The 57,671-nt window shown below is 69.3% G+C and carries 38 protein-coding genes (1 of these 38 only partly in view); 25 read left to right on the plus strand and 13 right to left on the minus strand.

Going from position 1 to position 57,671, the window contains the following annotated elements:
• The 4 genes from FHS42_RS14215 to FHS42_RS14230 form a co-directional block, all read left to right on the plus strand.
• On the plus strand, positions 1–1,924 hold the 3' portion of the coding sequence (locus tag FHS42_RS14215) for a phosphocholine-specific phospholipase C (RefSeq protein ID WP_312866867.1). The gene continues 365 nt to the left of window position 1, outside the view; only the last 1,924 of its 2,289 coding nucleotides appear in the window; its start codon lies off the left edge, out of view; it ends in the stop codon at positions 1,922–1,924.
• Positions 1,925–2,181: 257 nt separating this feature from the next.
• Entirely contained in the window at positions 2,182–4,608 is a 2,427-nt protein-coding gene (locus tag FHS42_RS14220; RefSeq protein WP_184572560.1) for an MMPL family transporter, read from the plus strand.
• A gap of 529 nt (positions 4,609–5,137) precedes the next feature.
• Entirely contained in the window at positions 5,138–5,326 is a 189-nt protein-coding gene (locus FHS42_RS14225; protein WP_184572561.1) for a hypothetical protein, read from the plus strand.
• A gap of 871 nt (positions 5,327–6,197) precedes the next feature.
• Positions 6,198–9,665, plus strand: coding sequence for an AAA family ATPase (locus FHS42_RS14230; protein WP_246494726.1), 3,468 nt, complete (start codon positions 6,198–6,200; stop codon positions 9,663–9,665).
• 110 nt (positions 9,666–9,775) lie between these two features.
• Here the strand turns inward: FHS42_RS14230 and FHS42_RS14240 are convergent, their stop codons facing one another.
• A complete protein-coding gene (locus FHS42_RS14240; protein WP_184572562.1) occupies positions 9,776–10,972 on the minus strand; it encodes a PQQ-dependent sugar dehydrogenase in 1,197 nt (398 codons plus the stop codon).
• 451 nt (positions 10,973–11,423) lie between these two features.
• Positions 11,424–12,443, minus strand: a complete 1,020-nt coding sequence (locus FHS42_RS14245; protein ID WP_184572563.1) for an aldo/keto reductase — start codon at positions 12,441–12,443, stop codon at positions 11,424–11,426.
• A gap of 75 nt (positions 12,444–12,518) precedes the next feature.
• On the opposite strand from FHS42_RS14245, the gene FHS42_RS14250 reads away from it, so the two are divergent.
• The 12 genes from FHS42_RS14250 (at position 12,519) to FHS42_RS14305 (ending at position 27,944) form a co-directional block, all read left to right on the plus strand.
• The gene (locus FHS42_RS14250; RefSeq protein ID WP_184572564.1) at positions 12,519–13,481 is read left to right on the plus strand and encodes a 2-hydroxyacid dehydrogenase; all 963 of its coding nucleotides are present in this window, start codon (positions 12,519–12,521) and stop codon (positions 13,479–13,481) included.
• 371 nt (positions 13,482–13,852) lie between these two features.
• A complete protein-coding gene (locus tag FHS42_RS14255; RefSeq protein WP_246494788.1) occupies positions 13,853–16,750 on the plus strand; it encodes a putative bifunctional diguanylate cyclase/phosphodiesterase in 2,898 nt (965 codons plus the stop codon).
• A 212-nt stretch (positions 16,751–16,962) separates the two neighbouring features.
• Positions 16,963–18,822, plus strand: coding sequence for an acetolactate synthase large subunit (locus FHS42_RS14260; protein ID WP_184572566.1), 1,860 nt, complete (start codon positions 16,963–16,965; stop codon positions 18,820–18,822).
• A 41-nt stretch (positions 18,823–18,863) separates the two neighbouring features.
• On the plus strand, positions 18,864–19,388 hold the full coding sequence (gene ilvN, locus FHS42_RS14265; protein ID WP_184572567.1) for an acetolactate synthase small subunit: 525 nt from the start codon (positions 18,864–18,866) through the stop codon (positions 19,386–19,388).
• 273 nt (positions 19,389–19,661) lie between these two features.
• Complete coding sequence (ilvC, locus tag FHS42_RS14270; RefSeq protein WP_184572568.1) at positions 19,662–20,660, plus strand: ketol-acid reductoisomerase; 999 nt, start codon at positions 19,662–19,664, stop codon at positions 20,658–20,660.
• Between the two features lie 383 nt (positions 20,661–21,043).
• Complete coding sequence (serA, locus tag FHS42_RS14275; RefSeq protein ID WP_184572569.1) at positions 21,044–22,648, plus strand: phosphoglycerate dehydrogenase; 1,605 nt, start codon at positions 21,044–21,046, stop codon at positions 22,646–22,648.
• A gap of 340 nt (positions 22,649–22,988) precedes the next feature.
• Entirely contained in the window at positions 22,989–23,729 is a 741-nt protein-coding gene (locus FHS42_RS14280) for a TetR/AcrR family transcriptional regulator (protein WP_312866868.1), read from the plus strand.
• A 120-nt stretch (positions 23,730–23,849) separates the two neighbouring features.
• A complete protein-coding gene (locus FHS42_RS14285; protein ID WP_221476472.1) occupies positions 23,850–25,448 on the plus strand; it encodes an MFS transporter in 1,599 nt (532 codons plus the stop codon).
• Positions 25,449–25,589: 141 nt separating this feature from the next.
• A complete protein-coding gene (locus tag FHS42_RS14290; protein WP_184572571.1) occupies positions 25,590–25,850 on the plus strand; it encodes a hypothetical protein in 261 nt (86 codons plus the stop codon).
• Positions 25,847–26,011, plus strand: coding sequence for a hypothetical protein (locus tag FHS42_RS14295; protein WP_184572572.1), 165 nt, complete (start codon positions 25,847–25,849; stop codon positions 26,009–26,011). The genes FHS42_RS14290 and FHS42_RS14295 overlap by 4 nt, the downstream gene beginning before the upstream one ends.
• Positions 26,012–26,229: 218 nt before the next feature.
• On the plus strand, positions 26,230–26,511 hold the full coding sequence (locus FHS42_RS14300; RefSeq protein WP_184572573.1) for a hypothetical protein: 282 nt from the start codon (positions 26,230–26,232) through the stop codon (positions 26,509–26,511).
• Positions 26,496–27,944 (plus strand): serine hydrolase domain-containing protein, encoded by a 1,449-nt coding sequence (locus FHS42_RS14305; protein ID WP_184572574.1) that lies wholly within the window; start codon positions 26,496–26,498, stop codon positions 27,942–27,944. Before FHS42_RS14300 ends, FHS42_RS14305 begins: the two co-directional genes overlap by 16 nt.
• Before the next feature lie 18 nt (positions 27,945–27,962).
• On the opposite strand, the gene FHS42_RS14310 is transcribed toward FHS42_RS14305, so the two are convergent.
• Positions 27,963–29,459 carry a PucR family transcriptional regulator gene (locus tag FHS42_RS14310; RefSeq protein ID WP_184572575.1) on the minus strand — a complete coding sequence of 499 codons (1,497 nt, stop codon included), beginning with the start codon at positions 29,457–29,459 and terminating at the stop codon, positions 27,963–27,965.
• Between the two features lie 598 nt (positions 29,460–30,057).
• Between FHS42_RS14310 and FHS42_RS14315 the strand changes: the two genes are divergently transcribed.
• From FHS42_RS14315 to FHS42_RS38210, 3 genes are all read left to right on the plus strand, one after another.
• Positions 30,058–30,984 (plus strand): proline dehydrogenase family protein, encoded by a 927-nt coding sequence (locus FHS42_RS14315; protein ID WP_184572576.1) that lies wholly within the window; start codon positions 30,058–30,060, stop codon positions 30,982–30,984.
• A gap of 373 nt (positions 30,985–31,357) precedes the next feature.
• Positions 31,358–32,989: an L-glutamate gamma-semialdehyde dehydrogenase gene (gene pruA / locus FHS42_RS14320; RefSeq protein ID WP_184572577.1), complete on the plus strand. Its 1,632-nt coding sequence runs from the start codon at positions 31,358–31,360 to the stop codon at positions 32,987–32,989.
• Between the two features lie 388 nt (positions 32,990–33,377).
• Positions 33,378–33,506, plus strand: a complete 129-nt coding sequence (locus tag FHS42_RS38210; protein WP_281392748.1) for a hypothetical protein — start codon at positions 33,378–33,380, stop codon at positions 33,504–33,506.
• A 307-nt stretch (positions 33,507–33,813) separates the two neighbouring features.
• Here FHS42_RS38210 and FHS42_RS14325 read toward each other — a convergent pair whose 3' ends face one another.
• Entirely contained in the window at positions 33,814–35,451 is a 1,638-nt protein-coding gene (locus tag FHS42_RS14325; protein ID WP_184572578.1) for a purple acid phosphatase family protein, read from the minus strand.
• 138 nt (positions 35,452–35,589) lie between these two features.
• On the opposite strand from FHS42_RS14325, the gene FHS42_RS14330 reads away from it, so the two are divergent.
• The 3 genes from FHS42_RS14330 (at position 35,590) to cimA (ending at position 40,480) form a co-directional block, all read left to right on the plus strand.
• Positions 35,590–36,630: a 3-isopropylmalate dehydrogenase gene (locus FHS42_RS14330; protein WP_184572579.1), complete on the plus strand. Its 1,041-nt coding sequence runs from the start codon at positions 35,590–35,592 to the stop codon at positions 36,628–36,630.
• A gap of 360 nt (positions 36,631–36,990) precedes the next feature.
• On the plus strand, positions 36,991–38,088 hold the full coding sequence (locus tag FHS42_RS14335) for a branched-chain amino acid aminotransferase (protein ID WP_184572580.1): 1,098 nt from the start codon (positions 36,991–36,993) through the stop codon (positions 38,086–38,088).
• 793 nt (positions 38,089–38,881) lie between these two features.
• Positions 38,882–40,480, plus strand: coding sequence for a citramalate synthase (gene cimA, locus FHS42_RS14340; RefSeq protein WP_184572581.1), 1,599 nt, complete (start codon positions 38,882–38,884; stop codon positions 40,478–40,480).
• Between the two features lie 189 nt (positions 40,481–40,669).
• On the opposite strand, the gene FHS42_RS14345 is transcribed toward cimA, so the two are convergent.
• Positions 40,670–41,338 carry a YceI family protein gene (locus FHS42_RS14345; RefSeq protein WP_184572582.1) on the minus strand — a complete coding sequence of 223 codons (669 nt, stop codon included), beginning with the start codon at positions 41,336–41,338 and terminating at the stop codon, positions 40,670–40,672.
• A 715-nt stretch (positions 41,339–42,053) separates the two neighbouring features.
• Here FHS42_RS14345 and FHS42_RS14350 point away from each other — a divergent pair.
• Positions 42,054–43,637: an acyl-CoA carboxylase subunit beta gene (locus FHS42_RS14350; RefSeq protein WP_184572583.1), complete on the plus strand. Its 1,584-nt coding sequence runs from the start codon at positions 42,054–42,056 to the stop codon at positions 43,635–43,637.
• Positions 43,638–43,653: 16 nt separating this feature from the next.
• Positions 43,654–43,884, plus strand: a complete 231-nt coding sequence (locus tag FHS42_RS14355; protein WP_184572584.1) for an acyl-CoA carboxylase subunit epsilon — start codon at positions 43,654–43,656, stop codon at positions 43,882–43,884.
• A gap of 492 nt (positions 43,885–44,376) precedes the next feature.
• Here the strand turns inward: FHS42_RS14355 and FHS42_RS14360 are convergent, their stop codons facing one another.
• The 8 genes from FHS42_RS14360 to FHS42_RS14395 all read right to left on the minus strand — a co-directional run bounded on the left by FHS42_RS14360 (position 44,377) and on the right by FHS42_RS14395 (position 56,343).
• The gene (locus FHS42_RS14360; RefSeq protein ID WP_184572585.1) at positions 44,377–44,955 is read right to left on the minus strand and encodes a GTP-binding protein; all 579 of its coding nucleotides are present in this window, start codon (positions 44,953–44,955) and stop codon (positions 44,377–44,379) included.
• Positions 44,936–45,754 carry a DUF742 domain-containing protein gene (locus FHS42_RS36220; RefSeq protein ID WP_246494794.1) on the minus strand — a complete coding sequence of 273 codons (819 nt, stop codon included), beginning with the start codon at positions 45,752–45,754 and terminating at the stop codon, positions 44,936–44,938. The genes FHS42_RS14360 and FHS42_RS36220 overlap by 20 nt, the downstream gene beginning before the upstream one ends.
• A gap of 150 nt (positions 45,755–45,904) precedes the next feature.
• Positions 45,905–46,318: a roadblock/LC7 domain-containing protein gene (locus FHS42_RS14370; RefSeq protein ID WP_184572688.1), complete on the minus strand. Its 414-nt coding sequence runs from the start codon at positions 46,316–46,318 to the stop codon at positions 45,905–45,907.
• 10 nt (positions 46,319–46,328) lie between these two features.
• The gene (locus FHS42_RS14375; RefSeq protein ID WP_184572587.1) at positions 46,329–49,862 is read right to left on the minus strand and encodes a sensor histidine kinase; all 3,534 of its coding nucleotides are present in this window, start codon (positions 49,860–49,862) and stop codon (positions 46,329–46,331) included.
• 325 nt (positions 49,863–50,187) lie between these two features.
• The gene (locus tag FHS42_RS14380; protein WP_184572588.1) at positions 50,188–50,772 is read right to left on the minus strand and encodes a GTP-binding protein; all 585 of its coding nucleotides are present in this window, start codon (positions 50,770–50,772) and stop codon (positions 50,188–50,190) included.
• A complete protein-coding gene (locus tag FHS42_RS14385; protein ID WP_184572589.1) occupies positions 50,753–51,166 on the minus strand; it encodes a DUF742 domain-containing protein in 414 nt (137 codons plus the stop codon). Before FHS42_RS14385 ends, FHS42_RS14380 begins: the two co-directional genes overlap by 20 nt.
• A gap of 97 nt (positions 51,167–51,263) precedes the next feature.
• Entirely contained in the window at positions 51,264–51,677 is a 414-nt protein-coding gene (locus FHS42_RS14390; protein ID WP_184572689.1) for a roadblock/LC7 domain-containing protein, read from the minus strand.
• 49 nt (positions 51,678–51,726) lie between these two features.
• Positions 51,727–56,343: a nitrate- and nitrite sensing domain-containing protein gene (locus tag FHS42_RS14395; protein ID WP_184572590.1), complete on the minus strand. Its 4,617-nt coding sequence runs from the start codon at positions 56,341–56,343 to the stop codon at positions 51,727–51,729.
• A 534-nt stretch (positions 56,344–56,877) separates the two neighbouring features.
• On the opposite strand from FHS42_RS14395, the gene FHS42_RS14400 reads away from it, so the two are divergent.
• On the plus strand, positions 56,878–57,057 hold the full coding sequence (locus FHS42_RS14400) for a hypothetical protein (RefSeq protein WP_184572591.1): 180 nt from the start codon (positions 56,878–56,880) through the stop codon (positions 57,055–57,057).
• Positions 57,058–57,671 lie beyond the last annotated feature (614 nt).

The following is a 57,671-nucleotide window of genomic DNA, read 5'->3' on the forward strand; positions in this document are numbered from 1 at the left end:
CGGGGATCTGGACCACAGCTGGCAAGGCGGCGCGAAGGCGTGGAACGGCGGCTGGATGGACAACTGGGTCACCGCGAAAACGGCCGCGACCATGGCGTACTACGACCGCGCAGATGTCCCGCTCCACTACGAGTTGGCTGACACCTTCACCATCTGCGACGCGTACCACTCCTCCATCCACTCCTCCACCAGCCCCAACCGCAACCACCTCGTCAGCGGCTGGACCGGCTTCGAGCCGGGCGGTGCGCGCGCGGTCGGCAACGATGCGTACAGCGAGGACAGGCACACCGGCTACACCTGGACCACCTATGCGGAGCGCCTGGAGAAGGCTGGGCTTTCCTGGCAGGTCTACCAGGAGTGGGACAACTTCACCGACAACAACCTGGAGTTCTACGCGAGCTTCAAGGCCGTTGCGAAGAAGGCCCTCGCCACGGTCGGCGGCGTACAGAACATGACCGCCTTCTACGACAAGGTCGCCGGCGCAGACGCAACGGAGCGGCGGCGCCTCCAGGGGCTGCTCGATGTGGGCGTGAAGGCGCTGAGTGCGGGCGAGCGCAGCTTGTTCGAGCGTGCGCTGCGGCGCGGTGAGCCTGGCACGACGGCCACCGCGTTCGCCGCCGACGTCGCCGCGGGCACGCTGCCGAAGGTCTCCTACATCGTGCCGTCGGCCGCCGACTCCGAGCACCCCGGTTCCTCGTCCCCGATCGCCAGCGCCACCATCGTCTACAAGGTGCTCGACGCGCTCGGCAAGAACCCCGACGTATGGCGCCACACCGCGCTCTTCCTCACCTACGACGAGAACGACGGCTTTTACGACCACGTACCGCCGCCGGTGCCGCCCGCGGGGACGGAGGGCGAGTTTTGGCAGGGCAAGCCGGTCGGCCTCGGTATCCGGGTGCCGATGCTGGTGATCTCGCCGTGGACGGTTGGCGGTTACGCCTGCTCGGAGGTCTTCGATCACACCTCCATCACCCGGTTCCTTGAGCGGTGGCTCGGCGTTCGCGAGCCCAACATCAGCGATTGGCGCCGCACCGTCTGTGGCGATCTCACCTCCGCGTTCGACTTCTCGCGGCGCCGCAGGCTGCCCGATGTGGAGCAGCCGGGTCCGATCCCGCCCTTTGGCGGGCGCTGGCGGCCCCGCCCGCCGTCCGACCAGCGGCTGCCGCGGCAGGAACAGGGCGCAAGGCCCGCCCGTGCACTGCCGTACGGGCCGGATGCGGATGGGCGCCTCGACGCGGGCGCGAGTGTGTTCCGGCTCGCACTGCGCAACGTCGGCGCCTCCAGCGCGCATCTGACGCTCTACCCGTACGCCGATGAGTACGAGACGCCGCAACACCGCGACGTGCGCGGCACGGGCCGCCACGGCCACGGTGCGTACGCCGCCACCACGGCGCACGGAGCCGGCACCACCACCGGCGCAGCCGTAGACGTAGGTGTAGACGTAGACGTAGACGTAGACACGATTACGGATGCAGGTACGGAGTACGGGGCCCGTAGCGGGCACGGGCACGGCTGGGGGCGTCCCGGGAGGGACGAGCGCTGGGACGTGCCCGTCAAGGGCGGCGCGTACCGCTTCACGCTCACCGGGCCAGGCGGCTTCCGCCGCGAGTTCGCCGGTACGGCGCGCGGCGCGGCAGCGGCCACCGAACTACGCAGCCGCATCGACGTCTGGCGGCGCGAACTGCATCTCACCATCGAAAACCGCGGCGACACACCGCTGACCTTCACCCTGAAGCCGTTGGCCTACTCGAAGGCGACGCCGCGTACCGTCACCATCGCCGCGGGCCGCGCTCGCACCGTGCCGTTCGCGACCAGCGGTGCGCACGGCTGGTACGACCTGTCCCTCACCGCCGCGGAGGACCCCTCCTTCCGCCGCCGCTTGATGGGCCACATCGAAAACGGTGCGGAGTCGATAACGGGTTGAACCTTCGCCCTGGGGCCCCGTTGAAGACATCGGGGTCCCGGGACAACCGCCTGAATCGTAAATCCGGGATGATCTGTGGGGAAACCCACAAAGCGGTCAAAGGATCTCTTTGGGGTGCCAGAGTGCTGGGCAGGACCCGCCGCTCCTTCGTCGGCAGGCGGCGGGTCACCGCCCCGCCCGTACTTCACGCGCGCTCGGCATCCCCGGCTCCCTCCGGCGATGAGCGATGCCCAGACCCGGAAGCGATGTAGCACTGCATGGCCGCACTCGCCCGGTGGTGCCTTGAGCGCCGCCTCGTCGTCATCGTGCTGTGGCTGGCCGTCCTTGCGGGCTTCGCCTCGGCCGCCGCGGTAGCCGGCACCGCGTACTCCAACGACTACGACGTGCCTGGCACCGAGTCGGCGAGGGCCGCGGCCCTGGTGGAAAAGGCTTTCCCCGGACAAGACGGCGACAGCAGCCGCATTGTCTGGCACGCCGGGCAGGGCGGCGAACCCGTTCGCTCCGCCACCGTCGAAGCGCGGATGACCGCCACCCTCGACAAAATCGAGGACCTGCCCGGTGTGGCCTCCGTAGGCAGCCCGTACGAGGGAGCGGACGGCGCCCGCCAGATCAGTCCGGACGGACGCACCGCGTACGCCATCGTCGCCTTCGAGCGGCCCGCCGGTGACCTGCCGGTGAGCCAGGTGCGTGCTGTCGTGGACACGGCCAAGGACGCCGAGGGCGAGGGGTTGCGGGTCGAGGCCGGCGGCAGCGCCATCGCACTCACCGAGAAGTCCGGCACCCACCTCAGCGAACTGATCGGCATCGCGGTTGCCGCAGTGGTGCTCTTCGTCGCCTTCGGCTCGCTCGCCGCCAGCCTGCTGCCGATCATCACGGCCGTCGTGGCGGTGGGCACCGCCACCATGGGCATCACGCTGCTCGGTCATGTCATGACGGTCGCCGACTTCGCGCCCATGCTGGGCATGCTGATCGGTCTTGGCGTCGGCATCGACTACGCGCTGTTCATCGTCACCCGGCATCGCAAGGGCCTTCGCGCCGGGCTGCCGGTGCGCGCGGCGGCCGAGTGCGCAGTGGCTACCACGGGGCGCGCCGTCGCTTTTGCCGGCGGCACCGTCTGCGTCGCCCTGCTCGGCATGCTCGTCCTGCGACTGGACTTCCTCAACGGTGTCGCGATCGCGGCATCGCTCACCGTGGTACTCACCGTCGCCGCCTCCATCACGCTGCTGCCCGCTCTCCTGGGGGTCATCGGGATGCGGGCGCTCAGCCGCCGCGAACGGCGCCGTCTCGCCGCAGGCGGGAGCCGGCCCGATGAGCCCACAGGGCTTGCCGCTCGCTGGTCGGGGTTCGTCGAGCGGCACCCCCGACTCCTCGGCGGCGCGGCTGCCGCCGTCATGCTCGTCCTCGCGCTACCGACGTTCGCCCTCCATCTGGGTACCTCCGACGAGAGCAGCCACCCCGCGTCATCGACCACACGACAGGCTTACGACCTGCTCGCGGGCAGCGGTGCGGACGACAGCGGGCCAGGAGGCGGGGCGGGCGGTGATGGCTTGGTCGGTGACGACTTGGGTGGCAGGGCCGGTGGCGGCTCGGCTGGGGCGGCAGGCGCCGAGGGTACGGGAGGCGGCTTCGGGCCCGGCGTCAACGGGCCCCTCACGCTCGTCGCCCATATCGACGGGGCCGACGACCGGGTTGCGCTCGACCGCTTGGTAGACACCCTCCGACACACCGATGGCGTCGCCTCCGTACAAGGCGCGAACACCGAGGGCGCGAACATCGAGGGCTCAGCGACGCACAGCAGGGGCGACATCGGCGTGATCACCGTCGTTCCCGAGACGTCGCCGCAATCCCAGCAGACCAGTGACCTGGTCAACCGGCTGCGCACCGAGGTGATTCCGCGCGCCGAACGCGGTACCTCGCTCGCGGTATACGTGGGGGGCCTCACCGCCGGCTACGACGACTTCGCGGACGTCATCGTCGGCAAACTGCCGCTGTTCGTGGGCGTCGTGGTCGGCCTCGGCTGTCTGCTGCTGCTCCTGGCCTTCCGTAGCGTCGGCATCCCGTTGAAGGCGGCGGCCATGAACATCGCCGCCGTCGCCTCCTCCTTCGGCGTCGTCGTCGCCGTCTTCCAATGGGGCTGGGGGAGCGAACTCCTGGGCCTGGGCAGCGCGGGCCCGATCGCACCCTTCCTGCCCGTGATCATGATTTCCGTGCTCTTCGGTCTGTCCATGGACTATCAGGTGTTCCTGGTCAGCCGGATGTACGAGGAGTGGTTGAAGACGCGCGACAACTGCCGTGCCGTACGCGTCGGCCTCGCCGAGACCAGCCGCGTCATCAACTCGGCCGCCGTCATCATGATCGCCGTCTTTGCGGCCTTCGTCCTCAGCGGTGACCGCATCATCGCCATGTTCGGCATCGGGCTGGCCGTCGCCGTTGCCTTGGACGCCTTTTTGCTGCGCACCCTCCTCGTCCCCGCCCTCATGCATCTGCTGGGCAGCGCGAACTGGTGGCTCCCGGCCTGGCTGGACCGCTGGCTGCCACGCATCAGCATCGAACCGCCGGAGCGGAGCGCCGCGCCGGCGTCCCCGTCCCGGGAGCTCGCGTTGTGGGGCGCGCCACGCACGGAGCACGGGGCGGCGGCCCCGTCCAGCCCCGCGGCTCGGCCGGGGCCGGCCCGCCTGTACTGAATACGCCCGCCTGTACTGCATACGGAGGCCTGCCCACCCGCGCGGGGCGTGGGTCCGCCGGCCCCACACAGGACGCGGGTCTGCCCTCGATGTGGCCCTCGATGTGGCCCACGAGGTGCGAAGCCCGCTCGGGACGGCCAACGGGCCGAGGGGGGTAGGGCGCTGCCCTGATGTGAAGGTTGTGCTCAGGGGCGCATAGGGAGCACGAGGGCGCCTCGTATCTGCTACGGAGCGTGAAATCGGCGGCCCCGTAGGCCAGCGCGCCCCAGACGAGCGCCTGCACACCAACGTCGGCCCCGCGCCGCCCACCTAAGCCGTCCTAAGTCGCTTCTAAGGCGGCTCAGGCCCCGCCGATCAGCGCACCCCGCGTGGTCTAAGGCCCCCTGGCGCGCCGATATTAGGCACCTTCCCGATGCGGCACCCCCCTGCGGACCGCGAAGGTGGAAGCACACCAGACAGGCGCCGGTAACGGACCGAAAGGCCCGCGTTCGGCACTGCCCCAGCACCCACCTCACCCCGGGAGTTCCCGATGTTCCACTACGAACTGCACCAGCTCCGCCAGGACGAGCTGATCCACGAGGCTACTGCCGACCGCCGGGCCCGCGAGGCCACCCGGGGCCGCGCTACCGCCCGGCGATCCGGCGGCGGCGAAGCGGAGGGGCGGGTGAGTCCACCCAAAGGCCGCCGCGCGGCCCGGCCGCGCCGCGCCACCGCCTGACGGGGCCCCTTGACCCGAAGCTCGCCCCGTCGCCCCGTCGCCCCGTACGAAGCCAACTCACCCCACGGCTTCGTACGGGGCACCCCACGTCCCCTGCCCGCCTACTCCCGCCCTGGCCAGGAGAGCCCTGATGCGTGCCGACGGTTCGAGGCTTCCTGTCGCGCACTGGGCGGGCGAGTGCCGGCTCCGTGCCCCGTGCCCTGTGTGCGATCTGGCTCCGTGCTCCGTGGCCTCCGCTCCGTGCCCCGTGCCCCGTGCCCCGTGCTCCGTGGCCTCCGCTCCGTGCTCCGTGCCCCGTGCCCCGTGCCCCGTGCTCCGTACTTCGTGCGGAGCCACGCCCCTTGCGCCCAGCAGCTCCCCGTTCCGCACCCGAGCTAGCCCCTGCTCATAGGTCTCGCCCCGCACTCAGCCTCTGACCCGCAGGCAGGCGTCCGGCACTCGCCCCGTGCCCGCACCAGTCACCCGCCCGCCCCGCTGACCGCAGGCCATCCGCCAGCCGCCGCCCGTCCCACCGCCGCCCGGAGGGCTCCCGCACTCCATGACAGGTGAGCCGCCCCGATACCGCCGCGAACTCGGCCCCTCGCCCCTATCGGAGGCCACTAACCGGAGGCCATCCGTGCCCGATACTCAGCCGCACCCCGCACTTGGGGAGAAGCCGACCCTCGCCCCCCGCGCGAAGCCCGCCCCCGACCCCGAATCGGCGCAGTCCCATTCCGTGGCCCGTACACACCCCCAGTCGGTGCCGAGCGCGCACCTTCGCTCCGTGCCTCGTGCGGCGCCAGCACCACTCACCCCATCACCACCCGCCCCCGCATCACTCGCACCCCCCGCACCCGCCAAAATCGCCGATGCGTTGTCAGACGCCTGTGCGATGCTCAGCTCTGTGCAGACCACGTCCATCAGTCCGGTATTCATCGGCCGCACCGAGGAGCTGACCGAGCTCACCGGTGCGCTCGTCCGCGCCACGGCTCAAGAACCCCAGGCGTTGCTCATCGGTGGCGAGGCTGGGGTGGGCAAGACGCGGCTCGTCGAGGAGTTCCTGACCGCGGCATGTGCCTCGGGAGCGGTCACGGCACTGGGTGGGTGCGTAGAGATCGGCGTGGACGGGCTCCCGTTTGCGCCGGTTTCCACCGTACTGCGCGCCTTGCGGCGGCGGCTTGGGGACGAGCTCGATCAGGCCGCCGCGGGGCAGGAGGGCGAGTTGGCCCGCCTGCTGCCCGAGTTGGGGGAGACCGCCCCCGAATCGCGGGACGAGGACGGCAGGGCCCGCCTCTTCGAGCTGACCGCCCGGCTCCTTGAGCGCCTCGCCGCCGAGCGCACGCTCGTGATCACCATCGAAGACCTGCACTGGGCCGATCGTTCCACCCGCGAGCTCCTCAGCTACCTCTTTCGTTCCGTGCAGCACGCGCGGCTGGTCATCGTCGCCACCTACCGCTCCGACGACATTCACCGCCGCCACCCGCTACGTCCCTTCCTCGCCGAGATCGACCGCATGCGCACCGTGCCCCGCATCGAACTGGCGCGCTTCAACCGCGCCGAGGTGCGCGCGCAGATCGCCGGCATCTACGGAACCGAGCCCGACCGGCACCTGGTGGACCGGGTCTTTCAACGCACTGACGGCAACGCCTTCTTCGTTGAGGAAATCACGCACAGCATCCACGACGGTTGCCAGTCCGGGCTCAGCGAAACGCTGCGCGATCTCCTGCTGGTGCGCGTTGAGGCGCTGCCCGAGGACACCCAGCGGACGATCCGCATCGTGGCGGAGGGCGGATCACGTGTGGAGCACGGGCTGCTCGCCGCCGTCGCCAGGCTCAGCGAGGACGATCTCATCGAGGCGCTGCGTGGCGCTGTCGGGGCCAACATCCTGCTGCCAACGGACGACGACAACGGCTACCGCTTCCGGCATGCCCTGGTCCGCGAGGCCGTCACCGACGACCTGCTGCCCGGCGAGCGCACGCGCCTCAACCGGCGGTACGCCACCGCGCTTGAGGCCGACCCCGGGCTCGTACGGGACGACGAGTACGAGGCGCGGTTGGCCAGTTACTGGTACCACGCACACGATCCGGCCAAGGCCCTGCCCGCCGTCCTCGCTGCCTCCGTCAAGGCCCGTCGCCGCCACGCCTACGCCGAGCAGTTGCGACTCCTCGAACGGGCCATGGAGCTGTGGGAGGACACGCCGCAGGACGTCAGGACGGCGCAGCGGCCGATGGACGAGGCAGGCGCCTACCCGGCCTGCGGTGCATGCGATGACGACGCGCTACGCCTGATGGACCTGCTCGCCGAGGTGGTGATGGCCGCCCACCTGTCCGGGCAGCGGGAGCGAGCGTTGGCCATCACCAAGCGCGCGCTGCGCATGATCGACGAGAGCCAAGACCCGTTGCGGGCCGCGTGGTTTTGGACCCAGCGCTCAAAAATCATGGAGGGATTGGCGCGTGGCAACGGCTGGGCGGAACTCAGCCGAGCTCAGGAACTGGTGCGCGGGCTACCGCCTTCGGTGGTGCACGCGGACGTGCTCGCCGCGGCGGCGGGTTGGCTCGCTGTGCACGAGCCTGGGCCCGATAACTTCGTCACCGCCGAGCGGGCCGTGGAACTCGCCCGGTTGGTCGGTGCCGAGGAGCTGGAGTTGCACGCTCGGGTGACACTCGGCGGCCTGATGATCGACTCCGGCAATGTGGACGGTGGCCTGGCCGAGATGGCCGACGCCGCCGCACGGGGCGTGGCCGGCGGCCACATCAGCGTCATTGCCCGCTGTCATGTCAATCTCTCCTCGGCCTTTGAGGGTGTCGGCAGGTCCGCAGAGGCGATTGAGGCGGCACGCGAAGGGGTGCGTACGGCCAAGGGCTTCGGACTCGTGGACACCAAGGGCTGGACGTTCGGCAACATGGCCGAATCGCTGATATCCCTGGGCCGCTGGGACGAGGCGCTGGAGGCCGTGGCGGCCACGGAGCGGTTCGCGCAGGGCTCCAAGCCGCGCGGTACGGCCGCCAGCCGGCGTACGCAACTAGCGCTCGACCGCGGCGACTGGCAGACGGCGCACGAGCAACTTGCCGCCGCACGCGAGTTTTTCGGCAGCCACGCCCCACAGCCGCAGTACACGATCACGTTGGCCCGGCACGGCATCGCGCTGGCCGCGCACAACGGCGACATCCTGCGGGCCCGCGCCCTCTTGGAAGAGACCCTGGAGGCCGGAATACCAATCGGCACCCAGCGATACGTATGGCAGTTGCTGCTCACGGCGGCCACGGCGGAGGCCGATGCGCGCGGCCTACCCGCCGCGGAGCCCGGCAGGGCAGTGGCGCTACGCCGTATCCACACGGCCGCGAAGCGGCTGCCGCAACCGGTTCCTGTATGGCGAGCGTTCGCCCTCATGGTCGCCGCCGAAGTGCTCCGTGCCGAGGGCCGCGACACGCCTGCGCACTGGAGCGAGGTCGCCGCCGCATTCGAGCCGCTGGAGCGCCCCTACCAACTCGCACTGGCCCGCTACCGCTGGGCCGAGGCCCGCCTCACTGCGGGCGACACGCCGCCGGTGGCCACCGAGGACGCCGCCGGGGGTGTGGGCTGCACGGCGAGCGTGTGCGACCTCCCCGCTTCGGAGCGGCCCCCGGGCTTGGGCGCCCCGTACGCGACGGAGCCGGCCCGGGGAAGTTCGTCCGGTGCGGGCGCCGTCTTCCTGCGGGACGCCACCCCCGCCGCCGAACCCGCCGTCGCCGGCACGGCACGCGAACACGCCGCGGCGCTGCTGGCGCGCGCGTTCGACACGGCCGATCGGCTCGGTGCGTACCCGCTGCGGGAGGGCATCACCCTGCTCGCCGCCCGCGCCCGGCTCACCTTCCCAGCGCGCCCCGGCGCCGGCCGGCCGGACGCGACCGGTGCCGTCACAGGTGCCACAGGGCGCCGGGCGATCACCGCGGGCGACTCACCGCGCGGGCCGACTGGCCGTGCGGCCACCACACCGGGCGCCTCCTCGGAGCGTGGCGGCGGGCCTCCCGCGCCCGCCGTGCCCCGAGTGCCGGGCGCGGCAGACGGAGGCAAACGGCCCGGGCGGCGAACGGCACATGCGAACGTGCACCAGGGCGTCGGCGATGCCCTGACCGACATGGAGCCGAGCGCCCCTGACCCGGCCGAGGTCTTCCGGCTGACGCCGCGCGAGCGCGATGTGCTGCGCCTGGTGGCCGTTGGTCGGAGCAACCGCCAGATAGCCGGGGAGCTGTTCATCTCCCCGAAGACGGCGAGCGTTCACGTCTCCAACATCTTGGCCAAGCTGGAGGTCTCGGGGCGGGGCGAAGCCGCTGCCCTGGCCCACCGACTGCGCCTGGTGACCCCAGCCGAGTCGGCGTAGCAATCTCGCCCCGACCGGCCATCGCCCACGCCGGCGTACGGGGCGGCAGCGGCAGCGGCAACAACGGAAGGCACTCGCGCACACCACTGACGCATGGCACCGGCGAGGCGTCAGGTCACCTTCAGCCGGAGGATGCGGTCGTCCTGGCTGCCTGGGTCGCCTCGTCCATCCGTATTGCTCGTGGTCACCAGCAGGGTGCCGTCGTCGGCGGCCTCTACGGTGCGAAGCCGGCCGTACTTACCGACGAAGAACTCCTGCGGTGTGCCCGCCGGCCGGGTGCCATTCAGCGGGATGCGCCATAGGCGCTCGCCGCCCAGCGCGGCCATCCACACAGAGCCGTTCACGATGGCGATACCGCTGGGTGAGGCGTCAGCGGTCTTCCACTGCTCCACCGGGGCAACGAGACCTTGTGCCGTGAACTCGTCCTCCTCTCCCTTGCCCTCGACCTCGGGCCAGCCGTAGTTGCCGTCCGGCTTGATCAAGTTCAGTTCGTCCCAGGTGTCCTGGCCGAACTCCGAGGCCCACAGCCGCTTGTTCTTGTCCCACGCCAGGCCCTGCACATTGCGGTGTCCGTAGGAGTAGACGACCGAATCGGCCGAGGGATTGCCGTCCGCCGGCTGTCCGTCTGGTGTCATGCGCAGGATCTTGCCCCCGAGCGACTCCTTGTCCTGGGCGAGCCCGCGGTCCCCGCTCTCACCCGTGCCCACGTACAGCATCTTGTCCGGGCCGAAGGCGATCCGCCCGCCGTTGTGGACGGTGCCCTTGGGGATGCCCTTGAGGATCGTGTCCGGCGCGCCCAACTGCTGCCCCGCAGGCCGCTTCTCGTCGTACATCATGCGGGCGACACGGTTGTCCGACTCGGTCGTGAAGTACGCGTAGACCATGCGATCCGCGCCAAAGGTGGGGGAGACGGCGAGGCCGAGAAGGCCACCCTCCCCACGAGGTGAGGCGCCGGCCACCGCACCGAGTTCGGTCTTCTTGCCATCGTCCGCGCCCACCCGGAACACCTTTCCGGTGTCGCGCGAGGCGACCAGGAGATCGCCGTCGGACAACTCGACGAGACCCCACGGCGTGTTCAGCTTCTGCGCCACCGTGGCGACCACCTTGGCGGTGCCCTTCTTGGGCGCTGCGGAGGAGGAGGTGGAGGAGGAGGGGGCGCTGGCCGATGGCGAGCCCGAGTTGGTACCGGATTTCGACGGGGCCCGCGGCCCGATCCGCGGCCCGTTGCCGCCGCCGTCGTCCGAGCAGCCGGATACGAACAGCAGCGTGGCCGCGGCGAACAAGGCGGTGGCACCGGTGCGTTGCACGGCGGATTCCTCTCACTGAGTATGAGCCACTGGCCGGCATCGGCCACTGGGGCAGGCACGGGTATGACATGCCTGGCTACGGCACTGGTTTCTTATACACCGTGAGGCACGAGAATCAGGGCGCGCCAACCTCCCCCACCTCAAACCTCAAGCCGCCTCCTCCACCCCGCCACCCGAAACCCGCGCCCCGTCGTATTTCCTGGGGCCCCATGGCTCCGTGCCCCGTGCCCCGTGCCCCGTCAGGCCTCCGTGCTCCGTGCCTCGTTGGGCCGTGCCCCGTGCTCGGTCAGGCGCCCCGCACCGCCTCACAGCACCGCACCGCCGCATGGCCAAGCATCAGCAGAAACGTACGTCGCGCTACCTGCCGACCTCCCTGTGGCCGCCGTGCGCCGGCGCGAGTTCTCGTCAGGCGGTGCGCGCGGAGGCTTGGGGCGGGGCGCCCGCCGACGTGTCAGTCCCAGGAACCGCGGGCGGGCGGTAGGGCGGCGATTTCCGCCAGGTCGTCCTCGGTGAGGGAGAGTCGCTGAGCCCGCGCGTTCTCCGTGACCCAACGTTCTTTCTTCGCCCCGGGAATCGGCACCACGTGCCGTCCGCGCGTGAGCAACCAGGCCAGCGCCACCTGAGCCGCCGTGGCCTCGTGGCGCTGCGCCACCCTGCGCAGGCCCGCGACGATCGGCTGGTTGGCGGCCATCATTTCTGCCGTGAAGCGCGGATGCCGGGCTCGTATGTCATCGGGCTCAAAACCCTGGCCAGGAGTCAGCGTGCCGCTGAGGAAACCATTCCCCAGCGGCATGGCCGCGAGGAAGCCGACGCCGCGCGAGGCACACCACGGCACGAGAGTTTCCAGCGCCTCTGGTGACCACACCGACAGCTCGGCCTGTACACAACTCACCGGAAATACCTGCTGGACCCGCTCAAGCTGGCGGATGGTCGCATCGTGAAGCCGGGCCGATGCCGGCGCGCCCGCGCGTGCTCCGGCGCGTCGCAGTTGGCCACGCGCCCCTACGGCGCACAGGCCCAATGACCGCACCTTTCCCGCCGCAACCAGCTCTGCCATGGCCCCCCAGGTCTCCTCGATAGGAACCTCGGGGTCGGCGCGGTGTAGTTGGTAGAGGTCTATCCGGTCGGTCTGCAACCGCCGCAGTGAGGCGTCACAGGCTCGCTTCACATAGCCGGGACGGCCGTTGGCGACGATGTGCTGTTCGCCGACGAGCAGCCCGCACTTGGTGGAGACGAAGGCGGTTGCCCGTCGTTCCTTGAGCACTCGGCCGATGAGCAGTTCATTGGTGAACGGCCCATACATATCGGCGGTGTCCAGGAGGCTGACGCCTTGGTCGAGCGCGGCGTGCACGGTGCGCAACGAGCCGTCACCGCTCTGCTGGGAGCTGCTGTACGCCCAGCTCATGGGCATGCAGCCGAGGCCGATCGCGCCCACCGACAGCGCCCCCGCGCCAATTGTCCTGCGCTCCACCTGCCCGAACCCCTCCCGTTCCCAAGCCCCCAACGTAACGTCTGCGTGCCGGCGCCTTTCGCATAGCCTCCAGTCATGCCTGCATACGACAGCGAATCCGCCCGCCCTTTGGTGTGGCTGCCCGTGCCCCCCGATGAGATCGACGGCCTGCCGCAGAGCCTGGAGTACGCCTTCTGGGACGCGGAGCAGGACTATCCGACGGACCCGGCCCGCTGTGTGTTCTATGGCGTTCCCTATATGAAGGGTGCGGACCCCGTCGTGCGCCCCTTGCTCCAGATGCCGAACGTACGCGTCCTACAGACGCTCACCGCGGGCATCGACTACCTGGAGGCCAGCCTGCCTACGCTGCCGTCCGGCGCGCAGCTGTGCAATGCGCGGGGCGTGCACGATGCGAGCACAGCCGAGCTCGCCCTGGCCCTCACGCTGGCTGCGCTGCGTGACATCCCGGGGTTCGTTCGTGACCAGGATGCCGAGCGTTGGAACACCGGTTTCCGGCCAGCGCTTGCCGACCGTTCCGTGTTGATTGTCGGATACGGTGCGATCGGCGCGGCCATCGAAGACCGGCTCACACCCTTTGAGTGTGCGCGGGTGGCGCGCGTCGCGCGCTCCGCCCGCGAGTCCGAGCGCGGGCCCGTGCATCCACTCGCCGCCCTGCCCGATCTGCTGCCCGATGCGGACGTGGTGATGTTGGCCCTGCCGCTCACGTCGGCCACTCGGTCCCTGGTCAACGGCGGTTTCCTGGGGCGGATGAAGGACGGTGCGCTGCTGGTGAACGTGGCCCGCGGTGCGATCGTGGACACCGACGCCCTGCTCGCCGAGGTCACAACGGGGCGGTTGTGCGCCGCGCTCGATGTCACTGACCCTGAACCGCTGCCGGTGGGTCACCCGTTGTGGCACGCTCCAGGAGTCCTCATCACCCCGCACGTGGGTGGTCCCTCCTCAGCCTTCATGCCACGCGTCAAGCGACTGCTCCGAGACCAACTGCACCGATTCGCAGCCGGAGATCCGCTGCGCAATGTGGTCATCACGGCTGGCTGAAACGCACCGAAGCCACACCCGGAATCCACACTTCCGGCACACTGCGAAATCGCGTGATTGCTGACTGTGCTGACAATGCCGCTATTGGTCACGCTGTGTAGATGAGGTATGTCCCTGAGTGACCAACCTGGTGTATCGTCCGGAACGGGGACCCGCGCCACGTATCACATGGCGTGCGTGAAGGACAGGAACCGAGGGGGGCGACGGGCGATGTACGGCCAATGGATGAACAACCCGACGCGGCTCACGCGTCAACCACCACACCGCTTCGCGAGCCGCGGCGAGGCGAGGCGCGAGCTGATGGCGGTGGCATCGTGAGCGCCTGGGCAGGGGTGCTCACCCGCCCGGGCGCGGCGGGCGGTGGCGCCGGAATGGTGCACCAACTTCTGCTGACTTTGGTGTGCGGCGGTTACGCGGCGGGCTCAGTATTCGGCTGGGGATCGCCCGAACTGGCAACGATCATGGGAGACTTCGGGCTCTGCGCCGCCGCGCTCACCGCGGCCATCTCGTGTTTTGTCTACGCGCGCACGCGCTGCGGCCCCTCCCGGCCGGCTTGGCTGCTGTTCGCGGCCTCCTCCCTGATGGCGGCGGCGGGCAACGGCGTGTGGGGGTGGTACGAGGTGGTGCTGGCCCAGCCGGTGCCCTCCGTATCGCTCGCCGACTTCTGTTTCCTCCTTTTCGCGCCACCCGCCATCGTGGGGCTGCTGGTGCTCGCCAAGCGTCCGGTCAACCGCGCCGGATGGCTGTGTCTGAGCCTCGATTCCTGGCTCATCGCCGGATCGTTGCTGACCCTCTCGTGGAGCCTGGCGCTCGCGCACACGGCGCGCTTCGACGGCGAGAGCGTCGCACGCACCGCACTCTCGCTGGCCTACCCGCTGCTCGATATCGCTCTGGTCAGCGTCGTCCTCGCGGTGCACTTCCGGCGCTCTTCGGCCAACCGGTCTGCGGTCAACACAGCGATCGGCGCCCTCGCGCTGACCGTGCTGTGTGACGCCCTGTTCACCTCCCCGTTACTGCGCCAGCAATACAGCTCGGGCCAGTTGCTGGACGCGGGCTGGTTCGCGGGCTCCCTGCTGCTGGCCTATGCGCCCTGGGTGGCCAGCCGCTGCGGACAGGATTGGGACCGCCCGCGCCGGCCTCAACCCGCCGGGCGACCCATCTCAAGCTCGCTTACGGCCCTCACGCCCTACCTGGCCGCCACAATCTGCGTCCTGGGGATCACCTACAACGTGCTCAACGGCCGCGCCGTGGACCAGGTCGTACTCTTCACCGGCTGCACCGTGGTGCTCGCGCTCGTGGTGCGACAGGCCATCATGCTGATGGACAACATCACCCTCACCCAGGAACTGGCGCAAAAGGAGAACCACTTCCGCTCCCTGGTCCAGGGATCGAGCGACGTCATCATGATCGCCGCCCCCACCGGCATACTGCGCTACGTGAGCCCGGCGGCCTCCGGCGTCTATGGGCGAGACGCCGACGAACTGACCGGCTCCGAGCTGGCGTCCTTGATCCACCCCGAGGACTTGGGCCTGGTGGTGCACGAGGTGCGCAGGTTCCTCGCCGCTCCACCGAGCAAGGAGCCCACCACCCGCATCGAGTGCCGCTTCCGCTCCGGCAGCGGCGAGTGGCTGAACGTCGAGTCCACCATCAACCGGCACCACGGCGGGCTCATCCTCAACAGCCGCGATGTCACCGAGCGGGTCAGGCTCCAGGCCCAGCTGCAACACAGCGCCGAGCACGACCCGCTGACCGACCTGCCCAACCGGGCACTGTTCACCCATCGGGTGCGGCAGGCACTCGGCGGGCGACGGCGTACGGATGCGGGCACCGCGGTGCTCTACATCGACCTCGACGGCTTCAAGGCGGTCAACGACACCGTCGGCCACCAAGCGGGCGACGAACTGCTGGTGCAGGCCGCGCGCAGGCTTCAGGAGTCGGTGCGCTGCGGAGACATCGCCGCTCGGCTCGGGGGTGACGAGTTCGCCGCGCTCATCATGGGCGACGGAGGACCCGACCGCGCCGCCCACGAGTACCGGGTGCACGACATCGCCGAGCGGCTGCGTATCGCCCTTTCCCGCCCGTACCGCGTGCAGGGCACCGAGGTGCGTGTGGCCGCCAGTATCGGCGTCGCCTTCGCCGAGCCAGGCATCAACCCCGGCGATCTGATGCGCAACGCCGACCTGGCGATGTACCGCGCCAAGTCCACCGGTAAGAACCGGGTCGAGCTGTACGCGCCGCAGATGCAGGCCGATGTGGCACGCAAGGCCGAGAGGGCGACGCGGTTACGGACGGCATTGAAGGACGGCGAGTTCGTCCTGCTCCATCAGCCCATCGTCGATCTCAACAGCGGCCGTATCACCGCCGCCTCCGCACAACCGCGCTGGCGCTCCTCGCAAGGCATCCTGTTCACCCCCGCCGAGTTCCTTCGGGTCACCGACACCGGCCGTAGCGACGGACGGGGCGGCAGCGAGGATGCCGCGCGCAGCGCCGAGCTCAGCCGCTGGACGTTGGAGGAGGCCATCCAGCAGGCGGCGCGGCGGCGCCGTGCAGGACATTCGGTCCCGGTGTCCGTACGGCTGCCCGCGAGTCAGTTGGTGGACAAGGCGATGCCGCCCAAGACGATCGAGGCCCTACTCGCCCGGCATAACCTGCCATCCGGCAGCCTCATCATCGAGCTGTTCGAAAGCGATCCGCGTATCTCGCTCGATGACCTGGAGCCCCGGTTGATGGCGTTGCGCCGACTGGGTGTACGCATTGCCCTGGACGGGTTGGGCAGTGGTTACGCGACGATCAACGCCCTGCGCAGGTTGCCCATCGACGTGGTCAAACTCGATCGCGGCCTGGTCGAAGGCGTACTGGAATCGGCCAGGCTCTATAAGATCACCGCCGGGCTGCTGCGCATCGCCAACGACCTGGGCACCCAGGCCGTAGCCGAAGGTGTGGACTTGCCGGAGCAGCTTGCCGCGCTGCGTGCCATGGGTTGCACCCACAGCCAGGGAGCGGTCTTCTGCGGGCCGCTGGACGAGCACCGGCTGCGTCGTGCGCTCACCGTGGGCGACTATCCGCTGCCGCGCCCGGAGCCGCGTCTTGCAGCGCGTACGGAGGTGCTTACTGAACTGCGCGCGCCCGAACCGCGGTCCGAGCCACCCGCGCTGGTCGGCGGGGCGCTGCCGGTGCGGTACAGCGGTTCGCATGGGACACGGCGGCACGAACCGCTAGCTCATACGCCATTGCGTTCAAATAATGAGACGCCCGTCCCGCCCACTTGACACTCCCTAGGCGACGGGAGGAGGGTCAGAGCCATGCGCACCCGAATTCTCGTACTTGGACAGCGCGTCGGCTAACCAGGGCATATGACAAAGGCCCTGCGGACCTCCTCCCGACGCGCTCCCCTCGCTTGCCTCACGGCACGGGGGGTTTTTTGTTGCACTGATGCACTCCCACCCCCGCACAAACACACATCTTCGAGAAGAGAATGCCGATGACCGAGCAGGCCACCGGGGCCCACCATCCCCAGCCGCGGGCCCGAAGCGGCGGGCAGCAGCCCGTCACCGTCGAGGACGTCACGGGCGCGCAATCCCTCATTCGTTCGCTTGAGGAGGTCGGCGCCGACATCGTCTTTGGTATCCCCGGAGGGGCGATCCTGCCCGCCTATGACCCGATGATGGATTCATCGAAGGTCCGGCATGTGCTGGTGCGACATGAGCAGGGTGCGGGCCATGCCGCGACCGGTTATGCGCAGGCCACCGGCAAGGTCGGGGTATGTATGGCGACCTCTGGCCCTGGTGCGACCAATTTGGTCACCCCGATCGCCGATGCGCACATGGATTCCGTGCCGCTGGTCGCCATCACCGGCCAGGTGGCCTCTCAGGCCATTGGTACCGATGCCTTTCAAGAGGCGGATATCTGCGGCATCACCATGCCCATCACCAAGCACAATTGGCTGGTGACGAACGCGGATGACATTCCGCGGACGATCGCGGAGGCGTTCCACGTAGCTTCAACGGGGCGGCCTGGTCCGGTGCTGGTGGATATCGCGAAGGACGCGTTGCAGGCGCGGACGCGCTTCGTGTGGCCGCCGCAGACGGAGCTACCGGGGTACCGCCCGGTGACCAAGCCACATGCCAAGCAAATCCGGGAGGCGGCCCGGTTGATCACTCAGGCGCGGCGTCCGGTGCTGTATGTCGGCGGCGGGGTGCTGAAGGCGCGCGCCAGCGATGAGCTGCGGGTCCTGGCGGAGCTGACGGGTGCGCCGGTGACCACGACGCTGATGGCGCTCGGGTCTTTCCCCGATACGCATCCGCAGCATCTGGGGATGCCGGGGATGCATGGCACGGTGGCTGCGGTGACCGCGCTACAGAAGGCGGACCTGATTGTGGCGTTGGGCGCCCGATTTGACGATCGGGTGACGGGGCGACTGGATTCCTTCGCGCCCTTGGCGAAGGTGGTACACGCGGATATCGACCCGGCGGAGATCGGGAAGAACCGCATGGCGGATGTGCCGATCGTGGGGGATGCGCGGGAGGTGATCACGGATTTGGTGACGGCGGTGCGGGCTGAGCACGCCGGAGGCCAAGTGGGCGATTACGCCGCTTGGTGGGTGGATCTGAATCGGTGGCGGCAGACTTATCCGCTCGGGTACGACCTGCCGGCGGACGGGAGCTTGTCGCCGCAACAGGTGATTGAGCGGATCGGTCAATTGGCGCCGCAGGGAACGGTGTATGCGGCGGGCGTGGGTCAACACCAGATGTGGGCGTCGCATTTCATTGAGTACCAAGAGCCGGCCACCTGGCTGAACTCTGGTGGCGCAGGGACGATGGGGTACGCCGTTCCGGCCGCAATGGGAGCGAAGGCGGGGCGGCCGGACCGTACGGTGTGGGCCATTGATGGTGATGGTTGTTTCCAGATGACCAACCAGGAACTGGCCACCTGCGCATTGAACGACATCCCGATCAAGGTCGCCATCATCAACAACGGCGCCCTCGGCATGGTCCGTCAATGGCAGACCCTCTTCTACAACCAGCGCTATTCCAACACGGTGCTGCACTCCGGCCCCGGAAACCGGGCCCCCGGTGAAAAGAAGCTCGCCGGAACCCGCGTTCCCGATTTCGTGAAATTGGCCGAGGCGATGGGTTGTGTCGGGCTGCGCTGCGAAGACCCGGCCCAACTCGACGCGGTCATCGAGAAGGCCAACTCCATCAACGACCGCCCCGTGGTAGTGGACTTCATCGTCCACGAGGACGCCATGGTCTGGCCCATGGTCGCCGCTGGCACCTCCAACGATGAGGTCATGGCCGCTCGCGGCGTCCGCCCCGACTTCGGCGACAACGAAGACGACTGAGCAGCCGACTGAGCGCAAGCCGAGAAGAGAGACCGAGTCCCATGTCCAAGCACACGCTCTCCGTCCTGGTGGAGAACACCCCCGGTATCCTCGCCCGGATCGCCGCGCTGTTCTCGCGCCGCGGGTTCAATATCGACTCGCTCGCCGTCGGCGTCACCGAGCACCCCGACATCTCCCGCATCACCATCGTGGTCAACGTCGAGGAACTGCCTTTGGAGCAGGTGACCAAGCAGCTCAACAAGTTGGTCAACGTGCTGAAGATCGTTGAGCTGGAGGACGGTTCGGCCATCCAGCGTGAACTCGTATTGGTGAAGGTTCGCGCCGACAACGAGACCCGCTCCCAGGTGGTGGAGATCGTCCAGCTCTTCCGCGCCAAGACGGTGGACGTCTCACCGGAGGCCGTCACCATCGAAGCCACCGGCGGCAGCGACAAGCTAGAGGCCATGCTCAAGATGCTGGAGCCCTTCGGCATCAAGGAACTGGTGCAGTCCGGCACCATCGCCATCGGGCGCGGAGCGCGCTCCATCACCGACCGGAGCCTGCGCGCCCTCGACCGCTCCGCATAGCGCGGCCTGTCGCCCACACCCCTGGGCGCGCCGTAGCGGTGCAGCGCCGTGCACACCCGTACGCCTGTACCCGCACACCCCCTGCGCACCGTGCGTATCCGCACGCGCCAGCCGGGTCAGTACGCGTCAAGTCGGCTCACACCACCGCACCCGGCTGGTTCCGACTGGCTTGTAGGGCCGGCGAGCAAGACCGGATAGCGAGACCCCGAAGCCTTCCCCCGTCCACCCGTCATACGGTGGGCCGCACAACCGAAACGCTAGGAGATACCCGAAGTGGCCGAGCTGTTCTACGACGACGACGCCGACCTGTCCATCATCCAGGGCCGCAAGGTTGCGGTTCTCGGATACGGCAGCCAGGGCCATGCCCACGCGCTGTCGCTGCGCGACTCGGGCGTTGACGTCCGTGTTGGCCTGCACGAGGGCTCGGGCTCCAGGGTCAAGGCCGAGGAGCAGGGGCTGCGCGTGATGACCCCGGCCGAGGCTGCGGCCGAGGCCGACGTGATCATGATGCTGGTGCCGGACCCGATCCAGGCACAGGTCTACGAGGAGTCCGTCAAGGACAACCTCAAGGAGGGCGACGCGCTCTTCTTCGGACACGGCCTCAACATCCGGTACGGCTTCATCAAGCCCGCGGCCGGTGTGGACGTCGCCATGGTCGCCCCCAAGGGCCCGGGGCATCTGGTCCGCCGCCAGTACGAGGAGGGCCGCGGCGTTCCGTGCATCGCGGCTGTTGAGCAGGACGCCACCGGGAACGGCTTCGCGCTGGCGCTCTCGTACGCCAAGGCCATCGGTGGCACCCGGGCCGGTGTCATCAAGACGACCTTCACCGAGGAGACCGAGACCGACCTCTTCGGAGAGCAGGCCGTGCTGTGCGGTGGCACGACCGCGCTGGTCAAGGCGGGCTTCGAGACCCTGGTCGAGGCGGGCTATCAGCCGGAGATCGCGTACTTCGAGTGTTTGCACGAGCTCAAGCTCATCGTGGACCTGATGTACGAGGGCGGCCTGGAGAAGATGCGCTGGTCGGTCTCTGAGACCGCCGAGTGGGGCGACTACGTCACCGGCCCGCGGATCGTCAACGACGCCACCAAGGCCGAAATGAAAAAGGTGCTCGGCGAGATCCAGGATGGCTCCTTCGCCAAGAGCTGGATGGCCGAATACCACTCAGGGCTGCCGAAGTACAACGAGTACAAGAAGGCCGACCAGGACCACCTCTTGGAGACCACAGGCAAGGAGCTGCGCAAGCTCATGAGCTGGGTGGACGACAACGAGTAAACGCGCTGTCGGCGCGGGCGTGGGCGCACGCCGCCGGGGTGACCTCCGGCGGCGCGCGCCCACGGCGCGTACCGGGCCGGGGAAGCGGTGGCGACAAGATGACCGGCGGGGAGCGTCGCGGCCGGCGGATGAGCCCAAGTGCAGAGCGCTGACCAGCCCCGATACCGTAATTCCGAGCGGGCGTCGCCGAGCTTTCCCACCGTGTTCAGCCACGGCCGAACGATGCTTGTGCAACGGCGCAAGAGTCCGGCCCGTACGCCACTACACTGCTTTCACAAGCGCGTCAGGCTCACAGCGTCGTGCGTCTTCCACGCGGCTGACCCCTTCACCGCCTTCGGCCGTCGGGACGGCCGTCCGCAGGACTAGTGAGGACTGAGGACCACGTGAGCACTGCTACGTCCAGCAAACCTGTCGTACTCATCGCTGAAGAACTCTCGCCCGCCACCGTCGATGCCCTCGGCCCCGACTTCGACATCCGGCACTGCAACGGCGCGGACCGGGCCGAGCTGCTCCCCGCCATCGCCGACGTGGACGCCATCTTGGTCCGCAGCGCCACCAAGGTGGATGCCGAGGCGATTGCCGCGGCCCGCAAGCTCAAGGTCGTCGCCCGTGCGGGCGTGGGCCTGGACAACGTCGATGTCGCCGCCGCCACCAAGGCGGGCGTGATGGTCGTGAACGCGCCGACCTCCAACATCGTCACCGCCGCCGAGTTGGCCTGCGGCCTGCTCGTCGCAACTGCCCGCAACATCCCGCAGGCCAACGCCGCGCTCAAGAACGGCGAGTGGAAGCGGAGCAAGTACACCGGCGTCGAGCTGAGCGAGAAGACGCTGGGCGTGGTCGGCCTTGGCCGCATCGGGGTGCTGGTGGCCCAGCGGATGTCCGCGTTCGGCATGAAGATCGTTGCGTACGACCCCTACGTACAGCCTGCCCGGGCCGCGCAGATGGGCGTCAAGCTGCTGTCGCTGGACGAGCTGCTCGCCGTCGCCGACTTCATCACGGTGCACCTGCCGAAGACCCCCGAGACGCTGGGGCTCATCGGTGACGAGGCGCTGCACAAGGTCAAGCCGGAGGTGCGCATCGTCAACGCCGCCCGGGGCGGAATCGTGGACGAGGCGGCGCTGGCCTCGGCGTTGAAGGAGGGTCGGGTCGCGGGCGCTGGCCTCGACGTCTACGCCGCGGAGCCCTGCACGGACTCGCCGCTCTTCGAGTTCGACCAGGTGGTCGCGACGCCGCACCTGGGTGCTTCGACGGGGGAGGCGCAGGAGAAGGCGGGCATCGCGGTCGCCAAGTCGGTACGGCTTGCGCTCGCGGGCGAACTGGTTCCGGATGCGGTCAACGTGCAGGGCGGCGTGATCGCCGAGGACGTACGCCCCGGGCTGCCGCTGGCCGAGAAGCTGGGGCGGATTTTCACGGCACTGGCCGGGGAGGTCGCGGCCCGCCTCGATGTCGAGGTGTACGGCGAGATCACTCAGCACGATGTGAAGGTGCTTGAACTCTCCGCGCTCAAGGGCGTGTTCGAGGATGTCGTCGCCGAGACGGTCTCGTACGTGAACGCGCCGCTGTTCGCGCAGGAGCGTGGCGTCGAGGTGCGGTTGACCACGAGCTCCGAGTCGCCCGACCATCGCAACGTGGTGACCGTGCGCGGCACGCTGTCGGACGGCCAGGAGGTGTCCATCTCCGGCACGCTGGCCGGCCCCAAGCATCAGCAGAAGATCGTCGCGGTGGGCGAGCACGATGTGGACCTGGCACTCGCCGATCACATGGCATTCCTGCGCTACGGCGACCGCCCCGGCGTCGTCGGTACCGTTGGCCGCATCCTTGGCGAGGCCGGGATCAACATCGCGGGCATGCAGGTGTCGCGGTCCGCGGTGGGTGGTGAGGCGCTGGTCGCGCTGACCGTGGACCACACGATTCCGGCGCCGGTGATGGCCGAGATCGCGGTGGAGATCGGCGCGACCTCCGCGCGCTCGGTGAACTTGACGGACTGACCCAGCCCACCGGCCACTTGGCGCTGGTGTACCGAAGGACCGGGTTCGAACCGCTACGGCGGGGCGGGCCCGGTTTTTTTGGCTCCATTACTCAACAGGTGATGAATTCTGTCGAAGAAGGCTCTACGCTGGTCTAAGTGGAGAAAAACTTTCCACCTACGGGATGGGTGCTGCCCGCTGCCGTGTGCGCGCGGGCCGCGGCTCCAAGACCTCCGGGTCGGGGAGCTCTCAACGTGCCGGGACGCCGCAGCTGCACAGTGCGGCAGCTGCGATCCCCGAGAGCTGCGGGCAGACCCCAAGGCCGACCGCCCCGTCGCTCAGTTCGCCGAGGAGGAGATCCGTGACCGCCGACAGTGACGCCACCGCCACCGCTACCGCCACCGCCACCGCAGGCGCGAAGGCGCAACCCGCGCGCATGCGCGCCGACGCCTTGCGTAATCGGGAACACATCCTGCGCGCTGCCCGGGAAATCTTCGCCGCACAGGGCCCGGACGCCCCGCTGGACGAGATCGCCAGACGCGCGGGCGTCGGGGTCGCCACCCTCTACCGGCGCTTCCCCGACCGTTCGGACTTGATCCGCGGCGTGGCCGTCGAGGTGTTCACGGCGCTGGGCGAGGCCGCGCTGGTGGCACGCGACGAGCGGGCCGAACCGTTCGAGGCGCTGCGAACCTTCATGCACGCCGCGCTTGACCTCAAGCTCGGCTCCGTCCTGCCCGCACTCATGGGGCGGGTGGCGATGGACGAGGTGCTCGACGGAGTTCGGCAGGACGCCGCCGATCCGATCCAGGAGCTGCTCACCCAGGCGCAGGCCGCGGGAACGCTGCGCCCCGACGTCCTTTTCGGCGACATCGCGCTGATGCTCATGCGCATCTCCCGGCCGCTGCCCGGCGAGCCACTCGCGGAGGACGGCGATCTGGCCCATCGGCAGTTGGAGATCTACCTCGACGGTCTGCGCACCCCGGGCGCCACCGCGCCGCGCGCCGAACTGCCCGGCCCCGCCGTAGACATCGGCTGGTTCAAGCGGATCAGGGCCCACGTCATCGGCAAGGCCCCTGGCTCTCCGCCAGGCCCGCAGATCTGATCGGCGCCACCCCACCCCACCCCACCCCACCCCCCCCACAGCAGCACAGCACAGCACAGCACAGCTCAACTCAGCCCAGCACAACACAGCCCACAGCACGCGCACCAGAGAGGCGACACCATGTCCGTCAGCGACCGCAGGCCCGGCGATGCGCCCGAGCCCAGGCCCGTACCGACGCCGATACCCGAGGCTGCGCCACCCGCGGACACGCCATCGGCCCACGCAGCGCCCGCGGACGCGCAACCGACCGATGCGCACCCCAAGCGGTGGCTGGCACTGCTCTTCATCGGCCTGGCCCAGTTGATGATCGTGCTCGACATCACGATCGTGAACATCGCACTACCCTCCGCGCAGCGTGATCTCGGGGTCTCCGACGGGGACCGGCAGTGGGTCATCACCGCGTACACACTCGCCTTCGGCAGCCTGCTGCTCTTCGGCGGGCGGATCGCCGACTACACCGGGCGCCGCCGCGCCTTCATCGTCGGCCTCGTCGGCTTCGCCGGTGCTTCCGCACTCGGCGGCGCGGCGGGCACCTTCGGGGTGCTCCTCGGCGCCCGCGCGCTCCAGGGCGTCTTCGCCGCACTGCTGGCGCCGTCCGCGCTCTCGCTGCTCGCGGTGATGTTCACGGGAGCGAAGGAACGTGCGAAGGCGTTCGGGATCTTCGGTGCCATTGCCGCGGGCGGCGGAGCGATCGGCCTCGTACTCGGCGGGCTGCTCACCGAATACCTCGACTGGCGCTGGTGCCTGTATGTGAACGTGCCCATAGCGATCGCCGCGGTCTTCGGTTGGTACGTGCTACCCGCCGACGCCCGGACCAGCGCAGACCGAGCACAGTTCGACATACCCGGCGTACTGCTCGCCGTCAGCGGCCTGGTGGCCGTGGTGTACGGATGCAGCGAAGCGGAGTCGGACGGCTGGGGCTCGGCCCCGGTCATCAGTCTGCTGACCGCCGGCGTACTGCTGCTTACGGCCTTCGTCCTGGTAGAGCGGCGGGTCGCCAGCCCGCTGCTGCCACTGCGGGTGGTCATGGACCGCACCCGTGGCGGGGCCTACTTGGCGGTGGGCCTGTCGGTGGTGGGCATGTTCGCGATGTTCCTGTTCCTCACCTACTACATGCAGATCGTCAAGGGCTACTCGGCGGTCGTCACCGGAGTAGCCTTCCTGCCGCTGACGGCGGGTGTGCTGCTGGCGGCGGGCGGCATCGCGGCGCGGCTGATCCCCAAGGTCCCGCCCCGGGTGCTGATCGCGCCGGGGCTGCTGATCGCCGCGGCCGGCATTGGCTGGCTGATCCCGCTGGAGCCGAACAGTTCGTACGCGACGGGGGTGCTCCCCGCAGAGATCTTGATCGGCATGGGTATGGGCCTGGTGATGGCCCCGGCGATGAACTACGCCACGCACGGCGTACTACCCGAGGAGACCGGCATTGCCTCCGCCTCGGTCACCACGGCGCAGCAAATCGGCGGCTCGATCGGCACGGCCCTGCTCAACACGATCGCCACCAGCGCCACAGCCGACTACCTCGCCGGGCACCGGCCACCCAACCCGGAGATCGCCAAGCGAGCGCTCACGGAGGGCTTCTCGGACGCGTTCGTCTGGGCCTCACTGATCCTCGCCGCAGCGGCCGTGCTGGTGGGCGCACTCATGAACACCCCGCGCCCGCAACGCGGCGACGCCCAAGCGACGGCGGATGCCGAGCCAACCGCGATGCACCTGGGCTAGCGGGGGAGTGGGGGCGGGGTGTCCTACGGGGCACGGGGCCATGGCGTCCGGGGCACGGGGCCGCGGGGTGCGCCACTAGCTATGGGGCGCGGAGTTGGGGCTCGTACGGAGCACGGGGCACGGGGCACGGGGCACGGGGCCATGACCCACTCAGAGGAACTGCCCCCACGGTTAACCGGACTTGCGGAAACCGCTTTGGGTGTCACGTTTCTGCGCGACATGGAGCACCAGCGCACGAACCGGTTGTTCGAGGACCCCTTAGCGCGGCTATTCCTCGATGCGGCCGGGGACCTGTTACGCGCCGCACGCCCCGCCGTCTCCCCGGACTTCACCGACCTCTGGTTTGGCGGCCCGAGAGCGGAGCTGGACTGGTGGTTCCATAGCCGGGCCGGGCGCCGTTGATTCGCGATATCGGCCTGGTAGCGGTGGAGTACGGCCGCCCCACGCCCAAGGCGTTCGATCCGGAACTGGCGGGCACCGGGCGCGATTGGCTGATCTTGACGATGCGCCAGCCGCTGCCCGCAGGTGACAACCCGGAAGGGGTCGGCACCCCGCAACCCTGATCCGACCCCGGTTGTCACGCGTGCGCTCAACGCGAGGCCGCCGGTGCCGGGTCCTTCCGGGTAACTGGCGCGCAGCACCAGGCTGTCGCGCCGCTACGGGAGAGATCGCCAGCCATGACGCGTAGGCACACAAGCAAACACGCGCACGCGCGTGCCCGCGCGCGAACACAGAACTGCCGCAGTGTCGGCGCCCTGGCTCGGCCGGGGCGCTTGCGGCCGTGGCCGCGCTGCCTGCCGGCGCGGCCACCGGCTCAGACGACACGACGAGCCTGGCCGCACAGGGCAGTGAGCAGGGCGGCCCGCATCCCGGCACCGGTCGGGCCCTCGACGCCATCGTCACCGAGGGCACCCCCGGCGTGCTGGCACGGGTCGATGATGCCGCCGGCCCGTGGCGCGGATCTGCTGGGGTGGCCGACCGGGAGATGGGGCGGCCACGGTGGGCGCAGGACACGTCACTCATCACCAACCCGAGAAAGAGCTCCCTATGCAGCGGAAACTGACCACTGCCAGCGCTGTTCTGGCCGCCGTGTTGTTAGCCACCATGGGTACCGCGCTCACCGCCGAGGCCTCCTCTTCCGGCCCCGCCACCCTGCCCGTGCCTGCTCCGTCGAGCTCTGTCGCTCCCGCCGGCTCCGTCGCGGCGTCTGACGACATCGGGCCGCGGGGCTCCGTCGCTTCGCCGGTCGAGGCCCCGAGCGCCGTGCCCGCTCCGCAGATCCCAACCGCTCCTACCGGGCTCCGTGCCCCGTATCTCGACGGTGGTGGTGTGCTGCCGTCACTCGACGCCGGGGCCCTACGGGAGGCGATCAGCGGCCTCCCGAACGAAAAGGTGACCAGTGCCCTCGTGAAGGTGAGCGGTACGGAGGGCGAGTGGGCGGGCACGTCCGGCGTCGCGGATGTGCGCACAGGGCGGCCGGTGCCAGCCCACGGCGCATTCCGCATCGGAAGCGTCAGCAAGGTGTTCACCGCCGCGGTTGTGCTCCAACTCGTCGCCGAGGACAAGGTCGATCTCGGCACATCGGTCCAGCACTACTTGCCCGGCCTGTTGCCCGCCTCGTACCCCGATGTCAGCGTTCGCCAGTTGCTCAACCACACCAGCGGGCTGCCTGCGAGCGAGGAGGGGAGCGGCGACGCTGCCTGGTTCGTACGGCACCGATTCGACCACTGGACGCCGCAGGAGGTGATCGCCTCCGCCACCAAGAAGGACATGGACTTCGCGCCCGGCAGTCAGCAGTCCTACAACGGAACCAACTACTTCGTCGCCGGACTGCTCATCGAGAAGGCCACCCGCGAATCTTACGCACACGAGATTGATCGCCGAGTGCTGCGCCCGCTCGGCCTGCACCGCACCTACGTACCCGACCGTCGTGACGTCCGCCTACCCGGACCGCACGCGCACGGCTATGTGCGTGTGGACGGCCGGCTGGTGGACATCACCGAACAGAGCCCCTACTCATGGGCCGAGGGCGGTCTGATCTCCACCAGCGCGGACCTCACGCGTTTCTTCACCGCGTTGTACGCGGGGAAGGTGGTGCCGCGACCGCAGCTCGCGGAGATGTTCACCGTCCCCGACGTCGCGTACAGCGGCAAGGGCAACTGCCGCGTGCCCGGCGATCCGCACGCGGGCCGCGCCTGCTTCAGCGTCGGCCTCACCCGGACCACCTGGTCGAACGGTGTTACCGCGTGGGGCAAGTCGGGCGCGGTCCCCGGCTACACCACCGCGGTATTCGCCACCCGCGACTCCCGCCGGGTGTTGGCGTACTCACTCACTGCGACGGGTAACCAGGACGGTTCGGAGCTGCCGTACATCGTGCGGCTCCTCGCCGCCACCTTCGACCCGTCACTGACCGAAGAGGCTAGAGAAACTGGAGGGGCTGGAAGAACTGGAGGGGCTGGTGAAACCAGAGGGGCCGAAGGGGCCGGACGGTCCTGAGCTTTGCGCCGCTAGGGCTCACGGAATCGCGGGTCCTGTACCGCGCGCCAGGCGTGCCCTTTTCAAGGCCATGTGCAGGAGCAGCCGGTCCTCGCCGGTGTCCAGGTCGAGACCGGTGAGCTGTTCCACTCGGGACAGCCGGTAGTACAGCGTCTGCCGGTGGATGCCGAGGGCCTGTGCGGTCCGACTCGCCTGGCCGGCCCGGTCCAAGAACTCCTCAACGGTGCGGGCCAGTTCCGCGTGGCCTTGCTCAAGAAGCGGGCGTACGGCCGGGTCTGGGGCGGCGGTGGGAAGGCCGGTCAGGAGCCGGTACGGGCCGACGCCCGCCCAGGTGGCGACGGGCCCCAAGCGTTCGTCGGCCCGCGCCGCCTGCGCGGCGGCCCGCGCCTCCCGCCAAGCGGCGGGGAGCTCGGCGATTTCGCGGCGCACGTCGCTGACCCCCGCGGCGGCGCCCCGTGCCCCGTGCCCCGTGGTCGGCCCCGTACTCCGTGCCCCGTCAGGTCCGGGGCCCCGTGCTCCGTGCCCCGTGGTGGGCCCCGTGCTCCGTGCTCCGTGCCCCGTGGTCGGTGGCCCCGCAGCCGGCCCCGTGCCCCGTCCCCCGTGCTCCGTCCCGCCGTCCAGCCCGCCCGGAGCCCCGACGCCCGCTCGCTGCCCCGCCCCACCGGCGGCACCCGCTCCAGCCTCGTGCCCTGTTCCCGCGGCACGCGGTGAACGCAGCAGCTGTTCCGCAGCGGTGCGTGCCGGCTCCACGGAGGTCACGGAGCGCAGCCGAACCAGGGCGGCGAGGCTCGCGCTCGGCCCGGCGGACGCGCCCGCAGTGCCGGCCGCGCCCCCCACAGCCGCCGTCTCCGCGGGGCCGGTGATGGCACAGACGGCGGCTAGCCCCGGCAGGTTCGGCAGCGGAGCGGACTCCGCGAGACTCTCGGCGTCCCAGGGCAGCACCGCGACGACGGCGAGTGGGCCGCGGGCCGCGGAGCCGAGCGCGTCGCGCAGCGCCGTCTCTGCCTCGCCCCGACCCGCGGACGGTCCCACCAGGAGGGCCCGGAACAACTCGCCCAACTCCGCCCCACTGCGCGCCTCGGCCGCCAGCAGGGCACCGATGCGGGCCGCCGTCTCCATCGCCTGGGCCAGCCGGGGGTCGGTCGGGGCGTTGGGATGGCCGAGTTCGAGGTCGGAGAGATGACCGTCGTCCAGCAACCACACATAGCCGTGCACGATGCCCCGATGCCGTACGGGCAAGCAGATGCGGCCCATGAATACCCCGGCCGCCGGGTCCGGTGGAATCCGCAACGGGGCCTGGGCGCGCGCGATACCGAAGCCCTCGAACCAGGCTCGCACCGCCGCCGTTGAGCGGCGCTGGAGAATCGACCGCGTACGGACCGGGTCCATCGCAAGGTCGTCGTCGCTGTCGTGCACCCCGAACGCGATCAGTTTGAAGTCACGGTCCTCAAGGGTCGCGGGAGCGCCGAGTGCCGCCGAGATCTCGTCTACGAGTTGCTGATAGTCGCCGCGCATCCGACGCGTGGCCCCCTTCGAGGTGCCTTCGAGGTGTCTGCGTTCTTTTCGGAATGTCTGAGACGGGTGAGGCGTCCGGGAGGGCTCCGCGCGCTTCGAACGTCCGAGTCATACCGGTGTACGGGTCATACGGGTCATACGGGTGTGCGAGCCATGCGGGTGTACGGGTCCTGCGGGACGCTTCCGACGCGTCCGGTGCTCCCGGCGCGTCCGGTGCGCAGGGACGGTGCAGCCCCGGATGCCCCGTACGTCGTAGCGAGCCGCCCCGTAGGAGGCGCCCCCGGCAGGCCGCCCCGTGTCGCCGTAGGACGGCCGTTGCCCGCGACCGCCGCCATGGGTGGTCGCGGCCCAGCCCACGCCGGCGCGTGCGGTGTGCCGTGCGCCCGGTGTCGTGCGCCTGATGAGCGCCGGGGCGCGCGGCCCAACACCATTGTCATACATCTGTCTGAGATCCCGGGCACCAACGCGTGACAGGTGTCGATGGTCGGGTACCGGCCCCGGTCCTTAAGTTTCACAGTGGCTCACCTTGCCGTCATGCCCATAGGGCACTCGGCGCTCGTCAGCCTTGACAAGAAGAACCGCAACGTGGAGGTGCCCCGTGCTGGGTCCCGTGCTGCTCGCCGCGTCACGCAGCGACGCCATCCGCCGTATCGTCTCGGCCGCGCCGGTCACCCGCCCCATGGTGGACCGTTTCGTCGCGGGTGAGCGCCTGGATCAGACCATGTCGGTCATCCGCGGGCTGACCGGCCGTGGCCTCGACGTCACCATGGACTTCCTGGGCGAGGACATCACCGACCCGTCCGAGGCGCTGCGCAACCGTGACGCTTACCTCGGGTTGACCGATGCGCTCGCGCCGCTCAACCTTGGCGCTCGCACCGAGATGTCGATCAAGCTTTCCGCGTTCGGCCAGGCGCTGGCCGGCGGCCACGACCTCGCGCTGGCGAACGTCACGCCCGTCGTGGAGGCCGCCGCCGAGGCCGGGATGAATGTGGCCCTCGACATGGAGGACCACACCACCACCGATTCCACGCTGGCGATCCTCACCGAGCTGCGCAAGCGGTTCCCGCAGACGGGCGCGGTCGTGCAGTCGTACCTGTTCCGCACGGAGGAGGACTGCCACGCGCTCGCCACAGAGGGCTCGCGGGTGCGGCTGGTGAAGGGCGCGTACAAGGAGCCTGCCGACGTCGCCTTTCAGGACAAGCGCGAGGTTGACAAGGCGTACGTGCGCTGCCTGAAGGTTCTCATGGCGGGCGACGGCTACCCGATGATCGGTTCCCACGACCCGCGCCTGGTCGCCATTGCGCAGGAACTCGGCCGCCAGCACGGCCGCAAGCTGGACGAGTACGAGTTCCAGATGCTGTTCGGCATCCGGGTCGCCGAGCAGGAGCGGCTTCTCGCCGAGGGCCACCAGATGCGCATCTACGTGCCGTACGGCACGGACTGGTACGGGTACTTCATGCGCCGCCTCGCGGAGCGCCCGGCCAACATGGCCTTCTTCCTGCGCTCCCTGGTGAGCCGGGGCTGAGGCACCCGCCACAGACGCTCGCAGGACCTTGCTGGCCCGCAGTACCGTGATGGTGGACCCCGGCCGCCCCCGCTGGCTGGCGAGTGGGCACCCGCTCCGACACCCGGCCGATCCGTTTCCGTACCGGCCAGTTCGGCCAGGCCGGGAGCACATCCCGGGAGCGCACCCGGAGCACATCCGGAGGCGGAGCCAGGCTGGACGGAGCCAGAGCGGAACCCAGACCGGAGCAGCCGGAGCAGATACGGAGCTGGAGCAGATACGGGGCCAAAGCGGAGCCTGCCGGCCCCGCAGCTTGATGGCCCCGTGCCCCACCCCTACGTCCGTACCCCAAACGTTTTCGTACGCAGACCCGACGATCGAAGGAGACACGGCCATGGACGCTGTGACCCAGGTCCCCGCGCCGGTGAACGAGCCGGTGCACACCTACGCACCCGGCACTCCCGAGCGTGCCCGCCTTGAGATCAAGCTCAAGGAGCTTGGCGACAACCCCATCGACCTGCCGATGACCATCGGCGGCGAGAAGCGGCTGGGTGGCGGCGAGCGCTTCGACGTCGTGCAGCCGCACCGCCACGCCGCCAAGCTCGGCACGTACGGGAACGCCACGACCCAGGACGCCCAGGACGCCGTGGACGCCGCGCTGGCTGCCGCCCCCGCGTGGCGCGCGCTGGCCTTCGATGACCGCGCGGCGATCATCCTCAAGGCCGCTGAGCTGCTGTCGGGCCCGTGGCGCGAGACGGTGGCCGCCTCCACCATGCTGGGCCAGTCCAAGACCGCGCAGCAGGCGGAGATCGACACTCCCTGTGAACTGGTCGACTTCTGGCGCTTCAACGTGCACTTCGCGCGTCAGATCATGGCCGAGCAGCCGATGGCCAACGCTTCCGGCGTGTGGAACCGCAGCGACCACCGGCCGCTTGAGGGCTTTGTCTATGCCATTACCCCGTTTAACTTCACCGCCATCGCGGGCAACCTGCCGACCGCCCCGGCCTTGATGGGTAACACGGTCGTTTGGAAGCCGTCCCCGACGCAGACCCACGCCGCCGTGCTGCTGATGCAGCTCCTGGAGGAGGCCGGGCTGCCGAAGGGCGTCATCAACCTGGTGACCGGCGATGGCATCGCCGTCTCCGAGGTTGCCTTGAGCCACCCGGACCTGGCCGGCATCCACTTCACCGGCTCGACCAAGACCTTCCAGTACCTGTGGAAGACGGTCGGTAACAACATTGAGAAGTACAAGACGTACCCGCGTCTGGTGGGCGAGACCGGCGGCAAGGACTTCATCGTCGCCCACCCGTCCGCCGACCCGGCCGTTCTGAAGACGGCGATGACCCGGGGTGCCTTCGAGTTCCAGGGCCAGAAGTGCTCCGCCGCCTCGCGCGCCTACGTGCCGCGCTCGCTGTGGGAGAACGGCCTCAAGGAGGAGTTCGCCGCCGAGGTGAACGCCCTCACCATGGGCGACGTCACCGACCTGTCGAACTTCATGTCGGCCGTCATCGACGAGCGGTCCTTCGCCAAGAACAAGGCCGCCATCGACCGTGCCAAGGCCGACCCGACCATCGAGGTCATCGCGGGTGGCACGTACGACGACAGCGTGGGTTACTTCGTACGCCCGACGGTGCTCGTCTCGACCGACCCCGAGAACGAGATCTTCAAGGACGAGTACTTCGGCCCGATCCTGGGCGTCTTCGTCTACGACGACGAGAACTACGACGAGATGCTCACCCAGATGGAGTCGGCCTCTGCGTACGCCCTGACCGGTGGCGTCATCGCGCAGGACCGCGCCGCTGCCGCCGCCACCTGCGAGGCGCTGCGCTTCGCGGCCGGCAACTTCTACATCAACGACAAGCCGACCGGTGCGGTCGTCGGCCAGCAGCCGTTCGGTGGTGGCCGCGCGTCCGGCACCAACGACAAGGCGGGCGCCAAGCAGAACCTGATGCGCTGGACCTCCACCCGCTCCATCAAGGAGACCCTGGTCCCGCCGACCGACTACCGCTACCCGCACATGGGCTGACCAGCCCCGCACACCGGCTGGCTGGCCAGGATGTGGCCGGCCGGCCCGGTGCGCGCTTACCCCGCGCGCACTATCAGCCTCCGCCCCCGTACGGCCCCCCAAGCCATTCGGGGGCGGGGGCATTTTCTGGGCTGACGAGGGCGTACAAGGCACCGGCCGGGAGAGTTTTGGTGGTGCCGCCGTCTCAGATAGTAGGAAGCCCGAGTAATCGTGCAGACAGTCCGGCTCGGCTGGCTTACGTTTGTGGAAGCCGAACGTCTCGCTCCATCAAGCGACGGCGGATGAGCTGGCTGCGTCGCGCAGGTGACCCCTGCCGTATCCAGGCTCCCGCCCTTCCGGCGATTCCATTCCCCTTCGGGTTCTGGCATTGGCATTGGAGACGTGCATCATGGCCGACACCGTTCGTAAGATCCGGCACACCGCGCACCGCGAGGACAGCACCGACCGCAAGAACGCCGCCGCCGCGCTCCAGCGTGCGCTCGACCGCCGCGACAACGGCGGCTCCACGGGCCACTAGGCGGCCAGCCCTGCTACGCGGTACGGGGCCGCTAGCTACCACGGGGCACTGGCTCACGATGCGGCGCGGCTCACCACCGCGGTGCGGGCTCACCACGCGGTACGGGGCGCGAGACGTCACGGTGCACCAGGCTCTCGCGCCCCACCGCACCTCGTGCCAAACCGCGCCGCAAGTCCACCGGCCAGCCTGGCTCCATCGGTCAAACTGGCCCCGTTGCCCCGTTGCCCCGTTGCCCCGTTGCCCCGTTGCCCCGTTGCCCCGTTGCCCCGTTGCCCCGTTGCCCCGTGCCCTCGTGCGACGGCGTCGGCTAGTGGCGTCCCTCGTTGTCTGAGCGCGTGATGTCGAAGTGATCGACGCGCTGGCCCGTCTCGGCGAGCGTCGTCACCCGCAGCCGGGGCCGTGCGCCCGCACGAACGCTGACCGCGATGAAGGAGAAGCCCGTGAACCGCACCCGGGACCACTCCACAACCTCCTCGTCCTTCTGCGTGCCCTTGACCCAGTGATACGTGCGGACCTCGTCCCGGTCCTTGACGTGCCCCTCGTAGCTGTCCGGCACCGGGAAGCTGTACAGGGCCTTGCCCGCGCCGCCCGCCGTGACGTACACGATGCCGTCGCGTACGGAGTCCACGCTCTCGCCGATCGGCACCTGCTTGGCGACCTCACCGCCGCGTAGCGCGTCGGTGCGCTCGTAGACGTGGTTGTGCCCATTGATCACCAGATCGACCTGGTGCTTGTCGAAGAGCGGTACCCACGCGTCGCGGACGCCGCCGTCCGATGCGTGGGCACTGGTGGTCGAGTAGGCGCAGTGGTGGAAGAAGACCACGATGAAGTCGATGCCACGGGCGCGGCGCAGCTCGCCGAGCCGGCGGTCGAGCCAGGCGGTCTGCCGTCCGCCCGTATAGCCGAGGTTGGCGGTGATCTCGTAGGAGACATCGTTGGCATCGAGAGCGACCACGCCGACGTTGCCGTACGTGAAGGAGTAGCTGCCGGGGGCGTTGCGTGCGTCGGGGCCGTTGTCCGGCAGTGTCCAGCGCGCGTGTTGGCCGCCGTAACCGTTGGGGCTGTACCACGCCTCCATGTCGTGGTTGCCGGTGGTCACCATCCAGGGCACCCGCGAGGCGACCGATTCGGTCTGGGCCAGGAACTGATCCCACACCCGGGCGTCGTAGGCGTCCGTTTCCTCGCCATGACCCTTGCTGTCCGCGTAGCACAGGTCGCCCGCGTGGAGATGGAAGGACGGGTTCTGGCCAAGAATCAACTGGTCATTGGCGAGTGCGTCGTAACTCACGCCCTGGTCGCCGAAGGCGGTGAAGACGAAGTTCTCGGGCCGTGCGGGAGCCGTACGAAAGCTGCCGATCGTGGAGAGCCTGCTGGGGTCGGCCGGATCGAAGCCGTCATGGCCCACGCCGTAGTAGTACGTGGTGCCGGGGCGCAGCCCGTCGAGCGCGGCGTGCAGGTAGCACTGCTGAACCGCGGGCAGCTTGTCGGAGAGCGCCGGCGTGTGCAGATCGCGGACCTCCGCCTCGATCTTCCGGCTCAGCTCCCACGGCTTGGCCCCGATGCGTACGAAGGGGCGCTTGACGGCGAACGGCACCTGCCAGGAGATGCGCAGCTGCGTCTTCGGGTCAGCTCCGAACGCGAGATGGCGGCCGAACGGAGCCACGAACGCCCCGTCAACCCGCTGCATCGTGGGCGAGCCAGCCGGGGCTGCGGAGCGGGACGGGGACGCGGCGCAGGCCGAACCGGTGAGCAGCCCCGCGCCGACGACGGCGCCCGCGGTCGCCGCCGTCGTACGCAGGGCGCCGCGCCGGGTCAGCTTGGCGCGCAGGTAATCGTGTTGCTCGGGCATCGACATGCGGCGAGCGAGCTCATCGGGAATGCCGACCCGTGGTACGTCGGCGGAACCGGGGGAGTGGGGGCCGGGCTGGCGGGCATGAGCGGTCATGACGGGAAAGTTCCCAGCGCGGATCAACTCCGCGCTGTACTGGGGCCGTATCTGAGGTGAATGCCGCCTGACTGGCGGGTGCGGTCCGCATAGTGGACGCGGCGTGTCATGTAATGGGACGAAGAGTAGGGTCCTCGCATGTCTCGCAGCATTCGCCTCGCAGTGATCCCCGGTGACGGAATCGGCCAGGAAGTGGTAGCCCAGGGCCTCAAAGTGCTCTCGGCGGTCCTTCCACAGGACGTCAAGCTAGAGACCAGGGAATACGATCTCGGCGCCCGACGGTGGCACGCGACAGGGGAGACCCTGCCGGACGCGGAGCTTGAGTCTCTCAAGGAGCACGACGCCCTCTTGCTCGGTGCGATCGGCGACCCGTCCGTGCCCTCCGGCGTACTGGAGCGCGGACTGCTGCTCAAGCTGCGCTTCGCCTTCGACCACTACGTCAACTTGCGCCCCTCCAAGCTCTTTCCGAACACCCCGACACCGCTCGCGGGCCGCCCCGACATCGACTTCGTCGTGGTGCGCGAGGGCACGGAGGGCCCCTACACGGGCAACGGCGGCAGCCTGCGCACCGGCACCCCTGCGGAGGTCGCCACCGAGGTCAGCCTCAACACCGCGTACGGCGTGGAGCGCGTGGTGCGCGATGCGTACGAGCGGGCCAATGCCCGCCCGCGCAAGAAGCTGACCCTGGTGCACAAGAACAACGTCCTGATCTACGCGGGCCATCTGTGGAAGAACATCTTCGACCGGGTCGGCGCGGAGTACCCGGACGTCACCACCGACTATCTGCACGTGGACGCGGCGACGATCTTCTTCGTCACCCAGCCCGAGCGCTTTGACGTCATCGTCACCGACAACCTCTTCGGCGACATCATCACCGATCTGGCCGCCGCCGTCACCGGCGGCATCGGGCTCGCCGCCAGCGGCAACATCAACCCCACCGGCGCCTTCCCGTCCATGTTCGAACCGGTTCACGGCTCCGCCCCCGACATCGCGGGCACCGGCAAGGCCGATCCGACCGCCACCGTGCTCTCCGTCGCCCTGCTGCTGCGCCACCTCGGTTACGAGGCGCAGGCGGCCCGAGTCGAGACGGCGGTCGCCGACGACCTGGCCACCCGCAACGGTGCGGCCAGGACCACGGACGAGATCGGCGACGCACTGGTGATCCGCGTCACGAACTGACGGGCCACAGGGCCACAGGCCAACGCGCGCAGCGTGGGTCTTGGCCGCAAGGATGGCGCCCCGTGCGGCCCAATTCAGCGGCCCGCGGCGGATGGCAGGCCCTCCCGAGAGCGACAACGTAGAAGAAAAGCGCCGGCGGGAGGCTGCTCACTGTTGCTGTGCTTCCGCGCGGTGGGGTGCGACCATCGAGGTCAGGCCCGCGCGCGCTGAAGTGTGGCCTTGTGTTTCCTGGACGGTTCCGCGCGAGCGATAATCGAACGCGAGGCCGCAGCACAAGGCGAAGCTCGGACGTTATAGCCGACCTACAGGGACGGAAGTGAGCGCGGTCCGCCAAACCCACACGGTGAAGGACACGTACTCATGACGACGACCACGATCGAGCTCAAGCCCTCCTCGCATCCGCTCCCGTCAGCGGAGCGCGAGAAGATCCTGGCCAGCCCCGGTTTCGGACGCCACTTCACCGATCACATGGTGACCATCAAGTGGACCGAGGGTCGCGGCTGGCACGACGCGCAGCTCGTCCCGTACGCGCCGCTGTCGATCGACCCGGCGAACATGACTCTGCACTACGCGCAGACCATCTTCGAGGGCCTCAAGGCATACCAGCAGCCCGATGGCACCGTCGCCACCTTCCGCCCCGACGCCAACGCCACCCGCTTTCAGGCATCCGCCCGCCGACTGGCCATGCCCGAACTGCCGGTTGAGACCTTTATCGCCGCCTGCGACGCACTGGTCACCCAGGACAGGGCGTGGGTCCCCGCCCACGGTGAGCAGTCCCTGTATCTGCGCCCGTTCATGTTCGCCACTGAGGTTGGCCTCGGCGTGCGGCCGGCCAACGAGTACCTGTTCGTGGTCATTGCCTCACCCGCGGGCGCCTACTTCCCCGGCGGTGTGAAGCCGGTCTCGGTGTGGCTGTCCGAGGAGTACGTGCGCGCCGCCCCCGGCGGCACTGGTGCAGCAAAGGCGGGTGGCAACTACGCCGCCTCCCTGGTCGCCCAGGCGCAGGCCGCCGAGAAGGGCTGCGACCAGGTGGTCTGGCTGGACGCCATCGAGCGCCGCTGGATCGAGGAGATGGGCGGCATGAACCTCTACTTCGTCTACCGCACAGGTGACGCGGTGCGCATCGTCACCCCGGAGCTGTCCGGTTCGCTGCTGCCCGGCATCACCCGCGCCTCGCTCCTGAAGATCGGCGAGGACCTGGGTTACGGGTTCGAAGAGGGGCGGATCTCGGTCGATGACTGGAAGAACGGCAACGCCGATGGCTCGCTGACCGAGGTCTTCGCCTGCGGCACCGCCGCCGTCATCACCCCCGTTGGCTCCGTCAAATCGGCCCGCGCCAACTGGACTGTCGGCGACGGCCAGCCCGGCGAGATCACCATGAAGCTGCGCAAGGCGCTCCTTGACATCCAGACCGGTGCCACGCCCGACACCCACAACTGGATGCACCCGCTGGCCTGATCAAGCCCCCAGACACACACGTACCGCACGGAAGGCCCGCCCCGCGCCCCATCGGCGCGCAGGCGGGCCCTTCGCGTTCTTGCGCCGGGGCGCCACGGCGGTGCGTGACCGGGCCCCTTCCCGCGGTACACGGCTCCGTTACGCACCGAGGCCAACCCCCCGTGGACCCGCTAGGCCCCGTGCCCCGTGTCCTTGTGCTCTGCGCCCCGTGCTCCGTGCGGACGTGCTCCGTGCTGACGTGCTGCGGCTCCGTGCCCCATCGTCGCTTGCGCCCCGTGCTCCGTGCTCCGTGCTCCGTGCTCCGTGCTCCGTGCTCCGTGCTCCGTGCTCCGTGCTCCGTGCTCCGTGCTCCGTGCTCCGTGCTCCGTGCGGGGCCGTACCCCGTGCGGGGCGCCCCGTATCTTCTGCTCACACGGGGGCCGTACCCCGTCCGAATGAAAGCGTGGTCCCGGGGCTGGCCCCGTACCAGCTCCAGGCCGGCCCGTGCCAGAGGTGCCTCTCCCGCATCGTGAGACGGCGGGGCCGCACGCCATGCCGTGTGGCAGACTCCTGACGTGCTCTCGTTCGCCATGATTATTGGCAGCAGGCGCGCCGGTCCGCAGTGACCGCCCCGTACGAACCGAATACGGCGCGGGCATCGTCGTCTCAGACCCGCGCGCAAACCTCTCGCACCCGCGAGGGGTTTTTTCGTTTCCCGGACCACCTGCCCAGGGAACGGAGCGCGCGGAATCATAGAGGGACGGCGGAACCGGTCATTCCGGTAGACCGAGATCCCGACAGGAGCAAGATCAGCATGACGGACGCACCCGACGACCATTTCCACGTGTTCGACACCACGCTGCGCGATGGAGCACAGCGTGAGGGCATCAACCTCACCGTCGCGGACAAGCTGACCATCGCGCGACACCTGGACGACTTTGGTGTGGGCTTCATCGAAGGCGGCTGGCCGGGAGCCAACCCCCGCGACACGGAGTTCTTCAGGAGGGCCCGCACCGAGATCGACTTCAAGCATGCGCAACTCGTCGCCTTCGGTTCGACGCGTAGGGCTGGGGCGCGGGCCGCGGACGACCCACAGGTGCGGGCGCTGCTCGATTCCCAGGCGCCCGTCATCACGCTGGTCGCCAAGTCGCACGATCGGCACGTCGAACTCGCCCTGCGCACCACGCTGGAGGAGAACCTGGAGATGGTGCGGGACACCGTCTCCTACCTCCGGGCGCAGGGCCGCCAGGTGTTCGTGGACTGCGAGCACTTCTTCGACGGCTACCGGGGCAACCCCGGCTACGCCAAGCAGGTCGTCTGCGCCGCCCACGAGGCGGGCGCCGCCGTCGTCGTACTGTGCGACACCAACGGCGGCATGCTGCCCGCGCAGGTGCAGGCAGTCGCCGCCAGCGTGCTCGCCGAGACCGGAGCGCGCCTTGGCATCCACGCCCAAGACGACACCGGCTGCGCCGTCGCCAACACCCTTGCCGCCGTTGACGCGGGCGCTACCCACGTGCAGTGCACCGCCAACGGTTACGGCGAGCGGGTCGGCAACGCCAACTTGTTCCCGGTGGTCGCCGCGCTGGAGCTGAAGTACGGCAAGACGGTGCTGCCCGCCGGGTCGTTGGCCGAAATGACCCGGATCTCGCACGCGATCGCCGAGGTCGTCAACCTCACCCCCTCAACCCACCAGCCCTACGTCGGTGTCTCCGCCTTCGCCCACAAGGCCGGTCTGCACGCGTCGGCGATCAAGGTGGACCCGGATCTGTACCAGCACATCGACCCTGAGCGGGTCGGTAACACCATGCGGATGCTGGTCTCCGACATGGCGGGCCGCGCCTCCATCGAGCTCAAGGGCAAGGAACTCGGCATCGACATCGGTGACGACCGCGCGTTGGTCGCACGGGTCGTGAAGCGGGTCAAGGAACGCGAACTGGCGGGCTACAGCTACGAGGCGGCCGACGCGTCCTTCGAACTGCTGCTCCGCGCGGAGGCGGAGGGCAGGGCACGCCGCTACTTCCGGGTCGAGTCCTGGCGCGGCATCATCGAGACCCGCCCTGATGGCACGCACGCCAACGAAGCCACCGTCAAGCTGTGGGCCAAGGGGGAGCGGATCGTCGCCACAGCGGAGGGCAATGGCCCCGTCAACGCTCTGGACCGGGCGCTGCGGGTGGGCCTGGAGCGGATCTATCCGCAGCTCGCCGGGTTGGAACTGGTCGATTACAAGGTCCGCATCCTGGAAGGCAGGCACGGCACCGAATCGACCACCCGCGTGCTGGTGTCCACCAGTGACGGAGGGGGCGAGTGGTCCACGGTAGGCGTTGCGGACAACGTCATCGCCGCTTCCTGGGAGGCGCTGGAGGACGCGTACACCTACGGCCTGCTCCGCGCGGGCGTGGAACCGCAGGAGTAGCGACCGCGAGGGGCGGCGCCCATGTCGTGACTGCGGTCACTCGGGGTGAGCGGTCATGAGGTGGCAGCGATCGCGGGTACCAGCGCCCGCAGGCAAGCGGCCAGGGGAGGAGCCGCACCCACCACCGACCGCGGCCCCGGCCGGCCCCTGGGGGAGGGGCAACAGGCCGGGGCCGCGGAGCAGGTGTCGTCAGGCTGCCGGGGCGGCCTTGACGGCGGAGATGTCGAAGGTGAGCTTCACCTTGTCGCTGACCATGACGCCGCCGGTCTCCAGCGCGGCGTTCCAGGTCAGGCCCCAGTCGGAGCGAAGGATGGTGGCGCTTCCCTCGAAGCCGACGCGCTCCGCGCCGTAAACATCGGTCGCCGCACCGTTGAAGTCGAGGTCGATGCTCAGCGGGCGGGTGACGCCCTTGATGGTCAGGTCACCGGTGACGCGGAAGCGGTCGTCGTCGATCGACTCGACGGCGGTGCTACGGAAGGTCATCAGCGGGAACTGTTCGGCGGCGAAGAAGTCGTCGCCGACCAGGTGCGCGTCACGATCCTTGATGCCGGTGTCCACGCTGGCGATCTTGATGTCGATGGAGGCGGAGGACCGGGTCGGGTCGGTGCCGTCGAGGCGCAGCGCGCCCTCGTGGTCAGTGAACGAGCCCCGCACATTGGTGACCATCGCGTGCCGCACCGTAAAGCCGATGCTGCTGTGTGCTGGGTCGATCGTGTACTCGCCGGTGAGCCCCGCGAGGGCCGGGTCGGCCTGGGGAGCCCTGGAGGCCGCCGCATCGATGACGGCGGTGCCAGCGGTGCCAGCGGCGGTGTCGTGGGTGGCCGGAACGGTGCTGCGCTTGCGGTTGAACAGAGCCATGGCTCCTCCTCGGGGCGTTGTTGTTTAAGCTTCAACGATATTGAGGGTAGGGGCATTCCGTTCAATTTTCAACCTTCCAGCTTTTCGTTCCCTCCCGCCCCGTGCTCAGCTCTCCATGCCCGTGCACCGCCCCGTGTCCCGTGCCCCGGCCCCGCCTTGCTCCGTGCCCCGTGCTCCGTGCCCCGTATCTCGGCCCCGTGCCCACGTACCCCCGGCCCGACCGTGCTCCGTGCTCCGTGCTCCGTATCTCGGCCCCGTGCCCCGTGCCCCGTGCCCCGCGCCGCCGCTCCGCTCCGCCCCTCCGCCCGTCTCGTATCCGTGGCGCTTCGTTCATCTGAGATCTCTGGCGAACGCGCCGCGCACTCGGGCATCATCCTGGGGCTCCACCTGCACAGCCGACCCACCCATCGCCCGGTCTGTCCTCAGCAGCGCCCCCGGCCCCCGCCCTGCCGGGCGCTCCGCCCCACCCCCGCCCCGTCCCCCGCGTCCGGCCCCGGCCCCGGCAAGGCTGAAGGCTGCGGCCGGTCCGCGGCTGTTGAGGTGCGACGAGCGGACACCCCTACGCTTTGTGGGGTACACACAGAGCCAACTAGGGGTTCGGAGAGCGTTGTGGGAAGGGCGCAGTGCAGTTCTGCCGCCTGTGACACGAAAACGGGCATGACGTTGTAGGAAAACGACATGAGGTTCACAGGCCCGAGGAACGTACCGTCGTTCCATGACCAATCTCGAAGGTGCGCCCGTAGCGGCGAGTGACGTCCGTGGGCGCGTCGCCGAGCTGCACGCCATCCGCGAGCAGGCTCGGCGTGGTCCGAGCGAGCGGGCGACCGAGGCTCAAAAGGCCAAGGGCAAACTGACGGCTCGGGAGCGGATCGACCTCCTACTCGATGAGGGCTCCTTCAGCGAGGTCGAGCCCCTGCGCCGACACCGGGCAGTCGGTTTCGGCCTGGAGACCAAGAGGCCCTACACGGACGGCGTCGTCACCGGCTGGGGCACCGTGCACGGCCGCACCGTCTTCGTCTACGCACACGACTTCCGGATCTTCGGCGGCGCGCTCGGCGAGGCCCACGCCACCAAGATCCACAAGATCATGGACATGGCCATCTCGGCCGGTGCGCCCCTGGTGTCCCTCAACGACGGCGCCGGGGCCCGTATCCAGGAGGGCGTCTCGGCGCTCGCGGGGTACGGCGGCATCTTCCAGCGCAACACCCGCGCCTCCGGCGTCATCCCGCAGATCTCGGTCATGCTCGGCCCGTGTGCGGGGGGCGCGGCGTACAGCCCCGCGTTGACCGACTTCGTCTTCATGGTCCGTGAGACCTCGCAGATGTTCATCACCGGACCCGACGTCGTCCAGGCGGTCACCGGTGAGAAGGTCTCGCAAAACGGCCTCGGCGGCGCGGATGTGCACGCCGAGACCTCGGGCGTGTGCCACTTCGCGTACGACGACGAGGAGACGTGCCTCGAAGAGGTGCGCTACCTGCTCTCCCTGCTGCCGCAGAACAACCGGGAGAACCCGCCGGTCGTCCAGCCCGCCGACCCGGTTGACCGGCGCGGTGACGCGCTGCTCGACCTGGTTCCGGCCGATGGCAACCGGCCGTACGACATGCGCAAGGTCATCGAAGAGATCGTCGATGACGGCGAGTACCTGGAGGTCCACGAGCGCTGGGCCACCAACATCATCTGCGCACTCGCCCGGCTCGACGGCGCCGTCGTCGGGATCGTCGCCAACCAGCCGCAGTCGCTGGCCGGGGTGCTCGACATCGAGGCGTCGGAGAAGTCCGCGCGCTTCATTCAGATGTGTGACGCCTTCAACATCCCGCTGATCACCCTGCTCGATGTGCCGGGCTTCCTGCCCGGCGTTGACCAGGAGCACGGCGGGATCATCCGACACGGCGCCAAGATGCTGTACGCGTACTGCAACGCCACCGTGCCGCGCATCTCGGTCATCCTGCGCAAGGCGTACGGCGGCGCCTACATCGTCATGGACTCCCAGTCCATCGGCGCCGACCTCACGTATGCCTGGCCGACCAACGAGATCGCCGTGATGGGCGCCGAGGGCGCGGCCAACGTCATCTTCCGCAAGCAGATCGCCAGCGCGGACGACCCGGAGGCCATGCGCGCCCGCATGGTCAAGGAGTACAAGTCCGAGCTGATGCACCCCTACTACGCCGCCGAGCGTGGCCTGGTTGACGATGTCATCGACCCGGTCGATACCCGCGAGGTGCTGATCCGATCCCTGGCGATGCTGCGCAACAAGCACGCCGACCTGCCGTCCCGCAAGCACGGCAACCCGCCGCAGTAATGGAGAAACAGAGACTGTGAGCACCGCAGCCGACACCACCACCGACTCGCCGACCGACACCGTGGTCCGGGTAGAGAAGGGCCACGCCGACGCGGAGGAACTCGCCGCCGTCACCGCGGTCTTGCTCGCCCGCGCCGCCGCTACGCAGGGCCACTCGGCGGTCCCAACGCCCCTTCGCTCCGCCGCGCGCTGGCGCCGTTTGGAGCGCACACCCGGCTTCCGCGCGCCGCACAGCTGGCAGCGCTGACCGACTCATCGGTTGGCGGCGCGGCCCAGGCAGTTCGCAGGGCCCGCTCGGTCCCGTGGCGCCCGTACGGGCCCGCGGCACGGCCCTGTGACTGCCCAGCCGCCCCGTTTGCGCGGCCCGGCACGTCCGGGTCAGCCTGACCCCGCACGCAGTAACGCCCTCGGCTCTCTTGAAGAGAGCCGAGGGCGTTTGCCGTTTGCGGGCTGGGCACGCCCAGGGCGAGCGCGGCGCACGAAAGGCGCGGCCGTTCGGCGCCCGCGGCGGCCCGCGTCACGGCCGGAGGGCCCGTACGGGACTACGCAACGGGCCGTAAGGGCCCGTACGGCACACGAAACGGGCCGCTGGCGGACCGGGGTGGGACCGCACGGCCGGGAAGGACACAGCGCGGGACGGGGAGCTGATGAGGGGGCGCAAGGACGGCGCAGGGTGGAAGGTCGGTGCGCGGCGAAGGGGCCCGTTCGTGCTGCGGCCCCCGCCCCGTCCTACGGCGGACTAGCGCAATCGAGCCATGAGCGCGTGCTCGACTAGGGTGATGAGCGCGCTCTTGGCCTCGCCGCGGTTCCGGGCGTCGGTGATGATGATGGGCGCGTCGGGGCCGATTTGCAGCGCCTCGCGGACCTCGTCGGGGGTGTACGGCTGGTGTCCGTCGAAGCCGTTGAGGGCGATGACGAAGGGCAGCCCGGAGTTCTCGAAGTAGTCAACGGCGGGGAAGCAGTCCGCGAGGCGGCGGGTGTCCACCAAGACGATGGCGCCGATGGCGCCGCGTACCAGGTCGTCCCACATGAACCAGAAACGGTCCTGCCCCGGGGTTCCGAACAGATACAGGATCAGATCCTGGTCGAGCGTGATGCGACCGAAGTCCATGGCCACCGTGGTGGTGGTCTTGTCCGGCGCGTGCGTGAGGTCATCGATCCCCGCCGATGCGGAGGTCATCACGGCTTCGGTGCGCAGCGGGTTGATCTCCGAGACCGCGCCGACGAACGTGGTCTTGCCCACGCCGAAGCCGCCCGCCACCACGATCTTCGCGGAGGTGGTGGAGCGGGCTGCACCGCTAGAGCTTGCGAAGTCCACTGAGCACCCTTTCGAGCAGTGTCACGTCAGGCTGACCGCCGGCGGTCTCGTCACCGCCGGGCTGATGGATGGCGACGAGCCCCGCCTCGGCCAAGTCGGCGACGAGGATGCGGGAGACGCCAAGGGGGATGGAGAGAAGCGCGGAGATCTCGGCAACCGACTTGATCTCACGGCACAGATGGCAGATCCGCTGGTGCTCGGGCAGTTGGCCCTGGAGCTGGTACGGATCGGCGGTGGTGCTGACCAGCGCCTCGATGGCGAGGTGGTAACGGGGCCGGGTCCGGCCACCGGTCATGGCGTACGGGCGCACCAGCGGGTTGTGCGCGCCTCCGGCCGGTGCGGGAGCGGGCTCCGGCTCGTGGCGTTGGGGCGGCATCGGCTGGATACGCGGGCTGTGCGGCTGGTGCGGTCCGGCGGGCGGTTCGTAGCCCGGCTGCGGCTGCGCGGGCTGCCGCGGCTGGTAGTACGGCTGGCTGTGGCGGGGCTGCTGGTAAGGCTGCCGCTCGTACGGGCGCTGTTGCTGTGGGTCGTTGCCCCAGCCCCGATCCTGCGACTGCTGGGGGTACTGAGGGCTCTGGGATTGCTGCGGTTGCTGGGAATGATGCGGTTGCTGAGGGTACTGAGACTGCTGGCCGTGCTGGGGGTATTGCTGGTACGGGAGGTGCGGCTGCCATGGGCCCTGCTGAGGCTGGCGGTACGGCGGGCGCTGCTGCTCAGCGTCCCCGCCGGCGGCAGACCGCTGCTGGGGTGCTGGCTGGACCCGACGGCTAGGCGTGGAGGGGAAGTTGAATCGGTTCAGCGGCGCCTCACCCTGGGGGTCAGGCTGCTGCCCTGCACCGTACGAATGGCCGCTCGGGGGCGTTGCCACGGTTCCTCCTCCAACTCGCCTGTCTGCCGGTCGCGCCACCGCACCCTATGGCGCGGTGGCGCGAAACGCACTGTTTGTTTGCTAGTTGAGAAGACTCCCTTGTAGTTCCGCGCGGAGGTCCGGGGTGAGGACGCCGCCCGCGCGGTCAACGAGGAGGGCCATTTCGTAGCCGACGAGACCGATGTCGCACTCGGGGTGAGCGAGCACGGCGAGCGAGGACCCGTCGGTGATGGACATGATGAAGAGGAAGCCGCGTTCCATTTCGACCACGGTCTGGTTGACGGAGCCGCCTTCGAAGATGCGGGACGCTCCTGCGGTCAGCGACGTCAGACCGGAGGCGACGGCCGCCAGTTGGTCGGCCCGGTCGCGGGGGAACCCTTCGGACATCGCCAAAAGGAGTCCGTCGGCGGAGACCACCACCGTGTGGGACACCCCAGGGGTGTTGTCCACGAAGTTGGTGATCAACCAGTTCAGGTTCTGCGCCGCCTGGCTCATCGGGCTCACACTAACGCTCCTGATCGTAGGTGCTGCCGGGGCCGAAGCCCTGTTGGTCATGCTGGTCGTGCGTGCTGTTGTCGGCGCCCGCGTTACGCCCCTGCTGGACCCCGCGCCGCAGGTTACTCAACCTGCCGCGGATGTCCTCCGGCGCCCGTGAGATCTGCGGGCCACCTTGCTGGCTCTCCTCGGCGGCGCCCTCGACCAGATTGGCCTTCGGGACCCGCCGCGGCAGCCCGGAGGGGGTCACTCCGCCGGCCTTCGGCTCACGCAACTGCTCGGCGCGGTGCCAGCGCTCGTCGTTCGCCGATTGCCAACCGGAGTCGGCGTGCTGCGGCTTCTGCTGCTCCGGCTCGGCCTGCTCCTCGGGTGCTGGGTCTGCTGTGTCGGTACGATCCGCCGCCGCAACTGCGGCAGCGGCTGGGTCCACGGCCCCGTCCGGCTCTTGCCACTGCGTGTCACGACGCGGGAGACCAGCGTCGGTGATCGAGTGGATGCCGCTGGGCGAGGGGCCCGGACGGTGAGACTCTACGCGCTCCAAGCCGTCTTCCGCAGCGCCCAAAGGGGGTTCCGTTTGGACGTGCGGCGCATGGCCGAAGTGCCCCTCGTACTCACCTGTCGATGACCACTCGCCCTGTTGGCCAGGCGAGTTGTCCACGGCGTACGGCTGCTGCCCGGTCTCGGACTGGTCCGTATAACCGGCTTCCGGATACGCACCGTTGCGGTAGTTATCGCTCGGGTAACCGCCGTACTCCGGCAGAGCGCCGGTGTTCTGCTCGGCCCCTACGATCGGACGCTGCGATTGACCAGTGTGCTCCGTGTGCTCCGGCACACCGGGATACGGGGCCTGCTGGGCCGCCTCGTACCCGGTGCCGTCACCGTACCCGGCCTCGTACCCGGTGCCGTCACGGTGTTCGGTGCCCTCGTCGTATCCGGACTGGGCGCCGTATCCGGCCTGGTCTTGGTGACCGGCCCGGTCGTCGTATCCGGCCCCGTCGTATCGAGCGTCGTCGTATCGGGCGCCGTCGTCGTATCCGGACTGGTCGCCGTAGGGAGCCGGGGCTCCGTCTCCTTGCGGGGCCGCGTAACCGCTGCCGTAGTAAGAGGAGTCCCGTACGGCGTCGTAACCCACCTGGTGACCGGTGCTCGAATCGGCGCCGTACGCGGCCGAGCCTGCGTCGCCCTGCTGCGCGGCGTCGTGCTTGCTCTCGTACGGGGCGCCGTGCCCGGCCCCGTATGCCGCGCTGTGCCCGGCCTCGTACGAGGGGTTGTGCGTGGTCTCGTACGGGGCGCCGTGCCCGCTCTCGTAACCCGGGTCACGGAAACCGGAATCGGCAGGAGCGTGCTGGGCCCCCAGGGCTTGCGGCGCCTGGGTGGTGGGCTGCTCGGGGACTGGCTGGGAGCGCGCGAAGTCGTTTTTGGGTGGCTCGCCGCCCCCGCCGTGGGTGATCGGCTCGGGCAGCATGACCAGCGAGGTGGTGCCCGCCTGCTCACCCGAGGGGCGCAACTGCACCCGGATGCCGTGTCGGTTGGCCAGTCGGCCGACCACGAACAGGCCCATGCGCTGGGAGATCGCCACGTCCACGGTGGGCGGGTTGGCGAGCTTGTGGTTGATGTCGGCGAAATCCTCGGCGGTCAGGCCGATGCCCTTGTCGTGGATCTCGATCATCACCCGGCCATCGGGCAGCCGGGTCGCGGTGACCCGCACCTTGGTCTGCGGCGAGGAGAAGGTGGCGGCGTTCTCCAACAGTTCGGCCAGCAGGTGCACCAGGTCGGTGACCGCGTTGCCGTGAATCTCGCTTTCCGGTATGCCGGTCAGCTCGATCCGCTCATAGTTCTCCACCTCGGACGAGGCCGCGCGCAACACGTCCACCAATGGCACCGGTTGGTTCCAGCGGCGGCCAGGCTCCTCGCCCGCCAGGACGAGCAGGTTTTCGCCGTTGCGGCGCATGCGGGTGGCCAGGTGGTCCATCCGGAACAGGTTGTCGAGCTGGTCCGGGTCCGCCTCGTTGTTCTCCAGGGTGCTGATCAGCGTGAGCTGCCGCTCGATGAGGCCCTGGTTGCGGCGCGAAAGGTTGGTGAAGATCGCGTTGACGTTGCCCCGTAGCAGCGCCTGCTCGGCGGCGAGCCGCACCGCCTCCCGGTGCACCTGGTCAAAGGCGCGGGCGACCTCGCCGATCTCGTCCCTGGTGCTGATCGGAATCGGCGTCACCCGGGTGTCGATCTGGCCCGGCTCGGTACGGGAGAGCTGATCGACCAGGTCGGGCAGCCGCCGCTCGGCAACCTCGAAGGCGGCATTGCGTAGCCGACGCATGCTCTGGCTCATGGAGCGGGCCATCAGCCCGGCCACGATGAATGCGGCCAGCAGCGCGACCAACACGATCGCGGAGTTGACGAAGGTGTCCCGGCGGGCGTCCGACGAGATCTGCGCTGCCTCGTCCACCGCCTTATCGACGAGCCGTTGCTCGACCGCGCGGTACGCGTCGAACTTGGCGGTCGAAGCGGCGAACCAGGAGTCAGCAGTGATGCCCTGGGAGCGCAGCTCGGACGGCTTCGCACCAGAGCTGATCGCCTTGATCATGGCGTCCATCGACGGCGGCGGGGTGTACTTCTCGCCCTTCGCCTCGGCCTTGGCCTTGGCGTCGGCCACCTGCTTCGCACTGCTCTCCGTGGCCTTTTGCAAGACCGCCTTGAGGTATGCGGTGTCCTCTTCCATGCCGCCGGACTCGAACTCGACCAGGGCGATCCGCTCCAGGTACGTGTACGAGGCCACGGCGGTCAGTTGCGCCCGCAGGTCCGCTTCCCCGGGCCCCGGCTTGACCAGTAGGTGCGTACCGATGGAGCGCTGCAACGATTCAGCGGCCTTGGCCAGCGAGATCGCATAGACGGTGCGGCCATAGGAGGTGATGTTGCCGGTGCCAAGGCCCAGCTCGTTGGTGAACTCCATCAACGGATGCTGGACGGTGACGTAGCCCTCTTCCGTCTGCACCCCAGGCAGCCGCACGGTGTACGCGTTTTGCCGCAGCGAGCCCAGCCGAGGCTCAACGGCGCGGAACGCCTTGAGCCGGCGCTTAAGTCCCGCCTCGCCCGGCATGTCATCGACGCGCTTGTCGAACTCGTCAGCCGCCGCGTCGGTCACGGTACGGGCCCGCTTGACGTCTTCGGATAGGCCGCCCGTCAGCAGGGGAACGGCGGAGGTGTCTCGCTCGTTTATCAGGGCCTGACCGTACGTCGCGGCGGCGCGCACCAGGCGGGCGGTGCGTTCGGCGTCCTGCGCCTCGTTCCAGGTCTGCACCGATGAGGCGACCTGGAAGCCACCGAAGACCAGCGCCACCAGGACCGGGATGAGCAAGATCGCATTCAACCGGACCCGCACTCGCCAGTTGCGCGGCGCCAGTCGGCCGCCGCTGGGCACCGGGGTATCGGGTACGTCTTCGGGCGATGCCACCGTGCGCGATGGCGGCGTGAAGTTGCCCCGGGCCTGACCCTGTGGGGTCTGTGGCTGGGGCGATCCCGTCGCGGGCGCCGTTGTGCTTCGCCTCACTCGACCAACAACCTCTCGGCGTCGGCACCTGATGTTGTGCCGTTCTCGGCTGAGCCCCTACTGCTCAGTTCAGCGAATTCCAGCACGTGAGGCAGGCGCATTCCAAACAGTGGCCGCTATGGACAGAGGACTGTCAGCCAGGGAGATAAAAGGGATGTAAAGGGCGACCGCCGGCAAAATTCAGGAAAACTGCATGCGTAGCGCAATCGCTCGCTTGCGGTACGTGTTGGCCGTGCGGCAATTGTCTGTCGAAACGTTATGAATTTGCTGGCTAGCCGTGGCAAACAACACAACGATGGCTGACGCAACTACCTCGTACGTCACGCTACTTGAGTCGGGCCATCAGCGCGTGCTCGACCAGGGTGATGAGCGCGCTCTTGGCCTCGCCTCGGTTCCGGGCGTCGGTGACGATGATCGGCGTATCGGGGCCGATCTGTAGCGCCTCGCGGACCTCGTCGGGGGAGTAGGGCTGGTGCCCGTTGAAGCCGTTGAGGGCGATGACGAAGGGCAGCCCGGAGTTCTCGAAGTAGTCAACGGCGGGAAAGCAGTCGGCGAGGCGGCGGGTGTCCACCAGGACGACGGCACCGATGGCGCCACGTACCAGGTCATCCCACATAAACCAGAAACGATCCTGCCCTGGCGTACCAAACAGGTACAGGATCAGATCGTCATCGAGCGTGATGCGGCCGAAGTCCATCGCCACGGTCGTCGTGGACTTGTCCTGGACATGGCTTAGATCGTCAATCCCCGCTGATGCGGAGGTCATCACGGCTTCGGTACGCAGCGGGCTGATCTCCGAGACCGCGCCGACGAACGTGGTCTTGCCCACGCCGAATCCGCCCGCCACCACGATCTTCGCGGAGGTGGTGGAACGGGGGGCCGCCGCGTCATTAGAGCTTGCGGAGTCCACTGAGCACCCTTTCCAGCAGAGTCACATCAGGCGTGCCGCCCGCTTCCGATCCGCCGCCGGGCTGGTGGATTGCCACCATGCCCGCCTCGGCCAGGTCGGCCACCAGGATGCGTGCCACGCCGAGCGGTATCGCCAGCAGTGCGGACACCTCCGCAACCGACTTGACCTCGCGGCACAGGTGGCAGATCCGCTGGTGCTCAGGAAGCAACCCCTGCAAGTGGGCGGGGTCTGCCGTCGTGCTGACCAACGCCTCGATGGCCAGCTGGTAACGCGGCCGGGTGCGGCCCCCGGTCATCGCGTAGGGACGCACCAGCGGCTGGTCACCTTCGAATCCGTACGACGCATGGTGATGAGAGGCGCCGTACGGGCCGGTTGAGGCAGCGGGCGGGTTCATGGTTCCTCCGGTCGGGACAGCAAGCTGATAGTGGTGCCGTCGGTCGGTGCCGGTGGGGGAGCCTGGCGGTGAAGCGTGGACGGACGGTGGACGGCGGTCAGTTGAGCAACGTGCCCTGCAATTCGGCACGCAGGTCAGGGGTCAGGACATTACCCGCGCGATCGACGAGAAGAGCCATTTCGTAGCCGACGAGACCGATATCGCAGTCGGGGTGAGCGAGCACGGCGAGCGAGGACCCGTCGGTGATGGACATGATGAAGAGAAAGCCGCGTTCCATTTCGACCACGGTCTGGTTGACGGAGCCGCCTTCGAAGATGCGGGACGCTCCCGCGGTCAGCGACGTCAACCCCGACGCGACCGCCGCGAGTTGGTCGGCCCGATCACGGGGAAACCCTTCGGACATCGCCAAAAGGAGTCCGTCGGCGGAGACCACCACCGTGTGGGACACCCCCGGGGTGTTGTCCACGAAGTTGGTGATCAACCAGTTCAGATTCTGCGCCGCCTGGCTCATCGGGCTCAACTAACGCTCCTGCTGGTGAAGGGGACCACGACCGCGATACTCATGGCCGACCGTCCGTTCCGGCCTGACGGCCTTGCTGAATACCGCGTCGAAGGTTGGTCAGCCGCCCGCGTACGTCACTGGGTGCGCGGGAGACCTGAGGGCCGCTGCCCTGTTGGGTGGGCTGCTCCTCGGCAGTGCCCTCAACAAGGTTGGCGCGCGGCACCCTGCGAGGTAGGCCGGAGGAGGTCACTCCGCCGGCGGCGGGCTCGCGGACCTGCTCGGCCCGTCGCCAGCGCTCATCGTTGGGGGAGGAGCGCCAAGCCGCGGCCCCGTCGGCGGCGGACGTGGCCGCCGCCCCGGCCCCGTCTGATGCCTGGGAAGTACGAAGCTGCTGACCGGTGTCGGGCCCTTGGGCCGCCTCCTGCTGGCTGGGCGCGCGCCGGGGCAACAGCGGCGCCGTGGCGGCTGCCGTTGACCGCACGGGCTCGGAGTGATCGACCGCCCTGGAGCCGTCAGCCTGCGTCGGCTGAACGGGGCCACCTAGCGGGGCGGGCCCCTGCGAGCTACGGAACCAACGCGACTCGATCGTGTCGAAGATCGGGGTGCCACCGCCGTCGAAGCCCTGAGGAAGCGGCAGTTCGCCGGTGAGGTGGTCCTCCTCGGGCGCTGGGCTCAACTCAGCACGTGGCGCGCCACCAAGACCCACACCGGGCCCGCCCTGCGGCAGGTGCGCCCCCCCGCGGCCGGGCGGCGGGCCGTTGAAGTCGGGCCGCTCGAACTGCGCGGTGTCACCCGGGCCGCCACGCCCGAAGGGGGGCTGCGCGTACTCACCGGTGTCGCTTGGGCGTTGGTAGTTGCCGGTGTCGCTTGGACGCTGGTAGCTGCCGGTGTCGCCCGGGCCGCCGCGTCCGGTGTCGGGCTGGGCGTACGAGCCGGTGGCTGGGTCGAGGTCGGGCCTCGGATAGCCGCCGGTGTCCTCGGCGCCGGGCTGGGCGTATCCGCCGGTGTCCGATGGCCGGGGGTACTCACCCGTGTCGGTGGGCTGGGCGTACGCGCCGCTGTCGGTGGGTCGCAGATACCTGCCGGAGTCACCGGGGCGGGGGTACTCGCCCGTGTCCGATGGCCGGGCGTACTCGCCGGTGTCCGATGGCCGGGCGTACTCGCCCGTGTCGCTGGGCCGCGGGTATGCGCCGGTGTCGCCGGGGCGCTCTGCCGGGGCACCGGGCAGAGCGAACTGACCCGTGCCTGTGGGGCGTACGAATGCGCCGGTGTCGTTGGGACGTGGGTAGCCGCCGGTGTCGTTGGGGCGGGGGTGACTGCCGGTGTCGCCTGGGCCGGCGCGTCCGGTGTCGGGCTGCCCGTATGCGCCGGTGTCGCCGGGGCGGGGGTACTCACCCGTATCCGATGGCCGGTGATAAGCACCGGTGTCCGATGGCCGGGGGTATTCGCCCGTATCGCCTAGGCCGCCTGTCGGGCCGGCCGGCAGCGCGAACTGGCCGGTGTCACCCGGGCCCCGGTCGGAGGCGGAAGGGCCGGGCCGCTGGGAGGGCAGCGCATACGCGCCGGTGTCTCCGGGGCCGCCACCGACGCCGCGCGGCTGCGCGTACTCGCCAGTGTCACCTGCGTTCGGCCGGGCGTAGCCGCCGGTGTCTGCGCCGCGCGGCTGCTCGTACTCGCCCGTGTCGCCCGACCTGGCTCCGCCGCGCGCATGCTCCGGTACGGAGAACTCGCCCGTGTCCCCGGGGCCGCCGGCGGCGCCGCGCGGGAAGGTGGGCGTGGTGTCGATCTCCCCGTGGCCGCGCGCATCGCGGTCGGTGGGCCAGTCGTCCGCCGCGGCGGCGCGCCGGGCACCCCAGCTTGAGCCGGGGCGCTGCGATTCACTGTCCGCGGACCGCGCGTCGTCGGCGACGGACTCCGGCGCCGTGGGGCCAGGTGCGCCAGGCAGTTCCGCAGCGGGGCCCCGCTGCGGGAGCTGCCGGCGTGATCCTGCTTCGCCAGAGCGGCCCGCGTTTGCCGGGGCTCCGGTCGGCGGGGCAATGGTGGGTCCGCTGTCCGGCGCTGGTGCCGCGTCCTGGCCACCGCGCGGGGGCAGCGCCGGACGGTCGCCACCGGGGTCCTGCTCAGGACCGGTGTTCGCGGCGTTGCGCGCGCCCGCCCGGCTGCCACCAAAGAAGTCACCTGTGGCCGCCGGGACGTTTCCGCCACCGCTGGCCCGGTTGCCGCTGCCACCGCTGCCGAAGAAGTCGCCGGCGCTCGGCGCACTGCCCCCCGCCCCGTTGTTGGGCACCGAGGCGCCTACGGGGCGGGTCGGAAGGCCGCTACTGGTAGCGCCGCCGCGCGGGGGCTGACCGCTGCTCGGGCCGCCGGGTGCTGCCGGGCCGCCGGTGTTGCCGCCGGCCGGCCTGCGCGGCGCCGAGCCGTTGCCAAGCTCCGCGCGCGGGCCCGCAGCGGGCACCTGGCGGCGCGGACCGGTGGCGGTCAGCCCGGCCGCACCGTTGCCGCCCGGGCCACTTGCCTGACCACCGGCCTGAGCGCCCGGCTTGCCGAGCGCGGGCGTGGCCGAACCTGGGGCACCAGACGACGTCGGAGGGGTCTTCTTGCCGCCGCCCTGCGCCACATCGACCGGCAGCATGACGAGCGCGGTCGTACCGCCCGAGTCGGACGGCCGGAGCTGGATGCGGATGCCGTGCCGCAGCGACAGGCGGCCGACCACGAACAGGCCCATGCGACGCGAGACCGAAACGTCCACGGTGGGCGGGCTGGCCAGCCGCTCGTTGATCGCCGCCAGGTCCTCGGGGGAGAGGCCGATGCCGGTGTCGTGGATCTCCACGAGCACCCGGCCGTCAGGCAACGCATGCCCGGTGACCTTGACCTTGGTCTGCGGTGAGGAGAAGGAAGTCGCGTTCTCCAACAGCTCGGCGAGCAGGTGCACCAGGTCGTTGACGACCCGGCCCGCAACCTCGGTGCCGGGCACCGAGCTGAGCTCGATCCGCTCGTACTGCTCCACCTCGGACGCCGCCGCACGGAGCACGTCCACCAGCGGCACGGGGCGAGTCCACCGGCGCCCGGGCTCCTCACCGGCGAGCACGAGCAGGTTCTCACCGTTACGGCGCATACGCGTCGCCAGGTGGTCCAGCTTGAACAGCGAGGACAACTGGTCCGGGTCAGCCTCGCGGGACTCCAACTCGGAGATGAGTGAGAGCTGGCGCTGAATCAGGCCCTGGCTGCGGCGGGAGAGGTTGGTGAACATCGCGTTGACGTTGCCTCGCAGCAGCGCCTGTTCGGCGGCCAGTCGGACCGCCTCGCGGTGCACATCATCGAAAGCCGCGGCCACCTTGCCGATCTCGTCCCGGCTGTGCACACCGACCGACTCCACGGAGGTGTCCACGTCCTGCGGGTCGTGCTCGGACAGCTCCTTGACCAGCTCGGGCAGCCGCTGCTGGGCGACGTCTTGCGCGGTGTCCTGCAACCTGCGCAGCGAGCGCACCATGGAGCGAGAGACGACGAAGGCGCCGACCAGCGAGATGCCGAGCACAAGCAGGATCAGCGCACCGTTGATGAAGGCGTCTTGCTTGGCCTCAGAGCGCAGCTCGCGGGCCTTTTGCTCCATCTCCGTCAGCAGGGTCTGCTCGATCTTGGACATCGCGACGAGCTTGATGCTGTCCTGGTCGTACCAGTCCATGTAGGTGCGGTCCTCGGACGCCAAGCTGTCCGGGTCACGCAACACGCGCAGTGCGTACTTGTTCGCACCGGTGATGTCCGAGTTACCGCCGTTGAGCGGGTCCAGCAGCTCGGAGGAGTCGCCAGGGCGAATCTGGTTGAAGCGACGGAGCGCCTGCTCCTCCTTGTCCAGCGCCGTGTTCGTGTAGCGGCTGTCGTTCGCCGAGAGCTTGGGCTTCTTCGGGTGCGCGAGAGCGGCGCTGATGGAGGCGCGCTGGATGGACGCGTACTCCTTGGCGGACGAGAACGTGGCGAGCGCACGCGTCTGGTTGATCATCGCGCGGTTGCTGGTGGCCTGCGCCATGTCCTGCGAGAGCGAGAGCAGCGAGATGATCAGCTCGTTGTAGCTGACGACCGTCTGCGAGGTGTAGTCCCGGTCCTTGTACGCCTGGTCGCGAATCTCCTGGATCTTCAGGAGCTGCTTCTTGATGTCCACCAGCGTGGACTGCACGCCCTTGACCGTCGGGTCCACCGGGTCAATCTCGTTGGTGGCCTTGGTGAACGCGACGAGCGCCTGGTCAGCCTTCTGGCGGGGCGCGATGACCTGATCGTCCTGGTCGTCCCCGGAACCCGCCAGCGGTCCGGCCGACTGGTCCCGCTCCTCCTGAAGCGCGTTGGCCAGGTCGGTCGCCTGCTGCGTCATCTCGGTGAGCAGCTTCATGTGGTCGAGCTGCTCGATGTTGTCCATCGAGTTTTGGATACGCAACGCACCCAGCGTCGTCGCGGCCACCACGGGAAGCGCAAGCAGCGAGACGAGCCGGGTACTGATCTTCCAGTTACGCAGGGCTATTCGCGGGCCGGGGCCGGTGGGGCCCTTCGCCTTCGGCCGCTCGCCGGATGACTCGTCGCCGCCGGGCGCGGTCGGCCGCGTACTGCCATCCGCACCGCGGTCGGTGCTACCGCGCGGTTCGGGGTCCGCCGCAGCGTTGCCATCCTTCTTGAAACGTCCCTGCACTAGCGTCGCAACCTCTGGACCAGGCGTCCCTCCGCACATGCGGCGAGACGGTGTCGAGTCGTGAGTGACCGGCGCGCTTGAGCCCTTTCTTGTCGAGGAGCGGAGCCGCCACCGCTCGGCGCCCCTCGGCGCCCCCTGCGCGCCAGATGAATCCTGTCGGCGGTCCGTGGAATTCCAGCACAGTGCCGGATGCTCCAACAAGGGCCATGGGTCACGGTGTGGATGCGGTGACGTTACGTGTCAACAAAGTGACCGCATGTGGAAAACAATCGCCGCTATAACGGACTTTTGTGCACGTCCCACGCAGTGGTGATGTGTGTCCGGGTCGCGATGATCAAGGGCGGAACGTCAGCTTCAGTGGCGTAATGCCCGATTCCGGCTGAAGCGGTCGGCGGGCACGATGTGGCATTTGTCCGCCTCTTCGTGAGGAACCTCACATGCTGGACGTGACTGGGCTCGCGGAAACCGGGGGAGGGGCGCGTTTAGCCTGGCGCTTTACATCATCCGCGAAAACGACAAGGTGAGGCAGAATCAGTGAAGACGACAATGATGTTCCGCAACATAGCCAACCCGCGGCGCACCACTCTCGCCCACCTCAAGGACGCCGAAGAGCTCCAGAGCGTGCCCGCCGACGAGCAGCCGGCCCGTTCCGTTGAGCTCCCGTCCCAGACCGCGAACCCCCGACGCACCATCCTCACCGAAGCGCCCCAATAACGCGCCACCCCTCCATAATCGCCGCCCGCCCCCTTCCCCCGCGGGCACCGCGGACGCTTCTCCAGCCCGGCTGGCACCCCCTGCGTAACTGGTCGCGATCTACGCCCCATCTGCCCTGACAACCGCGCCGAGTGGGCGGGCCTCCCCGGCCCCCACACCGCGCCTGGCCGCGCACCGCACCTGCGCCGTCCGCGCTGCGCCGGTGACCCCGCCACGACTGGGCCGCGTGTGGCGAACCCTTGTGCTGAGCGGGCCTTAGCGCGCCGGGCGGGCGCACATGACGGGAGCCGCGTGCGGTTCGGGTGGTGGGCTGCGGCTCCGTGCTCCGTTGGGCCCCGGCCCCGTGTCGGCGCCGTGGCCCCGTGCTTTGTTGAGGGCCCCGTGGGGTCCGCCCTGCGCCCCCGCAGCCGCGTGCCCCCGCCCCGTGGCTCCGTGCTGCGCTGGGGCCGCGGTGCTCCGTGCCCCGTGCCCCGTGCCCCGTGCCCCGTGCTCCGTGCTCCGTGCTCCGTGCCCCGTGCCCCGTGCTCCGTGCTCTGTGCCCCGTTGGCCTGAGCACCTTGCCCCCGCCCCGTACCGGTGCCCGTACCCGGCGCCCGGTGCGGCCCCTGACTTGA

Source organism: Streptomyces zagrosensis (assembly GCF_014203645.1).
GTDB lineage: Bacteria > Actinomycetota > Actinomycetes > Streptomycetales > Streptomycetaceae > Streptomyces > Streptomyces zagrosensis.

Bases quoted from the DNA above. Each gene is read 5' to 3' on its own strand.
- FHS42_RS14220 (WP_184572560.1), top strand. From the start codon at position 2,182: ATGGCCGCACTCGCCCGGTGGTGCCTTGAGCGCCGCCTCGTCGTCATC.
- FHS42_RS14225 (WP_184572561.1), top strand. From the start codon at position 5,138: ATGTTCCACTACGAACTGCACCAGCTCCGCCAGGACGAGCTGATCCAC.
- FHS42_RS14230 (WP_246494726.1), top strand. From the start codon at position 6,198: ATGCTCAGCTCTGTGCAGACCACGTCCATCAGTCCGGTATTCATCGGC.
- FHS42_RS14250 (WP_184572564.1), top strand. From the start codon at position 12,519: ATGCCTGCATACGACAGCGAATCCGCCCGCCCTTTGGTGTGGCTGCCC.
- FHS42_RS14255 (WP_246494788.1), top strand. From the start codon at position 13,853: ATGGTGCACCAACTTCTGCTGACTTTGGTGTGCGGCGGTTACGCGGCG.
- FHS42_RS14260 (WP_184572566.1), top strand. From the start codon at position 16,963: ATGACCGAGCAGGCCACCGGGGCCCACCATCCCCAGCCGCGGGCCCGA.
- ilvN (WP_184572567.1), top strand. From the start codon at position 18,864: ATGTCCAAGCACACGCTCTCCGTCCTGGTGGAGAACACCCCCGGTATC.
- FHS42_RS14285 (WP_221476472.1), top strand. From the start codon at position 23,850: ATGTCCGTCAGCGACCGCAGGCCCGGCGATGCGCCCGAGCCCAGGCCC.
- FHS42_RS14290 (WP_184572571.1), top strand. From the start codon at position 25,590: ATGACCCACTCAGAGGAACTGCCCCCACGGTTAACCGGACTTGCGGAA.
- FHS42_RS14305 (WP_184572574.1), top strand. From the start codon at position 26,496: ATGCAGCGGAAACTGACCACTGCCAGCGCTGTTCTGGCCGCCGTGTTG.
- FHS42_RS14310 (WP_184572575.1), bottom strand. From the start codon at position 29,459: ATGCGCGGCGACTATCAGCAACTCGTAGACGAGATCTCGGCGGCACTC.
- pruA (WP_184572577.1), top strand. From the start codon at position 31,358: ATGGACGCTGTGACCCAGGTCCCCGCGCCGGTGAACGAGCCGGTGCAC.
- FHS42_RS38210 (WP_281392748.1), top strand. From the start codon at position 33,378: ATGGCCGACACCGTTCGTAAGATCCGGCACACCGCGCACCGCGAGGAC.
- FHS42_RS14325 (WP_184572578.1), bottom strand. From the start codon at position 35,451: ATGACCGCTCATGCCCGCCAGCCCGGCCCCCACTCCCCCGGTTCCGCC.
- FHS42_RS14330 (WP_184572579.1), top strand. From the start codon at position 35,590: ATGTCTCGCAGCATTCGCCTCGCAGTGATCCCCGGTGACGGAATCGGC.
- FHS42_RS14335 (WP_184572580.1), top strand. From the start codon at position 36,991: ATGACGACGACCACGATCGAGCTCAAGCCCTCCTCGCATCCGCTCCCG.
- cimA (WP_184572581.1), top strand. From the start codon at position 38,882: ATGACGGACGCACCCGACGACCATTTCCACGTGTTCGACACCACGCTG.
- FHS42_RS14345 (WP_184572582.1), bottom strand. From the start codon at position 41,338: ATGGCTCTGTTCAACCGCAAGCGCAGCACCGTTCCGGCCACCCACGAC.
- FHS42_RS14350 (WP_184572583.1), top strand. From the start codon at position 42,054: ATGACCAATCTCGAAGGTGCGCCCGTAGCGGCGAGTGACGTCCGTGGG.
- FHS42_RS14370 (WP_184572688.1), bottom strand. From the start codon at position 46,318: ATGAGCCAGGCGGCGCAGAACCTGAACTGGTTGATCACCAACTTCGTG.
- FHS42_RS14385 (WP_184572589.1), bottom strand. From the start codon at position 51,166: ATGAACCCGCCCGCTGCCTCAACCGGCCCGTACGGCGCCTCTCATCAC.
- FHS42_RS14390 (WP_184572689.1), bottom strand. From the start codon at position 51,677: ATGAGCCAGGCGGCGCAGAATCTGAACTGGTTGATCACCAACTTCGTG.